Here is a 55,844-nt window from a genome sequence, read left to right as displayed (position 1 = left end):
CGCTGCCTGCCTTGAGTCCCGCCTTCGCGGCCTCCTCTAGCTCGGCCGCAAAGTGTTCATGCTCCACGGAGAATTCCTCCCAGTCCTTCTTTCCCATCGATTCCGCGACGGCCGCACTGGCCGCCCACTCTGTGCTGTCTCCCCACTTCTCGTGGGCTTCTTCCTGCAATTGGGGCCATGCGTCACCCAGGTTGCGCATTTTTTGGCTGGGGCTTAGGTTCTTATCCATTTCAGTCTCCTCAATTAGTCTTTCCACTGCGTACAACATGGCATCGACGTCGGCTCGCCGCTTCTGCAAAGCCTCGTGTTGGGCACGGAGGCGGGCCAGGGTGGCGGAGGAAGGGGCATCGAGAAGCACTGCGATGTCCTTCAGTTCAATTCCCACGCTGCGATAAATCAGGATGTCCATCCCGCGTTGCACGTCATCTTCGGTGTACAGGCGGTGATCACCCCCAGTGCGCCACTGTGGGCTGAGCAGCCCAATGTCATCCCAGTGCCGCAACGTGCGGGTGGTGACTTTGAGGATTTCGGCAACGTCGCCGATGCTGTAGTCGTTACGCATGCCGTTGAGCCTAAAAGTTGACGTCGCGTTAAGTGCAACTCCTGCCACTCAGCACATGTTTTTGCCTACGATAATGAAGCATGACTCACGCCTCGACACGCACTGACCGCCTCACCGTGGCTGCTTGGGCCCTGTGGGACTGGGGTTCGGCAGCTTTCAACGCGGTTCTCGTGACGTTTATTTTCTCGGTCTACCTCACCGACTCGGTGGGCCAGCAGATTGATTCGCAGTTCACACCGGCACAATGGTTGTCGTGGTCCATGACGGTGGCGGGGCTTGTGATTTTTGCGGTCACCCCCGTGATGGGCCAGCGCTCTGACCGGCTGGGCACGCGGCGGCGCGCGCTGGGTTTCTGGTCCCTGCTGACGTTCTTGGTCATGGCTAGCTTATTCTTCATCCGCAATGATGCGCCCGCGTATTTCTGGCTCGGGCTTATCGGCCTGGCGGTAGGTTCGGTGACCATCCAATTCGCCGAAGTCAATTACTTTGCCCAGCTCAATCAAGTGGCCTCCGAGGACAAGGTGGGGCGGGTATCCGGCTTGGGATGGTCGGCGGGCTATTTCGGCGGCATCGCGCTGCTGCTCATCTGCTATTTCGGATTCGTCTCCGGCGAGGGCGGCGCACTAGGGCTAAACACGGAGGGCGGCTGGAATATCCGGCTCGTAGCGTTGCTTTCAGCAGCGTGGTTTGGGTTGTCTGCCATTCCTGTGTTGCTGCGTGTGCCGGAGATTGCGCCGTCGGGTGAATCGACGGGTGGTGTGGCGGCGTCTTACCGCGAGCTGTGGCGCACGGTGGTGACGCTGTGGCGGGAGGACCGCAATGCCTTTGCTTTCCTCTTCGCTTCGGCCATTTTCCGCGATGGGCTCTCGGCCGTATTCAGCTTCGGGGCGGTGCTGGGGGTGTCCGTCTATGGATTGTCTCCCGGTGACGTGCTCATCTTCGGCGTTGCCGCCAACGTTGCGGCCGCGCTCGGCGCGGTGGCGGGCGGGCTGATCGACGACCACGTGGGCCCCAAAGCCATCATCCTCACCTGCCTGGCTATCTTGACGCTCATGGCCGGCATCATGTTCGTGGCGCAGGGGCCGACGGCCTTCTGGATCTGCGGACTCATCTTGTGCCTATGTGTGGGACCAGCCCAGGCTTCCGCCCGCGGTTTCTTGGCGCGCGTTGCCCCGCCAGGGCGCGAAGGCGAGATGTTCGGCCTCTACGCCACGACCGGGCGGGCCGTGGCGTGGTTGACGCCTTTCCTGTTCGGTGTCTTCGTCTCACTGTTGGGCCAAGGCGACCGGGGAGGCGTGCTCGCCATTGGGCTGGTCCTGCTCGTAGGAGCCCTCGTGCTCATCCCGGTCAAAGACCCCGCCAAGGTGTGAGCTCCTTCGACGTAGCCCCCTTTTAATGTGTGGCGCTTAACGCCGGCACATTAAAAGTCCTGCGGGCGCGGAATGTTGCGCAGGTTGGACTTCGCCATGGTAAGCATCTGGCCCACGCCGCCGCCGAAGACGGTGCGGGTTGCCGCCTTGGAGAAGCCGAGCAGCTGCTCAAAGGTCAGTGTGGGTGGCAGGGAGAGGGCGTTGGGGTCGGTGACGACGTCGATAAGCGCAGGCCCGTCGTAGGCCAAAGCCTCCTTGATGAGGCGCGGCGCTTCCTTCGGGTCCTCGATGCGGAAGTGCTTGATGCCCGCACCCTCCGCAATCTTGGCGTAGTTGACGTGCTCGTGGTCGGTCTCGTGCTCCGGGAGGCCCTGGACCAGCATCTCCAGCTTGACCATGCCGAGGGAAGAGTTATTGAACACGAACATCTTCACCGGCAGGTTGTGCAGCTTCACTGTGAGCAGCTCGCCCATGAGCATGGACAGACCGCCGTCGCCGGAGAACGTAATGACCTGGCGGCCCGGGTTCGCCGCCTGCGCGCCGAGGGCCATCGGCAGAGCATTGGCCATGGTGCCGTGGCGGAAGGAACCAATCTGCTCGCGCTGACCATTCGGGGTGATGTAGCGCGCGCCCCAGACATTGCACATGCCGGTATCGACGGTGAAGATGGCGTCCTCATCGGCCTGCTGATCGATGAGGTCCGCGATGTACTCCGGGTGGATCGGGGTGTGCTTCTCCACGTCAGAGGTATAGGCCTCGACGACGTGATTCAGCTTGTCGTAGTGCTTCTTGAGCATCTTGTCCAGGAAGGAGCGGTCCTTCTTCTCCTCCACGTGCGGCAGGATGTTCTCGATGGTGGCGGCGACGTCACCGGTCACCGGGTACTTGATGCGGGTGCGGCGGCCGATGTGGGAGCCGTCGATGTCAACCTGCGCCACGTTGGCATCCGGCAGGAAGTCGTTGTAGGGGAAATCCGTGCCCAGCAGGATGAGCAGGTCTGCTTCGTGGGTGGCCTCGTGGGCTGCACCGTAGCCGAGCAGGCCGGACATGCCGACGTCGAAGGGGTTGTCGTACTGGATGTACATCTTGCCACCCAAGGCGTGGCCGATGGGGGCCTTGATCTTTTCGGCGAGCGCGAGGACCTGCTCGCGGGTATTCTTCACGCCGGCACCCACGAAGAGTGCGACGGTTTTGGCCTCATTGATGGCCTGGGTCAACGCGGCGGCCTCGGCAGGATCCGGGAAGACGACCGGGCTGCCGGCGGAAATAACAGAGGAGGTGAAGGTATCATCCTCGGCCTCCTGCGTGGAGACATCGCCCGGGATAACGAGGACGGACACGCCCTTGCCCGCCATGGTGCTCTGGATGGCGTGGTGCAAGACCACGGCACCTTGGTCAGCGGAGTTCACCATCTCGCAGTAGCTTGAGCACTCTTGGAAGATGGCCTCCGGGTGGGTCTCCTGGAAGAACTTCGAGCCGATCTGGCGAGACGGGATGTGGCTGGCTAGGGCGAGAACCTTGGCGCCGTTGCGGTGGGCGTCGTAAAGCCCCTGAATAAGGTGCGTATTTCCCGGGCCGCAGGAGGCGGCGCACACGGCAAGGTTGCCGGTGGTGAGGGAATCGGCCTCCGCGGCAAACGCTGCGGCCTCCTCGTTGCGAACGTGAACCCACTCGATGGAGGACTTCCGCACTGCGTCCACGATGGGGTTGAGGGAATCGCCGACGAGGCCGTAGATGCGTTTCACACCCTGGGCTTCCAAGGTTTCTACTAATTGTGTGGCGTAATTGCGTGCCATGATTTACCTCTCTAACTTTTGCCATTAACGGCCCCCAGTGTTCCCCCTTTAAGGCGCGTTTCGCCACCATAAAGCTGACTTCTCACGTCCTAGAAACTTTGTGACTGCGACAACAACTCGACCTTCTAAGCTTTGAAACTGTAACGACCGTTCGCTATAGTTTCGAACCATGTCAGACCTCCACGTGAAAGCCTCCGCCGAATCCCTCCGCGCCTCCGCTACGCGCCGGTGGACCTTTTTTGGCGTCATTTCCCTGGGCCTGCTCATGATCGGCTTAGACAACTCAATCCTCTACACCGCGCTACCGGTGCTCTCCGATCAGCTCCACGCCACCTCGCTGCAGCAGCTGTGGATCATCAACGCCTACGCGCTCATGCTGGCCGGCCTCCTGCTGGGAACCGGCACGTTGGGCGATAAAATCGGGCACCGCCGAATGTTCGTCATCGGCCTGTGGATCTTCGGCATCGCATCACTGGCCGCGGCGCTCGCGCCCGGCGCATGGGAATTAGCCGCGGCTCGCGCCTTTTTGGGCCTCGGGGCCTCCATCATGATGCCCGCAACCCTCGCTCTCATCCGGTTGACCTTTGAGGATGAGATTGAGCGCAATACAGCCATCGGCATTTGGGGCTCCATCGCCGTCGTGGGTGCGGCGGCCGGCCCCACGGTGGGTGGCTTCTTGCTGGAGCATTTTTGGTGGGGCTCGGTCTTCTTGGTCAACGTGCCCATCGTTATCATCGCGCTCATCCTCACGGCCTTCCTCGCCCCGCCGAATATGGCGAACCCGGCGAAGCACTGGGATTTCCTCTCCTCGCTGTATGCGCTCATCACGCTGGCTTCGCTGATACTCGTCATCAAGTCGGTGGCCAGCGCCCACCTCAACGCCATGCTCATTGGCGGCGCGCTAGCCGCCTGCCTCATCGGCGCCATCCTCTTCACCCGCCGCCAGCACAAGCTGGAGGAACCACTCCTCACCTTCGATATTTTCCGCTCCCCCATCTTCAGCGGCGGCGTCTTGGCTGCAGCGGGCGCCATGTTTGGCATGGCGGGACTAGAGATGACCACAACGCAGAAGCTCCAGCTGGTGGACCTGTATTCCCCGCTTCATGCCGGGCTCATCATTTCCCTCATCGCGCTGGCGGCGCTGCCAATGTCCGCGTTGGGTGGTGCCAACCTCCACCGTTGGGGTTTCTTGCCGATTATCGCCGGTGGCTTCCTCTTCATGGCGGCGGGCATCGGCTGCGTGGTGTGGGGCGGCACGCACGACATCTTCCCCGCATACCTGGCGGGCCTATTCATCACCGGAATCGGCGCGGGGCTTGTCATGTCAGTCTCCTCCACCGCCATCATCGGCGCCGCCCCCGCCTCGCGCTCCGGCATGGCCGCCGGCGTAGAGGAGGTCTCCTATGAATTCGGCACGCTGCTCTCGATTGCGATCACCGGTTCCGTACTCCCCATGGTGTACAAGAGCGGTCTGCCCGAAGACGTCCAAGACCTAGGCATGGAAGCGCTCCACAACCCGGCGCTCGCGGAGGTTGCCGGCCCCGCCTATACCGACGCTTACCTGGCCACCGCCGCCGGACTCGGCGTAGTCATGCTCGTCTTCGCCGCGGTCACCGGCTGGTGCTTCCGCACCAACCCCACGTCAGGAGGTGCCGATGCCTCGCACTAGTAAAAAGGTCGAAGCGCTCGACATGGCACTCACCATCATCGAGAAGGACGGCGTCCACGCGCTCACTTATGATTCCTTGGCCACGGCCACGGGCATGAGCAAGTCTGGGCTCATCTACCACTTCCCCACCCGGCACCAGCTGCTCATAGACTGCCATTCGTTGTGCGCGGAGCGCTGGGAGGAGGAGCTTATCGAGCTCTCCGACGGCAAGACGGCCGAGGAATTAAGCCCGCGCCAGCGCTACCGTGCCGCGTTGGAATCAATGGGCAAGAATGATCCGCTCATTGAGCTGCTGATGTCCATCCACGCGCAGTCCCATCCGGATTTTCAGAAGGTATGGAGGGATGTCGACGAGCGCTGGATCCCCGATCCCGCCACGGAGGATGAATCCGTGGCGCTCGCGATGGTGATTGCGAACGGCCTGTGGGTCCACGACCATCTCACCGAACGCCCCCTGTCACCACAGCGACGCCGGGCGCTTATCGACGTCGCCCTAGGCCACCTCGCCGACTAAGAAAAATGGGCCTTTAAAAAGGCCCTCTTAGAGCTGGAGACGAGACTTGAACTCGCAACCTACGCATTACAAGTGCGTTGCGCTACCGATTGCGCCACTCCAGCACCGCGGCTAATCCGCTAGAGGGCATCGTACCTGAGACCACCCCCTGGAAGGAAAGCCAGGGGGCTTGCGCTGCGAAAAAGCGGGTGCGAGGACCTCGAAAAGCACTGGCAGGTGCATAAATCGGCGGCAGTTACTAAAGTGCTGACTTACCGAACCCAGAAGTGTTGATGAGGTCTTTCTTTTCCGTGTCTGTTCTTTCTTCCTTGCGCCAGCGCCTGCTGTACCGTTCGGCCCCCGTCGCCACCATTGACGCCGCGAAGGCCGCACCACCGCCCTCCCCTCTTGCCCCGGTCGATCTCACTGACCCGGCCCAGGTCACGGGCGTCATGGAAATCGCCGCGCGCGTCGGCGAAATCCTGATTGCGGCTGGCTCCGCCAATACTGACGTCCAGGCGCAGATTCACCTCGTCGCATCCTCTTATGGTCTGCACTACTGTCACGTGTCCATCCTGATGAACACGATCACTATCCACACGGCTATTGGCACGGGTCCAGACCGGCGCAACCTCCACGTCTTCCGCGTGGCGCCGAGCATCGCTGTGGACTTCACCAAGCTGTCCGCCGTCGACCGCCTCATCCGCTCCATCCACTCCGGTGCCACGCCGCCGGCCATGGCGGAGAAGGTCCTGGATGATATCGACGCGATGAAAAACCCCTATTCCACGACCACCATCGTCAGCGCCTGGGGCGCCATGGGTGGGTTTATCGCCGTCATGCTCGGTGGTGATCTCCTCGTCGGCGTCATCACGTTCCTCATTTCGGCGCTCATCATGGGCACGAACATGTTCCTGGCCGGCTACCGCTTGCCGCCCTTCTATCAGAACCTCGTCGGTGGCTTGCTTGCCGTTGTCCCCGCGGCCATTCTCTACAACGTCTTCGCGGGTTTTGGTATCCACATTCTGCCTTCCCAGATCATCGGTTCGGGCATCATCGTGCTGGTGGCGGGACTGACCTTGGTGCAGTGCCTGGTGGACGGCATCACGCGCGCCCCCGTAACCTCCTCCGCCAAGTTCTTCGAGGCCCTCATGTCCACCGGCGCCATCATCGCCGGCGTGGGCCTGGGTATCCAGGTTGCCTCATGGGTGGGCTTTAGCCTGCCGCCGCTGGCGACGCTCGCGCCACCCGTCTATCACCAGATCCCGCTTCTGGTGCTGTGCGGCGGAATCGGCTCCGCCGCCTTCGCGTTGGCCTTGGGGGCTTCGTGGTCGGAGGTCACCATCTCCGGGCTCACGGCGGCCGCCGGTATGGTTTTCTACTACTTCCTCGTCGTCTTTTTCGGCGTTGGCGCTGTCGTGGCCTCCGGATTCTCGGCCGTGGCGGTAGGCCTCGCGGGTGGTCTCCTTTCCCGCCGCTACATGATGCCACCGCTCATCACCATGATCGTGGGCTATACCCCCATGCTGCCGGGCCTGACCTTGTACCGCGGCATGTATGCCATGCTCAATGAACAGCTCATCACCGGCCTCACCAACCTGGCCAGTGCGCTTGCCATTTCCGGCGCGCTCGCCGCCGGCGTGGTCTTTGGTGAGCGCGTCGCCCGCCGCCTGCGCCGCCCGCAGTACTTCCGGCCTTATACCGCCTTCAAGCGCCTGGGAACCTTTTCCTTTTCGCGGGCCACCCGTTTGGCGCAGCGAGCACGCATCCCCCGCGTCCCCATGTCCCCCTTCGCACCGCGCCACAACCTGCCGGCCCCGCCGCCGCAGTATGGCCCCAAGCCACCGACGCCCGCGCAGCAGGCGCGCTTCCAGCAGGGTGATGCCGTCACGGACATGTGGCCCGTCACCACGGAGTTTCCAGCCCAGCGCCCCACCTACACGGTGCCCGGCAAAAATGACCCGAGCGCCCCATCTGCGTCGCAATAGCGTAGAATAGCCGGTCTGAAAGCTTTCACACTTCATCCCAGGAGGACTCCGTGCCACCAAAGGTCACAGATACTCAGCCAGCGGCTGACCAGACTCATGCAGTAGAGGAAGAGACCGCCCGCTCCGCGCGCCGCGTCGTTGCCACCTATGCGGAGGATTTCCTTGACGGCGTGACTCTTATGTCGATGCTGGGCGTCGAACCGGAAGGCTTGGTGCACCGCAAGGTCTTGGCCGAGCAAGCCGATGCTGCTCCGAAGAAGTCCAGCAAGAAGTCAACGAAGAAGGCCTCCAAGAAGTCCAGCAAGAAGGCGACCAAGAAGGCTACGAAGAAAGCCTCAAAGAAGGCGACTAAGAAGAGCACCAAGAAGTCGACGAAGAAGGCGTCTAAAAAGTCCGCGAAGAAGGCCTAGCTATGTCCGGGCGCAGCAATAGCTTCGTAGTCGTGGCCAACCGCCTGCCGGTGGACCTCGAGACCTCCGCCGACGGCACCCGCGAATGGAAGGCCTCCCCCGGCGGTCTCGTCACCGCGCTTTCCCCCGTCTTGGAAGAACACCAGGGCTGCTGGGTGGGGTGGCCGGGCGTGGCCGACGAGGCACCTGAGCCTTTCACCACCGACAACGGCGTCCTGCTTCACCCGGTACGCCTCACGCAAGAGGATTATGAAGCCTTCTACGAGGGCTTTTCCAATGCCACCCTGTGGCCGCTCTACCACGACCTCATCGTCACCCCCGTCTACAACCGCGATTGGTGGGACGCTTACCGCGAGGTCAACCTACGTTTTGCCAACGAGGTAGCGGCTGTCGCCGCGGAGAATGCCACGGTATGGGTGCAGGACTATCAGCTGCAGCTCGTGCCCGGCATCCTGCGCCAGCTGCGCCCCGATCTCACCATCGGCTTCTTCCTCCACATCCCCTTCCCCTCCCCGGATCTCTTCCGCCAGCTGCCGTGGCGTGAGGAGTTGGTGCGGGGGCTTCTCGACGCCAACCTGATCGGCTTCCACCTCGAGTCCAACGCCCGCAATTTCCTAGAGCTCGCCCGCGCCCAGGGCCTGAAGGTCGAAGGTGAAGTGAGCACCCGCGCGGTCACCGCGCGCATCGTGACCAGTAGTGGGCATTCCGTCGGAATCGGCGCCTTCCCCATCTCCATTGCGGCGGGTGAGTTCGCTGAAGGCGGTGATGCGGGGGACATCGCCCAGCTGCGTGCGGAGTTGGGTAACCCCACGCACGTCATTTTGGGAGTCGACCGCCTCGACTACACAAAGGGCATCCTGCAGCGTCTTACTGCCTTCGAGGAGCTCCTCGAAACCGGGGCGCTGGGCCCAGACGAGGTGACCTTTGTGCAGCTGGCCACGCCCTCACGCGAACGCATCGACCATTACCGCGCTACGCGCTCGAAGGTGGAGGAAGCCGTAGGCCGCATCAATGGGCGCTTCGGGCGCCTCGGTGCGCCGGTGGTGCACTACCAGCACAGCTCCGTTCCGAAGGAGGTCCTGCGCCGCTACTACAGGCTCGCGGACATCATGCTGGTCACGCCCTTCAAGGATGGAATGAACCTCGTAGCCAAGGAATACGTGGCCTCGCACGGCGATGGCTCCGGCGCGCTCGTACTCTCCGAGTTCGCGGGCGCGGCGGCAGAGCTTACCCAAGCTAACCTGTGCAACCCCTTCGACATCGAATCCATCAAGCGCGCCCTGCTCTCCGCGGTTAAGGCACTGGAGGAATCACCTGAGACCATGCGCGAGCGCATGACTGCCATGAATGAGCAGGTGCGCCAGCATGATATCGCTTTGTGGTCGCAGTCCTTCCTCGGCGCGTTGGATCAGGAGGAAGCATGATGCGGCGCCGCCCCGCCGCAGCGCTCACCGCTGTGCTCGCCTCGGCGCTGCTCGCAAGTGGCCTCACCGGGTGCAGCTCCGCGGATGAGGAGCCCACACCGCGCGGCGATGATCGCATCGTGGGCAAGGATTGGCAGGTCATCAATCTTTATACCTCCCCGGACGCGCCATCCTCCCTCCCCGCCGATACCGCGCAGGTGCCGCACATGAGCTTCGGTGAGCACACTGCCGTGGGCTCGACCGGCTGCGTCCCCTTCACCGCCGAGGTCTCCTTCCACAAAGGGAACAAGGCCTCCACGATCTGGGAGGGTGACGTGATGAGGGTAGAAAAAGCCACCTACGAGAGCCCACCGAACGGTGAAGACTGCGAGGGCTCGGTCAGGTGGGCCGATTCGCTGATGCGCAACCTCATCACCGAAGGCCATGAATTCGACTTTGCGCTCAACCCCAACAACCAACTGGTGTTGACGCTGCGCACCGATAAGGTGGATTCACCGATCATCCGCATGTCCTCGCTCTAGCGCCGAAATTTTCAGCGCTAGGGTGGGAAGCATGATTGATGCTCTCGCCTCCGCCGAACACCTCGCGGTTGTGTCCGACTTTGATGGCACCCTAGCTGGCTTCGCCCGCAACGCCTATGACGTGCGCCCAGAGCAGCGCTCGCTCGATGCCTTGGCTTCCCTTGCGGCGCTCCCGCGCACCACCGCCGCAGTACTCTCTGGCCGGCACCTCGAGGGCCTGAAGCGAGTGTGCCCATTGCGCGAACCGGTGCTCTTTGGCGGTTCCCATGGAGCCGAATCCTCGTGGGAGGAATCCTCCTTAAGCCCAGAGATAAAAGCCCATCTGGCCAAGAAGGAAGAAGAGCTGAAGGAGATCATCGCCCGCCACCCCGGCGCGGAGCTAGAGGTTAAACCCTTCCAGCGCGTGCTGCACCTGCGCGCACTAGAGCTGCAAGACCCGGACGCCGCGGCCGCCGCCTATGCGGAAGGGGCAGCGTTAAGCGCCGATGGCTTCCCCAAGACAGAAGGCAAATGCGTCGTCGAGTTCTCCGCAACGCAGGCCACGAAAGGCACGTGGATTGAGAAGCTTCGCCAGCGCGTCGGCGCCACAGCGGTGGTCTTCTTAGGGGATGACACCACCGACGAAGACGGCTTCGCCGTGCTCAACCAGCCGCCGGACCTCGGCGTCAAGGTAGGCGAGGGCGCAACGCAGGCAGCGCTTCGCCTACCAGATATCGCGGCGGTGACGGAGTTCCTCGAAGAACTCGCGTCCGCCCGCGCGCAGCACAGCTCTTAAGCCCCAGCCGGGGCCACTGTGCGCCCGGGGTGGAAAGACGTCGAAAGCAACGTGCGCAGCGCACCACCGTCGCCCTCAATGAGGCCCGCCAACATGCGCCCGGCCGCCGCCCCCTTCTCCTTATTCGGTTGCACGACGGTGCTCAGCCCCAGCGCTAGGGCCGGCGCGATGCCGTCGAATCCGGTGATGGAAAGCTGCTCCGGAACAGCGATTCCATGATCGCGGGCATAAGCTATCACCCCGAGCGCCATCGAGTCCGTCGTGCACAGCACCGCGGTGAGTTCGGGGTGGGCGCTCAGCAACTCTTCGGCTGCCGCATAGGCGGTGCGCGGATCGTTGATGTGGCGCGTCACCACGGGGATATCTGAAGGATCGAGGCCCGCCTGCGCGAAGACGTCCAGCGCCCCCAGTACGCGCGAGCGCTGGACGTGCATGTCCGCCGCGGCGAGCTGTTCGGCCGTCACTTCGCCATCAAGGCGCTCACGGTGCAAGCGGATGGTGAGGATGCCGATGCGGGTATGGGAGGTGTCGACAAGCGCCTGCGCCGCCGGGGCGATCGCGGCGCGGTCGTCGATGCCCACGAAGGGCAGGCCCGAATCCGTGGGCTGGTCACAGACCACCACCGGCAGGCCGCGGCGGCGCACGGCCTCCAGATAAGCATCGCCCGCCGCCACGGAATAGACCACGAAGCCGTCAACCGCCGCCGAGCCCACGAGCTGTGCCGCTTGGGCATCGTTGGGGGCGCCCACGGTATCCGGGCCGGCGGGGATCAAGGTAAGGGTCGTGCTCGCCCCTGCTGAAGCCTCCGCCATCCCGGCGAGGAAGTCCACAGAAGCCATGTCCTCGAAGGCATAGGACAGGTGCTCGGTGAGCAGGACCCCCAGCGACCCCTGGCGGCGCGTGCGCAGGCTGCGCGCGGTGGGATCCGGGCCGGTGTACCCGCGCTCTGCCGCGGCGGCGAGGATGCGCTCGCGGGTGGCAGGCGCCAGCTGGTCCGGGCGGTTATACGCGTTGGACACCGTGGTGGGCGAAACCCCGAGTTCGGCAGCCAGGGAGGCCAGCGTCGTGCTGCGTTTGGACATGACGGTAACACTACCCGTTTTCAGCTCATTATCATTTGACAACAATTTTCACTAAAGCGTAGAAATAGGGACATGACCACTTCCCTCTCACGCCGTGCTTTCCGACGTCCCACCGCCCTCCTCTTCGCTGCCACCCTGGGTGCCGCAGCGCTGAGTGCCTGCTCCTCCGGTGATGACAACGCCGCCGGCGGCTCGGATGCCGGCTCCGACAAGGAGACCATCCACGTCGTGGCCTCGACCTCCATCTGGGCCGACGTTGCCCAGGCCGTCGTCGATACCGCACAGACCGACGTCAACATCGACGTCCGCCCCATCGTGAGTGGAAATGGCGTGGACCCCCATCACTTCGAACCCACCGCGGCCGACATCGCGCGCGCTAACGACGCCGACGTCATCATCGCCGGTGGCGGCGGCTACGACGCATGGCTCTACCAGGCGGTCAAGAACCAGGACGAGATCATCCACGCCCTGCCGCTGACCGCGCATGACCATGGCGATCATGATCATGGCGAGCACGATCATGGAGAGCATGACCATGGAGAAGAACACGACCATGCGCACGAGGAACACGCGCATGACCACGACGAACATGGTCATGACGAGCATGACCATGGAGAAGGTCATGATCATGACCACGCTCACGAAGGCGAAACCGTGACCATGGACGAGGCCAAGAAGATCGCCGCCGAGCACCCCGAGCAGATCACCAATATCGATGGCAACGAGCACGTGTGGTACGACTCCGCTGCCATCGAGAAGGTGGCGACCGACGTAGCCAATCTCGTCAACGAGGCCAACCCGGAGGCCAAGGCCACCGCCGATCCCCTGGTCGAGCGCGTGGAGGGCCTGAAGTCACGCATCGAGAAGCTCCCGCAGCGCAACTACGCGCAGACCGAGCCCATTGCGGATTACATCTTCAAGTACACCGACAGCACCGACGCCACCCCGGAGGGCTACCGCAAGGCCACCGTTGCTGAGGGCGAGCCCACCGCCGCCGACCTGGCGCACTTCCTCGAGGACATCAAGCAGGACAAGATCGACCTGCTCATCTTTAACCCGCAGACCGAAACCGACATGACCAAGCGCATTCGCACCGCCGCCGAGGACAAGAACATCCCGGTCGTCGAAATCGGTGAAACTCCGCCGGAGAAGACCAACTTCCTTGACTACTATGAAGAAGTCGTCAACGCACTCGAGGCCGCATAAGTGCTCATTTCCTTTAAGAATGCCGCAGTAGAACCACTGTGGTCTGACATGAACCTCGCCGTAGACCGCGGCGAGTTCATCGCCGTTTTAGGCCCCAACGGCGTGGGCAAATCCACGCTGCTGGGAACTATCCTGGGCACCCGCCAGCTCACTGCGGGCAGCGTCGACGTCACGTGCCGCGTGGGCTTTATCCCACAGCAAAGAATGTTCCCGCAGAACCTGCCGCTGCGCGCCCGGGATCTGGTGTCGCTGTCCCTCGCCCACGGCACGCTGCGCAACCGACGGCCTGCTCGGGGCCGCGTCGACGAGCTCCTCGCCGAGGTCGGCGCCACCGGAATTGCCAACCGCCGCGTGGGCCAGCTCTCCGGCGGGCAGCAACAGCTCATCCGCCAGGCCCAGGCCCTGGCCAATGACCCGGAGCTCATCCTCGCGGACGAGCCGCTGTTGTCTTTGGACCCGGCGCGGCAGCAGGCGACCGTCGCCAAGCTCGACGCCTGGCGCCACGAGCGCGGCACCTCCGTGCTCTTCGTTACCCACGGCATCAACCCGGTGCTGGGTGTGGTGGATAAGGTGCTCTACCTTGCGCCCAATGGCCACACCTTCGGCACGGTCGATGAGGTCATGCGCTCCGAGGTGCTCTCGGAACTCTATGGCTCCTCCGTGACCGTCCTCAACGTCGATGGGAGGCTCATCGTTGTCTAAGTTCATCGAGGACACCCAGTACCTGCTGGGTGTTGATTTCGTGCAATCCTCGCTCATCGCCTGCGCGCTGCTCGGAATCCTCTCCGGGGTGATGACCTCGCTCATCGTCCTGCGCCAGATGTCCTTCTCCGTGCACGCCACCTCTGAGCTCGCGCTCATGGGCGCGGCCGCGGCTTTGCTGTTCGGGCTCAACATCGGCTTCGGCGCGATCGCCGGCGCCATTGTCGCCGCCATCATCCTGGCGGTGCTGGGCTTGAAAGGCCAACAAGACAGTGCCATCGGCGTGGTCATGAGCTTCGGCCTGGGCCTCTCGGTGCTCTTTTTGCACCTCTACCCCGGCAACGCCAAGACCGCGATGTCGCTCCTGACGGGACAAATCGTCGGCGTCTCCTCCGCTTCGGTGTGGCTGCTGACCGCTACGACCGCCATCATCGTTGCCGTGGTGGCGTTGTTCTGGCGCCCGCTGCTCTTTGCCTCCGCGGATCCCGTCATGGCCCAAGCCGCCGGCGTGCCGGTGAAGTCCCTAGCGGTCTGCTTCGCCATCCTCGTGGGCCTGACGGCCGCGCAGTCCGTGCAGATCGTCGGTTCCCTACTCGTCATGGCTCTGCTCATCACGCCGGGCGCAGCGGCGGTACAGATTACCTCCTCCCCGCTGCGCGCGGTGGTGTGGTCCACCGTCTTCGCGGAGGTCTCCGCCGTGGGCGGCCTGGTCCTCTCCCTGGCGCCGGGCCTGCCCGTCTCGGTCTTCGTCACGAGCATCTCTTTTGTTATTTACCTGGTCTGCCGCGGCATCGGCTGGGCTCGCAGCCGCAAGGCCGTCCGCGACGACGTCGCCGCCCGCCGCGCCTCCCAGGAACACTTCCGCGCCGCCACCGATCGCGCCGACGCCGAGACACACCACACCTCGACGCACGATGAGCACTGCGCGCATCAGGATTAGGCTAGATGCGTGACTTTGGAACGCCGTAGCCTCGAATTACAAGACCGCACCCGCACGTACCTCGTGTACCGCCCGAATGATGACGTCGAGCGCCAGAGAGACCTCCTCCTGTTCTTCCACGGCTCCCTGCAATCCGCGAACGTCATCCGCCGCTTCACTAACGGCACGTTCGATGACCTCGCCACCCGCCACGGCATGCTTGCGGTCTACCCCACCGGCGTGGAACAGCACTTTAACGATGCCCGCGCCACCCTGCCCGTCGCCGCGCGCGAGCTGGGCATCGATGACGTCGCCTTCACGCGCGCCATCCTCGACGAGCTGCGCGCGGAGCAGGAGATTAGCCGCGTGTTCCTCTGCGGCTTCTCCAACGGCGGGCAGATGGTTATCCGCTTGCTCTTCGACGCCCCCGGGCTTGCCGATGCCGCCTGCATCTTCGCCTCCACTCTCGGCGCCGGCGCCAACCATGCGCCCACCAATCCGGACTCGGCGTACCAACCCACCCCGGTCATGTTCGTCCACGGCACGGGCGACCGGCTCGCGCCCTATACGGGCGGAACGGCGGGCATTGACCCGAAGCGCACCCGCGGTGCCGTCACCGGCGCGCAGGAGAACGCCGCACGCTTCGCGGAGCTCAACCATGCCGCCGGCCCAGAGCGCACCCACCTTTTCCCCGACACCGTTGTCGACCGCTGGGAGCCGGCAGACGCCACCGGCGCGCCGGTCGAGCTCGTGAGCGTCGAGGGCATGGGCCACGTCATCCCGTCGGGCAACGAGCTGGACCCACGCCTGGGTAAAAACACGGATTCCTTCATCGCTGCCGAGCTCGTGGAGGAATTCTTCGGGCTCTAGACTGCACGTGCGCCCCATCGTATCTCACTCCACTCAGCCCCAACCTCGGGTCGAGGCCGTTCGTAGGTGAGCGTCGAGAAGCAATAATTGTGGATTACCGACCAGTGCTTTGGCGATTCCTAGACGCTGTTTCATACCGAGCGAAGCATGCTCGCAGGAAACACTGTGGTGCAATGAAAGGCCTACAAGGGATAAAAGATCCTTCAGTTCATCATTCAGTGAACCTTGTTGTAGTGGTCGGCAATGTCGTTGACGATCGCGTAGAGGTCGCGTTCCATCGCGTAGGTTTTCTTTTCTCGCGTACTGACTAATCACACTTGCGACCCGTTGTTATCTAAAGAATTATTACGTCCCAGCGTGATGTTGCACACGTCTGTGCATGTATGTACTCTCGATGTCACGGTTTGCTGGCGAAGATTCTTCAAGTTACCCGCAGCTGAATCTGTACAAGGTGAAAACGGCAGGCAAAGGACCGAGTTGTCCTCGTCTCTAAGCCGTGGAACCCCAATCCTCCAGAACCTTGTATTCGGCACACGCACGCAATCTGAATGTTCAAGATGTGAAGTACTGGCCAGCAACCAAGAAGTAAAGATCGCCATCCAGCTTTCTCGGCCCTGAATCTAGCATCCGGAGGCGTAGAGAAACTCACGCAACGACTGAAACGCCAGCGTCTGTGTCACGTCGCGCAGCTCAAGGAAGAACCCATCTTCTGTAATTTCAACAATCCGCGCACCGGGGATGGCTGCCACAATCGGTGAGTGCGTCACCACGATGAACTGCGCACCCGCCTCCGCGGCGCGATGGATTTCCGCCATGAGCGTCATCTGCCGCACGAGCGAAAGCCCAGATTCCGGCTCGTCGAGGATGTAGAGCCCGCGCCCATCAAAGGAACGCTGCACGACGTCCATGACGGACTCGCCATGCGACATCGCGGTCGAACCAACGTTGTAGTGCGCCTCCGCTCGCAGGAAGTAGCCGTCCTTGGGCGCGGTACCTAGCCGCAGGCTCGCCCACCTCCGGAGGGGATTGATGGGACCGGCGGAGCGCTGCACACCCCATATCCCACCGCGCTCAGGAAAGCCGTACTCGAAGGCAATGCCCTCGGCGAGCGTCGACTTTCCTACCCCGTTGTCCCCGGTCAGCACGGTCACCGGCGCACGCAGGTCCAGTCCTTGGCGTCGCAGCGCCACGAAACCAGGAACGGAGGACACCCACTCAGGTCCGTGGCCGCCGTCCAGCGCGGCATAGGCGTCGACATAGAAGTCTCTCATTCGCCCTCCCCAATAAGAAACGCGGCGGTTCCCAATGGATCGGCAAGGAACTCGCGCGCGGCGTGGACAGCTTCCGTCGCTTCGGGAGCGACGGGCGCAATCCCCTTGTCGCCGAACGCGTAGACGGTCGCGCCTTGCATGCTGAGGAAGACTGGCGAGTGCGTCGCGAGGATGACCTGCGCGCCCTGGGCGGCGAGGCGCTCGAGCTGCGTGACAACCTCGACCTGCCGGGGATAGGACAAGCCGTCTTCCGGCTCGTCGAGAATGATCATTCCGTCAGAATGGAAGCGTCTCTCGACGAGGGCGAGCAGACCCTGGCCGTGGCTGAGAAACGGCAAGTCACTGAGCGGATCGGGATTCTCCGGGCTGTGGATCTGGTGGTGATACTCGCTCAAGTTGAGGAAGGTCTCGCCGCGCAAGAAGTACACGTCGCGCGGGTTGTGCGCCCGCGAGCAGATGAGCCACTCGGGATAGTCCTCGTCGCCGGTGGCAAACCGGGCGTGGCGCGAGCCGCCCTCGGGATTGACGCCAAGCCCCACGGCGATGGCCTCGAGCAGCGTGGATTTTCCGGCGCCGTTATCCCCCACGACGACGGTCACGGGCGTAGGCAAACGCAAGGCGCCGCCGGGCAGCGCTGCGATGAGCACGCCCAGGCGGCGCATGTGTTCCGGCACGCCGGGCAGTCCCTCCCCAATAAGCTCCGGGGCGGGACGCACACTCGTGAGGAACATGGCGACGAAAGCGTGAGCCTACTTCTGGGCCGCGCGACGCTGGCGGGCGAACTCGGAAAGCACCGCACCTGCCGCCACGGAGGCGTTGAGGGATTCAACCCAGTCGGTCATGGGGATGGACATGATGGCATCGCAGTTCTCGCGGACGAGGCGCGAAATGCCTTTGCCCTCAGAGCCGATGACGATGACAACGGGGTCGGTGCCACCGTTGTAAGTATCGAGGGTGTGCTCGCCTCCCGCATCCAGGCCAACAACCTGGTAGCCGGCCTTCTGGAAGTCCTGGACCGTGCGGGTCACGTTGGTCACGCGAGCCACCGGCAAGCGCGCGGCGGTGCCGGCGGAGGTACGCCAGGCCACCGCGGTGACGGAGGCGGAGCGACGCTCTGGGATGATGACGCCATGGCCGCCGAAGGCCGCGACGGAGCGGATGACTGCGCCGAGATTGCGCGGGTCAGTGATGTTATCGAGGATGACGAACATACCCGGTTCCTGAGCATCGCGGGCCCGATCCATCAGGTCATGAACGTCGGCATACTTGTACGGCGGGATCTGCAGGCCAATGCCCTGGTGCATGCCGTTACCGGTCATGCGATCCATCTCGTGGCGCTGGACCTCAAGAATCGGGATGTTGCGGGTATTGCACATGGCTACGGCCTCAGACAGGCGGGCGTCGTTGCGCGTTCCCTGCACAATGTAGAGCGACGTTGCCGGAACCTTAGCGTGGAGGCACTCGATGACCGGGTTGCGGCCGACGACCATCTCCGCGGTCTCCTTGTGGTGGCGGCCCGAGTTGCGGCGTTCGCGCTCCAGCTTCGCCTTGTGCTTGGCGTGGTAGACGCGGTCCTCCGCCTTCGGCGTGGGCCCCTTGCCGGCTAGGCCCTTGCGGCGCTGACCGCCAGAGCCCTTCGTAGCGCCCTTCTTATTCGTCTTGCGGATACCTGCGCCGCCGCGGCCATGGGTACGTGCCATAATTCTTCTCCTTATGTTGTCCTCGGCTTCTGTGCTGTCCTAGGCCTTTGCCAAGGACGTTAATCCGCCAAGGACCAGGTGGGGCCGTCGGCGGTGTCGGTGATGGTAATACCCGCGGCTGCAAGGCGGTCGCGCACAGCGTCCGCAGTAGCCCAATCCTTTTCTGCGCGGGCGGTAGTGCGACGCTCCAACTCGGCTCGGACGAGGACGTCCAATGCCGCATCAGCGCCGCTTTCTTCGCCACTATCTTTCCACTGTTCATCGAGTGGATCAAAGCCAAGAACCGCAGCCATGACGCGCACCGCCCCGGCAAGGCGCTCGGCTTCCTCACGGTTGCCTTCTCCCAGCGCCTTATTGCCCGCGCGCACCGTGGTGTGGATTTCCGCCAGCGCCTTCGGGACAGCAATGTCATCGTTCATTGCGTCCTCGAAGGCCGCGGTCCACTGGCCCTTCTCGACGCCCTCGAACTTGCCCACAAAGTCCTCAATACGACGGTAGCCCGCCGCGGCCTCGGTCAGCGCTGCCTCAGAGTATTCGAGGACCGAACGGTAGTGCGCGGAACCCAGGTAGTAGCGCAGCTCCACCGGGCGGACGATCTCCAGCATGTTGGCAATGGAGAGTACGTTGCCCAAGGACTTCGACATCTTCTCACCGGCCATGGTGACCCAGTGGTTGTGCATCCAGTAGTTGGCGAACTTATCCCCCGCCGCATGGGACTGTGCGATCTCATTTTCGTGGTGCGGGAACTGCAGGTCCAAGCCACCGCAGTGGATATCGAACTCGCCGCCTAGGTAGTAAGTCGACATGGCCGAGCACTCAAGGTGCCAGCCCGGGCGGCCCTTGCCCCACGGTGTGGGCCAGGACGGTTCGCCCGGCTTAGCCGCCTTCCACAGCGCGAAGTCCTGCGGGCTGCGCTTGCCCACGGCATCGGACTCACCCTGCTCCATATCCTCGACGCGGTTGCCAGACAACGCGCCATAGTCCGAGCCTTCCGTGGCATTCCACGCGGCGACATCAAAGTAGACGGAACCAGCACCGTCCTCGCCAGGCACGGCATATGCGAAGCCGGCGTCGATAAGCCGTTGCATGTACTCCACCATCTGCGTCACAAAGCCTGTCGCTCGCGGCTCCACGGAGGGCGGCAAAACGCCCAGGGTGTTATAAGCCTTGGTGAACTCGCGCTCATAGGTGGATACCCACTCCCACCAAGGGCGGTTATTCTCGGCTGCCTTGGTGAGGATCTTGTCATCGATATCGGTGACGTTGCGCACCAAGGCCACGTCATAGCCCTGCGCAAGCAGCCAGCGGCGCAGGATATCGAAGGCAACGCCGGAGCGCAGGTGCCCAATGTGCGGCTGGGACTGCGGGGTGGCACCACACAGGTAGATCGACGCATGGCCGGGACGAACCGGCTCGAACTCACGTTGGCTGCGGGTGGCGGTATCAAAAATGCGCAAAGTACTCACCCGGCCTAGTCTAATTGACCCGCAAGTAGGAATTCACCACGGCCGATGGTCACGCGTATGAGAAACGGACGCAGTGCCTGTCCACTCAACGGAGTATCCCATCTGCCGCAAGACTTGCGCAGCTCGCTCAGGATTATCAGCTACTGCTCCGCGCAACTGTTCATCGAGCCACTTTTCCCGACTATCTGTGAGAACGCTTTTCCAGCCGGGCCGCGATCGGAAACCGCATTCCGCGAAAAGGAAGAAAAAGTAATCCTCCAAAGACACCCGAAACCGTCTGCCGCCTACAGGAAAATGTATGTCCTCAATCTTTCCCTTCTTCCGCCGATTCTTCACTCCGGAAAAATTTTTCATTAACGCAGGACTCAACAAGCCAGCCACTCCTGAATGATGAATATGGGCAGTCGGAGCGACACGATTGTCTCGCTCGTACTCGAAACGCACGCCCGGAGCAGTCCCCACCCGTAGCTCAAACTTGCTCGATTTTACGCTGAGGGACAATTCATCAGGTGAAAGGACCGTGTGAAAGCGAACCACAGATTCGAAAAGGTCACTGTAGGAAACACTATGGCTACTATCGCTTCCTACGCCGTAAACCAGCGGTGCGTGCAATTCCAATAGTGCAGATCCATCGTCTGGGTTGAGATCCGTCCATACCTGAATATCGGAGTCTTTATTGAGGGGCAACACTTTCAGGTGCAAGGCATGCACCCAATTAAAGAATTCCGCTGTCAGCTGTTGCCCGATTCCCCCCAAGCAGACCACCGCTTAACGTTCAAGCATAAGCTCGACGCGTCGGAGCTCGTCATATAAAGCGCGCTCCGCTTTCGAAAAGCGACCGGACTCTGCAAGCATCCGCAAATCTTCAGAGCTAAGGTTTTCACCAACCGCAGCTTCCAAGGCGTGCAGGAGTTCGTCGTGCCGAGCACGAAGTGCCTCGGTATTGGTAATTCGCATTGTCAAAGCCACAGCGTCCTCCTTTTCTGATGACTTTACGTTAGGAATTGGGAGCGCGCCAGACCACGGCGGTAGCCACGGCTGCGCGGCCCTCCTTGCGGCCGGTGAAGCCAAGGTGATCCGTCGTCGTAGCAGAGATGGACACGGGGGCGCCGAGAATGTCGCTCAGCACGGACTCGGCTTCCTTCCGCCGCGGGCCCATCTTGGGGCTCTGTCCAACCAACTGTGCGGCGGCGTTGCCGATAATGAAGCCTTCCTTCTCCAGCAGCTCGCGGCACTCGCGCAGCAGCTGGGCACCGGAGACCCCGTCGTACTCTGGCCGACCCACGCCAACGAAGGAGCCGAGGTCGCCGAGGTTGGAGGCGGAGAGCAAGGCGTCGACAAGCGCGTGGCTCACCACGTCACCATCGGAGTGGCCCTCGCATCCATCCACGTCCTCGAAGAGGAGGCCTGCGATCCAGCAGGGTTTTCCAGGCTCGATCTGGTGGGCGTCGGTGGCGATTCCCACGCGCGGGATAATCGGGTTAGTCACTAGGCACCTCGAAGATGGTCGGTTCGGCCTCATCCGTCACGGCCTTGGCCAGGACGAGGTCGATGGGGGTGGTGATCTTGAAGGCGAAGGTATCTCCCTGCACGGTCTCCACGCGCTCGCCGTGCCATTCCATGAGGCTGGCGTCATCGGTGGCGACGAAGTCAGGGTCCTGCGCCCAATAGTCTAGGTTGGCGCGGCGCAGCGCGGCCAAGTTAAAACCCTGCGGCGTCTGCACGGCGCGCAGACGGGAACGGTCAGGGGTGGACAGCACCGTCTGGCCCTCTACCTCTTTGATGGTGTCCGCTACGGGAAGGACCGGGATGACTGCGGTGGCGCCGTCGAGCACGCGCTTGGCGACGCGCGCGATCATCCCCGGCGGCGTCAATGCCCGGGCGGCGTCGTGGATGAGCACCACGGCGTCCTCCTCCGGGATTGCTTGCAATCCCGCCCAGACGGAATCGGCGCGCTCGCCCCCGCCGTGGACGATGCGAATAGGCACGTCAGAATCGATGCGGCCGAGGATGCTGGAGGCATAATCTTCCATGGCCGGGCTTACCAAGACAATGATCTCATCGACGAATTCCGAGGTGATCATCGCCCGAACGGAGCGCTCCAGGAGGGTGCGCCCGCGCAGCTCTACGTAGGCCTTGGGAACGTCTGCGCCGAGGCGCGTTCCCTGACCAGCAGCCGCGACGAGAGCAATGACGCGGGGGGTGGGCTGGTCCTTAGTCTTCGTCGTCGAAGGAGAGGTCATCGAGATCGACGTCATTGTCAATGTCGGTGGTAATGGACTTGTCATCCACCAGGCCAGCGGCGCGGTGACGCTCGATGGTGGCGTTGATTTCCTCCATCATGGTGTCAGCCTTCTTCTCATCAACCGGCTTGGCCAGGGAGAGCTCACCGACCAGAATCTGGCGGGCCTTGGCCAGCATGCGCTTCTCACCAGCGGACAGGCCACGGTCCTGGTCGCGGCGCCACAGGTCACGCACAACCTCGGCCACCTTGTTGATGTCGCCGGAGGCGAGGCGCTCCTGGTTGGCCTTGTAGCGGCGGGACCAGTTGCCGGCTTCCTCAACGTCTACTTCGCGCAGAACGGAGAAGACCTTCTCGAGGCCTTCCTTGCCCACGACATCACGCACGCCGACCATCTCAACGTTCTTGGAAGGCACACGGACCACGAGGTCGGACTGGTTGATTTGGAGAACGAGGTATTCGAGCTCCTCGCCGCCCATCTCCCGGGTTTCAATCGCCGTAATTTTGGCGGCGCCGTGGTGGGGGTAGACGACGACCTCTCCGACCTTAAATTCCATTGCCACTCCTTGTGAAGCCTTTGAGACGGTGCCCATCGTGTGCTCTCGGCGTACTCTCGGTGGGCCGCATATACAGGGAATCTATTCTAGCACGCAGCCATCGTGCCCCGCTCCCCCGCCCGGGTACCGTCTGCCCGGCGCTTTACACCACCGTGACGCCTTGTCGAAACCTCGGCTACCCCCGGTCTACCCAAGGGGTTTGCTGGAAACTGTGTGCTTTCTCCCCGGAGGTACTAGGCTAAAGCGTTGATAAGCTTTGTGATCGCAATTCAATGGAGGACACTCACAGTGCAGTCCCTGAAGTCCGCCGCTCGCTGCGGTGCCATCATGTCAGTTACCGCCCTCTCCGCGCTGGCCTTGGCGTCCTGCTCGGCCGGTCATGTTGCACAGACCTCGGAAAAGGTAATTGCTGTCGACGGCGCATCCGCAAGCTCCGAAGATGGCAAGGTGGCCGTGCGTGACGTCACCATTCAGGTTGAGCCGGACACCGGTGAGACCTCCCTGAAGTTCGTCGCCGTCAACCAAGGCTACAAGGTTGATGACGTCATCCTCGAGTCCGTCAGCGTCGATGGCCAGGACGTTCCTCTGGAAGGCGTCGAGCCGCTTCCGCGCGATCACGCCCTCTACGCTGACTCCCAGGCAAACCTGGACCGCCTCCCCAAGGACGGCAAGGATAAGAACATCACCTATGTGACCACCTCCCTGGAGAACGAGGACTACGGCTTCGGCGGCTCCCGCCCGGTGACCTTCACCTTCAACACCGGCACCATTGAGGTCGACGCCACCGTGTCCGCCTCCCCGCTGCAGTCCGGCGACTTCGACCGCGACCCGCAGTCCACCGAGGGCTACGCCGAGAACAAGTAAGCCTTTTCCTCATAACGCAACCGCCCCAGCTGCCAAAGTTTCCCCGGATCATCGAATCACGGGCTGCAACTTTGTCAGTTGGGGCGGTTTCTTTGTTCGTTTTTCTATCGCGCTAAGGGATGGAAGAAAACGCAGCCCGTTCCGCATAACCTGCGCCGTCCTGCAGTCTGACATCAATGGCCGCGCGGCTTACTAGAGTGTGAGACATGGCAAAAAAGGTTCGTCCCGTCCACACGTGTTCTGAGTGTGGCTTCGTCTCCCCCAAGTGGCTTGGCCGCTGCCCTGAGTGCGGCTCGTGGGGGACGCTGCAGGAAACCGCGGCGGCTCAAAGCAGTACCGCCGCCCAAGCCGCCGTGTCTGGGCGGCGCCCCACAGGCTTGACTCCGACGAGCCCGGCGGTGCCGATAACGAAGGTCGGCGCATCAGCGACGAAGGCCATCAATACCGGCATCGGGGAGCTCGACCGCGTTCTCGGCCGCGGCATCGTCCCTGGTTCGGTCGTGCTCATGGCGGGAGAGCCGGGAGTCGGCAAATCCACCCTGCTGCTGGAGGTAGCCTCCCGCTGGGCACAGTTGGGCCGCACCGCCCTGTACGCCACCGCGGAGGAATCCGCCGGGCAGGTCCGCGCCCGCGCGGAGCGCACCGGCGCACTGCATGAGACGCTCTACCTTGCGGCCGAGTCAAACCTGGACGTCGTCTTTGGCCATGTAGAGCAGCTTAAGCCCAGCCTGCTCATCGTGGACTCCGTCCAAACCATGCACGCCGCCGGGGTCGAAGGAGTAGCCGGTGGTGTAGCGCAGTCACGCGCTGTGACCGCAGCGCTGACCACGCTAGCTAAAACCACCGGCATCCCTATCCTCCTCGTCGGGCACGTGACCAAGGACGGCAACGTCGCCGGACCACGCGTGCTCGAGCACCTCGTGGACGTTGTCTTGAACTTTGAAGGTGACCGCCAATCCTCACTGCGGCTGCTTCGCGGCCTGAAGAACCGCTTTGGCGCTACCGATGAGATGGGTTGCTTCGAACAGACAGCGGCCGGAATCAGGGAGGTCGCGGACCCTTCCGGGCTCTTTCTTTCCCACCGCGGCAGCACCCCGGATGGCTCCGCGGTGACCGTCGCCATGGATGGTGTGCGTCCCATCTTGGCCGAGGTACAAGCGTTGACTGTCGATCCCGTGGCCAAGAACCCGCGGCGCGTGGTGACGGGGCTCGACGCCAACCGCGTCCCCATGGTGCTCGCGGTGCTGCAGGCCCGCGCGGGCGAGCGCACCAACGATAAGGACGCCTACGTGGCCACGGTGGGAGGAATGAAGATTCAGGAACCAGCCACGGATCTTGCCGTAGCACTCGCCACGTGGTCCTCCTTGCATGAGCAACCACTTCCGCCGAAGACCGTTGTCATCGGGGAAGTCGGCCTCGCCGGCGAGGTGCGCCGTGTGCCGAACCTAGACCGCCGCTTGGCAGAAGCGTCCCGTTTGGGTTACCGCTACGCCATCGTCCCGCCCGGAAAGGTAGAGATCGGCGGCGGCATGCAGGTGCGCCAAGCCGCAACGCTGAGCGAGGCGATTGCAGCGCTTAAAGCAAGTTAAACGGCAACGCTGGGGAGTAGTTTTCCCCGATGACGGTATGCAGGAAGTAAGCACCCGGCTCGGCTTCCTCACGCTCGGTACACTTGCCCGGTTCGGAGCGCTTGCGGGACCAATCCGCCTGGAAGTAGCGGGTCTCACCGGACTTGAAGGTCTGCTTGCCGGTTTCTACAGAGGCATAGCAGTCAGTATCGGCCCACACGCGCTCGTTAGAGCCCATCTTGTAAACCTCAAAGCGCAGCTGCTCTTCATCGAGGTCGATGGAGCAATCCTTTGTCGTCGGGTTAAAAACCTCCAGGTAGAAGGTCGGCATCTTACCGGCCGGGACGCTGTCCTCATTGGTCTTAGCCAGCACCTTGAGGTCCTGGAGGGAGCACGTCGTCTTGGACGGGTCCACGGTCAGCTCATCCGGCTTCGCCTCTGACGTTGGTTCTTCCTTGCCGGACTCGCCCGCCTCGGATTTCGCCGGTTCCGTCGAACCCGTCGCTTCGGCGGATTCCTTGGCTGAGGTGGGCTCCGTCGTTTCCGCTGCGGAGGTTGTTTTTTCCGAAGGTGCCAAGGTATCCGAAACCGCTGCCTGCTGCGACTCGGCCGCCGAGTCCTCCTTCGAACCGCCAAAGAGCGCGGTAGCAGCGAAGATAAGAACAACCACGAGTACCAAGATCGCCACGAGTGCGGCGACGCGACGACGCACGTAGATCTCTCGCGGCAGCTGCTTCGGGGTACGGGATGGCTCAGTCACAGGTCTTAGTTTAAGGGGACTCGAGCCCAACCCGGGCCAGCCCCAAGCCGCGTGTCTTGAGCAGCGGCTTCTACGCGCTTGGGGCCCGCCCAGCGCCCAGGGCTAATGAACTCCGTGCAGGACGACGGTTTCCACGCTGGAATCCTCAAGGAGGTAGCGCAGGCCGACGATGCCGAGCGTTCCGGCGTCGAGAAGCCGGCGTGCAGCCGGAATATCGGAGATGATCTGGGAAACCACCTGCGCGGTGTTTTCGCGCTCGAAGTCAGCGCGCTCTTCGCGGCCATCACGCTTGGCCACCATCGAGGCCGCGGCAACTTGCTCGATGATCGGGCGCTGCAGGCCCGTGGGCAATTCGCCACCATCCAGGAAGTCCTTGGCCGCGCCCACTGCGCCGCAGGACTGATGTCCCATGACAACGAGCAGGTTGGCGTGGAGGTTTTCTAAGGCATAATCCAGCGAAGCCATCACCGCGCTGTCCAAAATGTGGCCCGCGGTACGGATGACGAAGGCATCGCCGAAACCAATGTTGAACACGTGCTCGATCGGCGCGCGGGAGTCCGAGCAGGCCAATACGATGACGCGCGGATCCTGGCCCTGGGTCAGGCCAGCGCGCAGCTTCGCGTCCTGGTTAACGGCGATGAGGTTGCCCGTAACGAGGCGTTGATTACCTTGCTGGAGGGCTTCCCACACTTTCTGTGGATTTTGAGGAACTTTTGCTAAAGGCATGTTTCTTAGCTTAGACCTCAGCGCCCTACACTGAGGTGCCTATGGATACCCAAGCTGTCGTGGAATGGTTCGATGCCCATGAGCGCCCCCTGCCGTGGCGCCGGCCGGGTACCTCGGCGTGGGGTGTGCTCTTAAGCGAGGTCATGAGCCAACAGACCCCCGTCGCACGCATGGCCCCACAGTGGGAGGAGTGGATGCGCCGCTGGCCCACCCCGCACGACCTCGCGGCGGCGTCCAAGGCAGATGTGCTGCGCGCCTGGGGAAAGCTGGGCTACCCGCGCCGCGCGCTGCGCTTGTGGGAGTGCGCGAAGGAGATTGGTGAGGGAGCGGTTCCGGGGGACGTCGACAAGCTCTTGGCGTTGCCCGGGATCGGTGAGTACACCGCGCGCGCCGTGGCGTGTTTCCATTTTGGCCACAACGTTCCGGTGGTGGATACCAACGTGCGCCGCGTCTACGCCCGCGCTGAGGAGGGCCGCTTCCTCGCGCCACCTCCCGCAAAACGCGAGCTGGCACAGGTGGAAGCATTGCTTCCGGAAGAAAATGGGCCACGTTTTTCCGCCGCGCTCATGGAACTTGGTGCCTTGGTGTGCACGGCCAAGAACCCCGACTGCGCCGCCTGCCCCATCAAGGCCTCGTGCGCGTGGCAGCTCGCGGGCTGTCCGGAACCCAGCGAGGAGGAAGCGGCGCGGGCAAAGAAGCGCGTGCAGAAGTTCACCGGCACGGACCGGCAGGTGCGCGGGCTGCTTCTCGACGTCCTCCGCGGCTCACCCCACCCAGTTTCCCAGGCCGACCTGGATGCGGTGTGGCCGGACGCGGCGCAGCGCTCGCGGGCGCAGGCCTCGCTTATCGACGATGGCCTAATGGACATCAACGAGCAGGGCCTGTTTCACCTGCCGCACTAGGCACGTGCGAGAAGTCGATAAGGTGGCCGAAGGTCCAATCGCGGTCAGTTAGCAGGCGGGCGAGGATGAGCCCGCAACCAATGGCCGCTACGGCCATCGAGGCAGTGGCGAAGTTGTTCAACGCCTGGTCCATGTTGCCAACATTAAGGTGATAAACCGTGCGGAACATGGAGGTTCCCGGGATCATGATGACGGACGCCGGCACCGTCGTGGTGATGCGCGGTAGATGCGCGCGCTTGGAGGCCACCGCGCCCAAGAGCCCCACGATGAGACCGCCGGCGAACGCGCCGACGTAGCTTGTGGCCCCGACCCCGATAAGGATAAGGCGAACGAGGTTGGCCACCGTGCCCACCGCGGCCGCCACGAGCACCATGCGGCGCGAGGAATTAAAAAGGAACGCGAATCCGGAAATGCCCAGGAAGCTGGCCGCCGCGGCGGCGAGGTACCACACCGGCGCATAGTCGGGGATGCCCGGTTCCGGGGTGAGCTCCGTGGTCCAGCTGACCAACGCCACGGTAAAGGTGGCGGCGGTGATCACCGTCAGCGCGTAGGTCAGGCGGGATAACCCGGCCTCGAAGTCGAAGCGCGCGAGGTCAATGAGCGCGGAGAACAGCGGGAAGCCGGGAATGAGGAAGAGCACCGCGGCCACGTAGCCCGAGGAAAACTCTGACGGGTCCGCCACTCCGGCGGCGGCCACGGCCTCGGTGGTGAAGAAGTACACGAGGCTGGCCACCGTTCCGGCTGCCACGATGCACCCCAGTTGGTGGACGTGCTTGCCGTGCAAAACCGCGCGGGTGAGCTGACCACAAAAGGCGGCGAGGGCTACCAGCAGAATCGCCAGCGGCGTAAAGAAGTTCAGGACCGCGAAAGAGGCGCACGCAATGGACGCCGCCGCAGCTAGGAGCCAGCGGTTCCACCGCTTGACCACGTTGGCCTCGATGACGTCGAGCATCTTTGTGAGTTCTTCCGCCGTGATGCCCGCGTACAGCCGGTGGTGGGTCAGGTCCTCAAGGGCTTCGATCCGGGAAGCGTCGACAGCCGGCGAATGCTGTTGCGCCACCACCGTGCGGAAGTCGCGGCCACGGTGGAACGTACAGGTGATCTGTGTGACGCCAACGTTGGCGTCGAGCCGATCAAAGCCGAGCGCGCGGGCGGCACGTTTCATGCCGCGCAGCACGCGGTAGCCGGACGTTCCCGCACCCATGAGCATCATGCCTAGGCGCAGGACGACGTCGGCCTCGTACCCCATACGGACATAGTCGCTGCTGGGGTGAGAAGTCATTAGCGCCAGCGCCCCCGGAAGTTCAGTCCACCTGGAAGATTGACCCACATGCCGCCGCGGGAGTTAAAGGTCACGGGACCGACCTTTGTTGACATCGAGGCACCGGAGCCGGAGAGATTGATCCAGCTATTTTTTCCGGTCTTCTTGCGCTTGCGAAAATAAATGCCCATGCGCGCTAGCTTAGCGCAGCGACGTCTCAGCGCAGCGAAGTCGCTGCGCACCGGCGACAGAGCGATTACCCTTACGGCATGAATCTAATCTCTCCTCGCGCACTCGTGGCGGCCCTTACGCTGGCGGCTTCTGCGCTGCTGCCCGTCACAGCATCGGCTACACCCGGCACGCCGACCTCCGCCCATCCGATTGACCACCTCGCAGGCGTCTCCGGCGTCACTGCGGAGAAGATCTCCTATGAGTCCACGCTCATGGACGGCTCCCCCACCACCGTCACCGGCGTCATCTACGAGCCTTCCGCTGCCTGGAGCGGCCCGGGTGAGCGCCCCACCATCATCTTCGCACCCGGCACCCGCGGCGCGGGCGACCAGTGCGCTCCGTCCAATGCCACGCAGTCGGTGGGCAACGTCGCGCTGGGTCCGGCCAATCAGGTCACGCTCAATATGAACTACGAGTACGCGCTATACCAATACGCCGCGCAACAGGGCGTGCGCGTGGTCACGACCGACCTGGTTGGACTCGGCACACCAGGTCACCACACCTATGTCAACCACATCGAGGAAGCACACGCGGTTCTCGACGCCGCCCGCGCCGCCCTCCGCCACGCGAACGCGCCGGCCGATGCCCCCGTGGGTTTTGCTGGCTATTCCCAAGGAGGCGGTGCGGCCGCGGCCGCAGCCGAGTACGCGGAAACCTATGCACCGGAGCTCAACGTCAAGGGCACCTACGCCGGTGCCCCGCCGGCCGATCTTTTCGAGGTCATGAACGCGGTCGATGGCTCCTCCATCGTTCACGTGTTGGGCTATGCCATCAACGGCTATGCGGAGCGCAGCCCTGAGTTTTATAACGAGGTCGTCACCGAGATGAACCCGCGCGGCATGCACTTCCTTGCCAGCGCCGCCCACGCCTGCATTGGTGATTCGATTGCGACGTGGGGCTTTACCCGCACCAGCCAGCTGACCAAGACGGGCGAGTCCTTCGGCGAACTTGTGCGCCGCAAACCGGCTGCCGCCCAGATGCTTGCGGAGCAACGACTGGGCCAGCGTGCCCTCAACGCCCCGATGCTGGTCATGAACTCCCCCACCGATGACCTCATCCCCTACGAGCAAGCTCGCGCGATGGCCGGTAGCTACTGCTCACTCGGCGGCACCGTCCAGTTTGACGCCGCCGACCCCGTCGACGTTCTTCCCCACTCCGGGGCCAACCACGCCGTTGGCATCATCAACTCGGTTCCGCGCGGCGTGGACTATCTGATCGATCGCTTCAAGGATGTCCCCGCACCCTCTAACTGCCAGGCTTCCTAAGACTTAGTGCAAACCACCCAAGGATGAGAATGGCTCCTCGGCCTGGATGTCGTGCAAGGGCACGCGCACCCAAGGCGAATCACTGTGTGCGAGCAGCTCGGTGAGCCGTTGCGATTGATCCTTCATCGCAGCGGTGACGTCGGGCTCACCATCACTCGCCCAGATCATTCGGCCCCACCAGAAACTTGCGGCTACGTCAGCCCACGACACGAAGTAGCGCTGCAGGGTCGCCACGGCCTTGTCCGAAATCTGAAGGAACTCTTCTGGAGAGATCCACCCCAGCTCCGTTGCCGGGCCACCAACAGCGTGAACACGGATTATGTCCCATGCGCGCGTAGTGGTGGGCAGTGCCGGGGCTGCTGCTTTGGCAAAGCCCTCCGAGCGCAACATCCTCACGAGGTAGCGGAACTTATGTTCTCCAAGGCGCGGATCCGCGCCTTGGGCAATAAAGAAGTCTTTGAGGAACTCGACCTTTTCCTCCACTTCCGCATCTAGCTCGCGCTCGGGGACGTTCTTCACGGCGTATGCGAGGGGTAAAACCAGGTCATTTTCCACGTGCTGGCCACCTTCGAGCAGAGCATCAATAACCTGATACGCTTCCTGTGCACCAGTGACCCCCCAGTTTTGCTCGAGAGATGTTTTGTAGTACTTGGCCGCCCTTGCGTTGATGGCCTCAACCCCTAGCGGGGTCGCAAACGCCTTATTGCTCTTGTACGTCATTCCCCAAGAGTGTCGGCGCACCTCATCTTTGCTCGGCGCCGGTTCCGGCCACGGGAACTTTGTAAGGCGGTAGATCCAAGTATCATCAAACTTTGCTGGCGTGAACGTTGAGCTCATACCCACACAACGTACCGAGGTTTCTGGCACGGTTCCGTGGTATCCCATCCATCACCCCTATGCTGGGGGTGATCTACACCATAATTCAGCGCACCCAGTCACAGTTTTTGATGTGTTGTTAGTCTCGTGTGCATGACAGGACCCCAAATTGCATTGACAGACCGGCCAGATCTCGGTGCTGCGCTTAAACGTGCTGGTGATTCCGAGATTGTGCACGCTGCCGCCGCAGCCGTTGTAGAAGGCCTTGGTGTCGACGAGATTGTGCTGGAAGCCGCCGCTACGAAAGCTAGCGGGGTGGATGGTGCCGCGTTTGTCACCAACCGAAGGATCCTCGTGACCGCCGATAAGAAGGATCCATCTCATTTTGAGTTCCTTGAACTTGACAACCTGGGCAACGTCACAGTTCTGCCCTACCAGGATGGCTGGGCCGTCGTGGCTCAACTCTACAACACATACAAAGTGTGGAGCGGGTTCACGGAAAAGGCCGCGCGTCGCGTGCAGTTTGCCGCCCAGTGGGCCCTGACCGCAGGCCGGGAGGCACGAACGGAGGCCTCGCGCGCGGTGTCTTCGGAGGAGCTTTTTAAGCGGTGGAAAGAAAACAAGCACCGTCTCAATCGCAATAGCTTTGAAGAGCACGTTGAGTCGATGCGCTCCCTGTATTCCGATATTGATTCACGGTGGTGGACTGAATAATGAGCCGACTTGCATACCCGGGTTCGCCCGATCACCTTAACGGGGCGGAAGACACATCACACATCAAAGAAGGCCAGACAGTTGCGGATAATGGCTACCGCCATTTCATCAAGCATGGCGAACTACTAGACCCAGGCGCAGCTTCGAAGAATGCATCAGGCACCGCCTCCACGTCGAACCCCACCGCAGGCACGACAGGTTCCCATACCGATGCCCCGAAGCAAGGCCTCAGTGTAAAGAAGCAGCTGTTGCTCCTTCCGCTAGTAATCGCGGTCATCGTGGTGGTAGCGATTGGTTACGTCGCAGCTAAAGATGCCCTCTTTGGTGACAAGTCTGAGGATTCCGCCGCGCCTGCGCAGCCCGCCGCTGAAGCACCTGCCGATTCCGGGGCTTCCAACGGTGACACCGCCGGCGAGACCGGTGGCGATACTGCTGGCGACGCTCAAAGCGGCCTCACTCCTACCGACCATGCGCCCGAGCCGATTGCTGACTTCGTGGAAGTGTGCACAGATTATGAAGTGATGTTCAGCTACTACGGCGCGGATAACTCCCCTGCCCCAGAAGCGAAGGGCACCAACTGTTCCGTGGATACTACGAAGGCGCCTGAGGTTGGTTATGTAGTCTTCACCGATGATCCTGCTGCCACCGCCGCCGTTCGTGACGGCAAGCCCGTCTTGGACGCCGCTGAGATTCCGGCAGAATCAACGCGCGGTTCCACATTCAAGGCACAGCGATTGGAGGCCATCTTCACTGTTCAGGAGATCCTCGCGGATGATAAGGGAATCGTTGAGTACATGATCAAGAGTGATGACCCTGAAGTAGCAAAGAAAGCTCTGGTAGACCTCGGCGTGGCCAAGTAGAGCTAGAACGCACACTTTTGCCCGCCGCCATACGTTTTCATTTTATTGTCAATAAGCGTTGGTGGTGATAGGCTGAGTGCATGGCACACGAGCACCACGACCATGATCACTCCAGCACGCCGCTGCGCGCGCTCCTGATTGCGCTCAGTATTACCGGCATTGTCTTCTTCGCGGAGCTAATCGGCGGATGGTTGGCGGGCTCGATGGCACTGATGGCGGATGCGATGCACATGCTTTCCGACGCCGCGGGACTCATCATTGCGGTGATCGCAGTGTTGGTTGGGCGGCGCCAAGCATCAGCCCAGGCCACCTACGGCTACCGGCGAGTAGAGGTACTTGCGGCGCTAGCCAACGCAGTAATGGTGCTGGCAATCTCAGTGTGGATTGTCGTCGAGGCGGTGCGCCGCCTGCAGAGCCCGGCCGAGGTACAGGGCAAGGCGATGCTGATCATCGCGGTGATCGGCCTGGTAGCCAATGCGCTCTCGGCGTGGGTGCTGCACCGGCACCGCGAGTCCTCGATCAACGTGGAAGGCGCGTTCTTACACGTACTGGTGGACTTGCTCGGCTCGGTCGCGGTGATCGTAGCGGGCATCGTGGTGCTGACCACGGGATTTGTGGCGGCGGACGTGATCGCCTCTTTAGTCATCGCGGCGATGGTGCTCCCACGCGCGTGGCAGCTCATGCGGTTGTCGGCAAGCGTTCTGCTCGAGCAGGTTCCGGCGGGCTTCGACGCCAGCGTGATCGAACCCGTGCTGCGTCGGGTCGAAGGCGTTGCCGACATCCATGACCTGCACCTGTGGAGCCTGGACGGAGTCAACGTTCTCACGACCGTGCACATCGTGCGCGACGGCACCGTCGACACCGGTCCGCTGTTAGATGCCGCCCAGCACGTTCTGCGCGAACATGGCATCGAGCACTCCACCATCCAAATCGAGCCCCCAGAACACGAATCCCACGAGACAGTGTGCTGATTCTGTTCTAGTTGTGGGCACGCCGCCCACCGGGCCGTCCCGCCCACCGGTCACGCAAAGAAAGCCCCGAACCGCACGGAGTGTCACTCGCATGCGGTTCGGGGCTAATCCTTATAGGCCCAGCGCGGGGCCCAAGTCAGCGCTTAGAGCGGCTGGCCAGCACCGGCACCAGCCGGCGGCGGATTGCCGTCATCACCATCGTTGTTGTGGGATTCCTCGGCGGAGTCGCTACCAGACTCATCGAGGACATCCGGGGTGACGGTGTCAGGACCATCGGAATTCGGACCGTGGGATCCCTCATCGATCTCGGTGGCTAGTTCCTCATCGGCCTCGCGCACGGCGGTTTCCTCGAGCTCCTTGTCGAAGGTGTCCTCCGGCAGCGGGCGCGGACGCGGGGTGAAGGTAAAGGTTGCGGAAGAGTTGTCCTTGGACTCACCATCCCAGCCTTCAACATCCACGGTGATGATCTCACCGGCGCCAATTTCACCGAAGAGGATCTTCTCGGAGAGCTGGTCCTCAATCTCGCGCTGGATGGTGCGGCGCAACGGGCGAGCGCCCAAGACCGGATCGAAGCCACGCTTGGCAAGAAGATCCTTGGCCTTCTGGGTGAGCTCGATGCCCATGTCACGCTCGGAAAGCTGCTTCTCGACGCGTCCGATGAGCAGCTCCACCATCTCGACGATCTGCTCCTGGGTGAGCTGGTGGAAGACCACAATCTCATCGATACGGTTGAGGAACTCAGGGCGGAAGTGCTTCTTCAGCTCGTCGTTGACCTTGTTCTTCATGCGCTCATACTGCGCATCCGAATCATTCTCCGAGGAGCCGGTGAAGCCCAAGCCCACGGCCTTCGAGATGTCCTGGGTGCCCAGGTTGGAGGTGAAGATGAGCACCGTATTCTTGAAGTCCACGATGCGGCCCTGGCCATCGGTCAGGCGGCCGTCCTCCAGCACCTGCAGCAAGGTGTTGTAGATCTCCTTGTGGGCCTTCTCGATCTCGTCGAAGAGGACCACGGAGAACGGCTTACGGCGGACCTTCTCCGTCAGCTGGCCGCCTTCCTCGTAGCCGACGTATCCCGGAGGAGCACCGAAGAGACGGGAGGCGGTGAAGCGGTCGTGGAACTCACCCATATCGATCTGGATAAGGTCATCATCCGAACCGAAGAGGAAGTTAGCCAAGGACTTCGACAACTCCGTCTTACCCACACCGGACGGGCCGGCGAAGATGAAGGAACCGGAAGGACGGCGCGGATCCTTCAGACCAGCACGGGTGCGGCGAATGGCGCGGGACACAGCCTTGACGGCTTCGTCCTGGCCAATGATGCGCTTGTGGAGCTCCTCCTCCATGTTGAGGAGGCGGTTGGATTCCTTCTCCGTGAGCTTGAGAACCGGAATGCCAGTCCAGTGAGCCAGGACCTCTGCGATCTGTTCCTCACCGACCTCAGCGATCTCCTCTAGGTCACCGGAACGCCACTGCTTTTCCTTCTCCGCGCGCTCTTCACCCAGCTTGCGCTCCTTATCGCGCAAGCCAGCGGCCTTCTCAAAGTCCTGGGCGTCGATCGCAGCTTCCTTCTCCTTGCGGACCTCAGCGATGCGGTCATCGACCTCGCGCAGGCCCTCCGGAGCGGTCATGCGCTTGATACGCATGCGGGCACCGGCCTCATCGAGGAGGTCCACGGCCTTATCCGGCAGGAAGCGGTCGTTGATGTAGCGGTCAGACAGGGAGGCCGCCGCCTTCAGTGCCTCGTCGGTATAGGAGACACGGTGGTGTGCCTCGTACTTATCGCGCAGGCCTTTGAGGATGAGGATGGTGTCATCGAGAGAAGGCTCTTCCACCTTGACCGGCTGGAAGCGGCGCTCGAGAGCGGCGTCCTTCTCAATGTGCTTGCGGTACTCATCCAGCGTGGTGGCACCGATGGTCTGCAGCTCGCCACGGGCCAGCTTCGGCTTCAGCAGCGACGCGGCGTCGATAGCGCCCTCGGCGGCACCGGCGCCGACCAAGGTGTGGATCTCATCGATGAAGAGGATGATGTCACCGCGCTGGTTAATCTCCTTGAGCACCTTCTTCAGGCGTTCCTCAAAGTCACCGCGGTAGCGCGAACCGGCCACCAGGGAGCCCAGGTCCAGCGAGTAGAGCTGCTTATCCTTGAGGGTCTCCGGGACCTTGCCGTTGACGATATCGAGAGCCAAGCCTTCGACCACGGCGGTTTTACCCACGCCGGGCTCACCGATGAGCACCGGGTTATTCTTCGTGCGGCGGGACAGCACCTGCATAATGCGCTCGATCTCGGAATCGCGGCCCACCACTGGGTCCAGTTTGCCATCGCGCGCAGCCTGGGTGAGGTTGCGGCCGAACTGGTCCAGCACCAGAGAGTTGGAACGCTCACCGGAGCCGCCCGAGCCGCCACGGCCGCCCTGGCCAGCGCCAGCACCAGCGCCAACCGGGCCGGCACCGCCCTGGGACTGGTTGCCTTCGCCCTCGTTGCCCTCATATCCGGAGAGCAGCTGGATAACCTGCTGGCGAACGCGCGGCAAGTCAGCACCCAACTTGGTCAGCACCTGCGCAGCCACACCATCACCCTCACGGATGAGGCCGAGGAGCAGGAACTCGGTGCCAATGTATTTGTGCCCCATCTGGAGGCCCTCACGCAGCGAGAGCTCGAGGACCTTCTTGGCGCGCGGGGTAAATGGGATGTGGCCTGTGTGCGGCTGAGAACCTTGACCAATGATCTCTTCCACCTCACGGCGGACATCCTCCAGCGAGATGCCCATGGACTCCAAGGCCTTGGCTGCTACACCTTCACCTTCATGGATAAGCCCCAGGAGGATGTGCTCGGTGCCGATGTAATTGTGGTTGAGCATGCGTGCTTCCTCCTGCGCCAAAACGATGACGCGGCGAGCACGGTCAGTAAACCTCTCGAACATTACCTCTTACCTTTCGCTTTAAATGTGTCATCCACTCTAACGCGCGGGGCGGACACTCCATTCACGATTTTTCTCCCCACTTCCCCTAAATCCCCGTTTCCGCAGGCAACGGCACTGTACGCCGGTAGCGAACAGGCAGTAGAAAGCCCGCATCACGCACCAGCCTGCCATGGAGGCCTCATCCCCTTAGAATGAAGAGGATTCTATAAATCTCATCGTCGACTCTCCGCGAAGGATTTCCCCTCACCGTGTCTATGCTCCCAGAATTTTTCACCACCCAGCACCAGCTGCGCCAAAAGGCAGTCTTGGACCAAGGAGCCGACTCCACGCTCTTCCTCGTAGAAGATCCCTCACACGATGAGATGCTCGTGGAAATCTACGCCCCAGAGCACCGCGGCGTACTCCGCCAGTCCGGCATTATGGGGCAGCTACAGCACAGCGCCATCGCACCCATCGTGGGCACAGGCACGATGAACAGCGGTCAGGAATTCTTTGTGCGCCGCAGTCTGCCGGGCGAGCAGCTTTCTAACTTCACCTCTTCCGGCGTTGGCGCGCACCACCTGTCCCGGGAGGAAGCCCTCGCCGTCTTTGCTCCATTGGCAGACGCCACCGATTTTCTGCTCAACAAGGGCCGCGCCAACTACGCCATCCGCGCGCTCAATCCGCGTCGCATCATCCTGACCGATAACCGCTCGAATGCCTTCTTCGCTGCGGTCGGACCAGCCTCAACTAACGAAGCTCCCAACGCAACAGCGAAAGAAGCAATCGACCGCCTCGCGCGCATCGTCGCCGCCGCCTGCCCTTCCTTCCGCGCAGCTGCCGCCTACCCCTCGGCTGCTGCCGTCGTTGATTCGCTGCGTAGCGCGGGCACGACCAGCACGAACACGGCTGGCGCGAATACCAGTGGCACGAACACCGCCGCAACGGGCACACCGCAGTGGCAGCCAGAACAGCCTTACTCCCCCGCCCCGCAGGAGGGGTGGGGAACGCAGCCCCAACCGCAGGTCGCAGCTCCCGCTCCCGCGAAAGGCTCCACCAAGCGCAAGTCGACCTCGAAGAAGAAAGTCTTCGCCGGGCTCGGCGTGGGGCTTCTCCTCTTAGCTCTGATCGGCGGCCTACTGTGGTTCTTCTTGGGGCGGCCGGCGTGGTCCGAGGCGGAGCAGGCGCTTGTCGACGACCACCCGGGACTCATCAGCTCCCGTCCCGGCGGGGAAGGCTTCAGCGGTGCCACCTGCGATGCCCGCGAACCGGAAGATGGTCAGGACGCGAAAATCACCTGCGTTGGTGACGGTGTGGGCTACTCCGTGGCGCGGTACGGGGACGTCGCCAAGCGCGATGCAGCCGCCCCGACGCAGGATGCACAGGAACTGTCCAACGGACAGTGCACCGTGCGCAGCTACGACGTTTCCGACACCGAGCCGGTGTTCTACATGGGCGCCGAGGACTCGACCGACGCCGTTCTCGTGTGGGGCGAGGATGCAGAGGAGCTTCGCCTGAACATGCCGCTGTGCTAATTCACGCGCTTGAGCAGCGGCGCAATCACCGCAATGGCGGTGCCGGTCACGCCAGCGAAGAGGAAAGCCCAGTGCGTTCCCTGTGCCGTCGCTGCGGCTGGTCCCATCCCCGCCGCGACACCGGCCTGGGTGCCGCGCGTGAGGAAGACAACGAGGAAGGCCGTTCCCATCGCACCCGCCAGTTGCTGGAAGGTGTTCATGATGGCCGACCCGTGCGAATACAGCTTCTCCGGAAGCGAGGACAGCGCTGTTGTCATCAACGGCGTCATCATCAGGCACATGCCGAAGGAGAAGAGAACGTGCATGCCCACAACCATCCACACGGCTGAGTTCTCGCCCAAGGTGGCCAAGAGCCACAGGCTGGCCACCATAAACAGCGAGCCCGGAATCATGAGCGGGCGCGGGCCATAGGAATCGAAGAGTCGGCCCACAATCGGGGAAAGAAATGCTTGGAGAATTCCACCCGGCATCACCGCCAAACCCGTGGCAAAGGCGGTGACGCCCAGGGTGGTCTGCAGGTAGATGGGCAAGACCGTAACCATTCCCAGCATCAGGCCGAAGGACAATACCAGGATGAGCACCGCGAGCGTGAAGTTGCGAACGCGGAAGGGGCGCATATCCATTAGTGCACGATCCTCGAGCGCCAGACGCCGCTGCCGGCGGATGAAGACGATGAGCGCGATGACGCCCACCACGGTGACGGCGATGTCTACCCAGGCGCCACCCTGCAGCATCTTTTCAATCGAAGACAAACCATAGATCAGACCGCCAAATGCACAAGCAGAAAGAAGTACGGAGGGACCGTCGAGTGGGGTATCGCGGTTCTCACCCACATCACTCAGGCGCCAGAGACCAGCCACCAGGATGAGAGCGATGAGCGGCACCATGGCCCAAAAAATGACGTGCCAGGTGAAGCGGTTGAGGATTGCCCCGCCGACTGTGGGGCCCAGCGCCGGGGCGACGGAAATAACCACAGAAATAATGCCCATCACCGTGCCGCGGCGCTGCGGTGGGACCAGAGTCATGGCCACGGTCATGAGAGTGGGGATCATCAACGCAGTCCCGCCTGCTTGCAGGACGCGCCCGAGGAGCAGAGCGACGAAGCTCGGCGCAAGGGCCGCCACCACGGTGCCTGCCAGGAAGAACCCGGCAGAGGCGAAGAAAATCTGGCGCGTGGTGAGCCTCTCCAGCAGGTAACCGGTGGTCGGAATGACGACGGCCATGGTGAGCATGAATCCCGTCAACAACCACTGTGCGCTCGTGGCGGGGATGCCATAGTCCGCCATGATGGCTGGTAGTGCGACGGACAGCGAGGTCTCGTTGAGAATCATGACCATCGCTCCCAGCACCAGGATGCTGAGGTTGATGACTACCTTGGAGGGAATCTCAGCGGACATGCGGCCAGCCACACCTTTCTTTTCTCTGCTCTGGGAATACTCGCGCCAACGCTTCCGATGTCAGCGCGCAAGGAGTTTAGAGTACTCGCAAGCTAGCCGGGGATGCCACATGAGCCAGGGCAGCGAGGTTTCCTCGCTCCCCGGCAGGTGGTGGGGTTTTAAGGAATCGTTTCCATGTTGCGGGACGTGATGACCACGACGCTGCCACCGCTATCCAGGCTGCAGCCCAGCAGCCGGTTTTCTGGGGTATCCTCCCACAGTTTCGGCGCACCGTATGCACAGTGTCCTAGGTCAGTCTCGAGGTGGCCACGGCTTCCGCCCTCGCCAGCCTGCCAATCATGGTTGGCGTATTCATCCAACAATTCCATGGCGTCATTGCAATTCGTGCCGTCCTCTTGCACGTAGACCAAACCGGTGTCTTCACCACGCGTGCCGCTCTCACCACACACCGCACCGGTGTTGGCAATGCCATCCGCGTCCGGTTTCGCCGGGAAGGTATCGGAGTAGTACTGTCCATCATCCTTGACGGTGAAGTGGTGCCCGTTCGACTTGACCACGAACTCATTGCCGCTGTGCGCCTCAAAGGTTCCACCGTCAAAGCTCACGGTCTCGCCCTCGTTGAGCGTTTCAACCTCGGTGGGCCTATAGAACTCGATGGCCCACACAGGGAAGAAGCCACGGTCACTGCGGTAGCTCACCGCGTTTGACCTCCAGCTTTGCATGACTGGCCCCGGATAGATTGGCGGATCAGCAAACTCCACCTTGCAGTTTGGGCCGTCAGTCTCTTCGTGAATGAGGCAGAGGACGCGCCCATCAGGGCTCTTGACGGCCGGGATGGGGTTCGGAATACTCGCCCGATCACCGCCGGCCATAAAGTCCTTCGGATCGCGTTCCTTCAATCCGCCGGGTTTGTCTTTATCGGGCTTGGCGCTGCTCGACGCCGCGGCCTCAGTAGAGCTACTGGAGGCAGACTCAGAGCTAGTGGAGCTGGCTGAGTTCTGTTGAAACTGTGGCTCATCGCCCGCCGGTTCGCTCGTGGAAGAACACGAAGCCACGGCGCAGGCCATGAGGGAGGCAGAAAGGATAGAGAGAAGCTTCTTCATAACAATCATCGTCCCACGAATTAGTGCTGCGCTAGTAGTTATATGTGTATTTCGGAACATCTGGGTGTACAGCGTCGAGAAGAATGACCCGACCATTACCGGACAAATCACCGCAGTGCAGACGGCGTGCATCCGGATCCGGCATGTCAATGTACTCCGGTTCTCGGTAGGAACACTTCCAGCCGTCAAGCTCCAAAATTCCGCGAGAGTTCATTTCTTTGATGTCCCACTCGTAGTTGAAGTACTTGTCCACGATGTCCATTGCAGTCGTGCAATTCGTCCCGTCTGTCTGCACAAAGACTTTCTGACGGCCAAAATTGGTGTCAGCCTCGCCGCAGACGGTACCCACGGGCGCATAGCCATTGGAGTCCGGTTTAAAAGGATAGGTATCCGCCGAAAACTGGCCGCCGTATTTCACGGTGAACTGGTGCCCTTGGGCCTGAACGGTGAATTCATCTGCGCTGGGGGCTTCAAAAACCACACCGTCTATTTCGACCTTCTCGCCTTCCCCCAGCTGCTGCGATGGAACCTGGTCGCCGGCATCCACCACGCCGTTGGGGAAGAAGCCTGCGCCATCTTTGAAGGAAACCATGTTCGCTTCCCATTGCGGGTTCTCGGGGTCAGGCAGGATAGGCGGGTTCTCAAAGCCAACGCTGCACCAAGGCCCTTTAGAGCCCTCAGTCAGAGAACACGACACCCTGCCGTCTGGGCTCCTCACTCCCCAAGCAACCGTGGTCTCATACCTGAACCCAGTGGCGCGGAAGTCCTCGGCATCGCGCTCTTTGAGTCCGGAAGATTGAGAGCCAAACTCCGGCTCGCGATCTGTGGAATCGCTTTCTTCGGCGCTTTCAGAGCTTTGCGCACTGCTTTGAGAACCGGAGGACTCCACAACTTCGAATCGATGGGTTTCCTCGGTTCCTTCATCAGAAGAACACGCAACCAAGCCAGCCGTTACAAGCGGCAGTGTGAGAAGAGAGAGTAGCTTTTTCATGCTTTGTATTTTTCCACGCAGGCAGGCTTCTCGCTGAGTGATGTGCGCTGTGGCAACAAACTGGAGGCTGCAAAACAACAACGCACAAGCCTTCAGCTGTGGGGCTGGTGGCTTGTGCGTTGCGCGCGGAATGTGCCGCGGGGTGAGCTCTGTGCGAGTTGGCCTCGGGCCTACTTCTCCGGCTTCACAATCGGGAAGAGCACGGTCTCACGGATACCCAGGCCAGTCAGGGCCATGAGCAGGCGGTCGATGCCCATGCCCGTGCCGGCTGTCGGAGGCATTCCCTGCTCCATGGCGGCGAGGAAGTCCTCGTCCAAGACCATGGCTTCCTCATCACCGCCGGCGGCCAAGCGCGCCTGATCCTCAAAGCGCTCGCGCTGGATAACGGGATCCACCAGCTCCGAGTATCCGGTAGCCAGCTCGAAGCCGCGCACGTAGAGATCCCACTTCTCGGTCACACCCGGCAGGGAGCGGTGCTGGCGGGTCAGCGGAGAGGTCTCGACCGGGAAGTTCTTCACAAAGATCGGGCCCTCGAGCTGGTCCTCGCAGAGCACCTCCCAGATCTCTTCCACCAGCTTGCCGTGGCCCCAGCCGCCGTCCTTCGGGACGTCGAGCCCGATGACGTCGGCAAGCGCCTTGAGCTCCTCGACGGTGGAGTCGATGGTGACCTCCGGCTGGCCCGGGAACTTGCGTTGCAGAGCCTCGTTGAGTGAGGGGTACATTTCAATCTCCGGCCACTCTTCACCACCGAAGTCATACTCAGTGCCATCCGCCAAGGTGACGGTGGTGGAACCGAAGACCGCACGTGCCACCGACTGGATGGACTCACGGGTGGTACGGGCGCAATCGTTGTAGTCGCCCCACGCGGCGTAGGTCTCCAGCATGGCGAATTCCGGGGAGTGGGAGCGGTCGACGCCCTCGTTGCGGAAGTTGCGGTTGATCTCAAAGACGCGATCGATGCCGCCGACGACGGCGCGCTTAAGGAAGAGCTCCGGCGCGATGCGCAGGTACAGGTCAATGTCCAAAGCATTGGAGTGCGTTACGAACGGGCGGGCTGCTGCACCGCCGTGGAGGGTCTGCAGCATCGGGGTTTCGATCTCTACGAAGCCCTCATCCTCCAGGTAGTTGCGCAGTGCACGCATGACCTTGACGCGGGTCATGGCATTCTTGCGGGCTTCCTCGCGCACGATGAGGTCGTTGTAGCGCTGGCGCACGCGGGTTTCCTCATTCATGTCAGCGAAGGACACCGGAAGCGGGCGCAAGGACTTCGCCGCCATGGTCCATTCGCTAGCCATGACGGAGAGCTCGCCGCGGCGCGAGGCAATTACTCGGCCGTGCACGGAGATGAAATCACCCAAGTCAACGTCGGACTTCCACGCGGCTAGGCGCTCCTCCCCTACCTCTGCAAGGGACAGCATGGCCTGCACCTGGGTACCGTCGCCATCCTGCAGGGTGGCGAAGCACAGCTTGCCGGTATTGCGCATGAAGATGAGGCGGCCGGCGATGGCCACCTCAACGTCAGTCTCCTCACCAGCGCTGAGGTAGGTAACGCCCTCTTCCGCGGCCGGTTCCTCGCCTTCGGCCACTACCTGGAACTGCTGGCGAAGATCCCGCAGAGAGATCGTGCGGTCTACGGTCACCGGATAGGGCTCGGTGCCGGACTCCAACAGTCGGGCACGCTTCTCGCGGCGAATGCGCAGCTGCTCGGGGACGTCAGTAACTTCAGTATTCTTCTTCTCGCTCACGGTTGTCTAGGGTAGTCGATCCCTATACGCTGGCGCGATCCCGGTTCACAGAGTGTTCATCTAGCGGTTAGACAGGATCAACCGCGCGGTCATCTCAACCGTATTAACTCATGACGTCCGTTGCGACACTTCGTTGCGACATCCCCTTGCGCAACCAACGATTTTCGATTTTTGGAGCATAACTTTCATGGCACTCAACGGCCGTAATCTCTTGGCTAACATGTTCACCTCGTCTCGTTCTTCTCTTACCTGCACCTACAAGTGCGGTAATGCCTGTTTCGGCGAATGCGAGAACACCTCCGACAACCCTTACTTCGGCGACCAGTTCTCCCGCCGTACCGCCCTGCGCGCCGGTGGCTTGGCTGTCGTCGCCGTTGGTGGTTCCTCTGCGCTGGCTGCATGCGCTGCTCCGGATGACAACGGGTCTGCGGCGGGCGGCTCCTCCAACAAGACCAGCGAAGTTAAGGGCTCCGACATCGAGCTCACCTCCGCCGAAGGCATGCACTTTGAAGCCGTTGAGGCCAATACCAAGGATGAGGTCGTCATCCCGAAGGGCTATGAGCAGTCCGTTCTGATTGCCTGGGGTGACCCAGTCATCGAGGGCGCTCCGGAATTCGACGTCAACAACCAGACCGCCGAAGCGGCGGAGAAGCAGTTCGGCTTCAACAATGACTTCGCCGGCCTCATCGAGCACCCGGATGACAAGAACCGCATGATCTACATGTGCTCGCACGAGTACACCACCGAGCCGATGATGTTCCCGGACTACGATCCGGAGAACCCCACCGAGGAACAGGTGAAGATCGGCTGGGCCGGTCACGGCCACACTATCCTCGAGGTGTCCAAGGTCAAGGGCTCCGGCGAGCTCAAGCGTGAGTTCGGCCCGCTCAACCGCCGCATCACCGCCACCACCCCGTTCACCCTGGTGGGCCCAGCTAAGGGCACTGACCTGGTGAAGACCTCCGCCGACCCGAAGGGTGAGAAGGTCCTGGGTACCCTCAACAACTGCTCCGGCGGCGTGACCCCGTGGAACACCATGCTCTCCGGCGAAGAGAACTTCGACCAATACTTCGCCGGCGGCGACATCAAGGATAAGAAGGCTGCTGAATCCCTCAAGCGCTTCGGCATCGAGGAAGGCCCGTCCGACCGCAAGTGGGAAAAGTACGATGACCGCTTTGATGTGACCAAGGAGCCGAACGAGCCGAACCGCTTTGGCTGGCTCGTGGAGATCAACCCGCTGGACCCGAAGTCCACCCCGATTAAGCACACCGCAGTGGGCCGCTTCAAGCACGAGGCCGGCAACATCCACATAACCAAGGATGGCACCGTGGTGTGCTACTCCGGCGATGACTCCCGCTTCGAGTACGTCTACAAGTTCGTCTCCACCAAGAAGTACAAGGAAGGCGATCTCGAGCACAACATGACCATCCTGGACCACGGCACCTTGTACGTGGCCAAGATGGAGGGCAACTCCCCGGAGAAGGAAATCGACGGCTCTGGTGTCCTGCCGGAGGACGGCGCTTTCGATGGCAGCGGCGAGTGGGTCAAGCTGCTGACCTCCGATACTGAGAACAACAAGTTCGAGTCCCACGTGGACGGCATGTCCGCCGAAGAGGTCGCCGTCTTTACCCGTGAGGCCGCCGACAAGGTGGGCGCCACCAAGATGGACCGCCCGGAAGACGTCCAGGTTCACCCGGAGACCGAGAAGGTCTACATCGCGCTGACCAACAATAAGTACCGCGGCGCCACCGGCGAGAACGCTAAGAAGAACAAGGAAGACGCCAAGGAATGGGCTCCGGTCAAGGAGAACAAGAACGGCCTCGTCATGGAGCTCGAGGATGACCACGCCGGTGAGAAGTTCACCTGGAACCTCTTCCTAGTCTGCGGTGACCCGCGTGAGGCCAGCACCTACTTCGGTGGCTTCGACAAGGAGAAGGTCTCCCCGATTTCCTGCCCGGATAACCTGGCCTTCGACAACCACGGCAACCTGTGGATCTCCACTGACGGCAACGCGCTGGACTCTAACGACGGCCTCTACGCCGTGACCACCGAGGGCGAGACCCGCGGCGAGCTCAAGTGCTTCCTCACCGTCCCGGCGGGCGCGGAGACCTGTGGCCCGATCGTCGACGATGACCGCGTCATGGTCAACGTTCAGCACCCGGGCGAGTCTGATGACGCCACCTTCGACAAGGCCACCTCCCACTGGCCTGATGGCGGTAAGTCCACCCCGCGCCCGGCCGTGGTTGTGGTGTGGAAGAAGGGCGGCAAGATCGGTACCGAATAAGGCACCGACGCTGCGTAGTGCGCACTCTTAGGCGGTGCGCAGCTGCGCCTCCAGCACCTCCTGTGCGAAGTCCCACAACGGGGTTGCAACCCCAGCTTTGACGCCCATGCGTCGGATCGCTCCGACCTGGGCGTCTAATTCGTTGGGCAATCCTTCCTTGATATCGCGCTGCATTGAGGACGTGCTGTCCGGGTGCTGCTGGCGGGCAAACTCCATGGTCTGTTCCACCACGTTCTCTGGTAGCTCCACGCCGAGTGCGCGCCCGACGGCCTCAACTTCCCGCATGAAGGCCTCGAGCTGGCCGGGGATTTCCTGGCAGAGGTACCCAATCGGTTTGTCCACCAAGGTGCCTAGAGTGCCTGTCGGGGTGACGAACATGGCTTTCGACCAGACGTCGACAAGCGCGGCGTCGTGGAACTTGCTGGAGGCCCCAGACTTTTTCAACGCGGCCGCCAGCTCCTCGCCCGTACGGCGCAGCGACTCCGGCGCCTCAGCACTCAGCGGACCAAAAGCTAAAGCCAAGGGCCCTGGGTTGCGCTTGATCTGAGCCGGTCCCAGGCGGGTGGCGTAAACGCGGGCGACACCGGCAAGGATGTTTTCCTCCCCGAATTCCTCGGCCGCCAGGTAGGGAATCTCAACCGAGTTGTGCGTGGTCACCACCGGGATCCCCTGCAGGGCCTCTCGGTCCTCCGCGCTGCCAAAGGTCTCGTTGCCCGGCAGCGCCTTCGACGCAATAACCGCCACGTCCAGCCCACCCAAGAGTTCTTTGACCTCAGCAAAAGTTTGGGCAGCCGGGACCTTAATGACCTCGGTGGTGGTGGGTTCCGCGTGGGCGTCGATCAGCGTCACGCCCGTCTCCCCCAACACCCGCAAGGTCTCACCGCGAGCGACGAAGGCGACGTCGTGGCCCGCTGCTTTCAGTTTTCCGCCAAAGTATCCGCCGATGGCGCCGGCTCCCAGAATTCCAATCTTCATGCCTCCAACCTAACTGGTGGAGACCTGCGCCACAGACTTTTATCCGCGCTGTTCTAAGTTACGGAAGCCAATGCCCAACGGCACGCCCGCGTTATCGATGAGCCGCACCCCACCCACGGTAGCGGCGATAAAGAGGCGGGCATCGCCCTCTGCGGGGGCCTCACCCAGGTCGCGTCCGCGCAGCTCGACGTACTCCGACTCCACGTTTGCTGCGGCCAACACTTCACGTGCCACGCGCACAACCTCTTCGGCTCCGGACTCCGCCGCGTACGCACCGGCGGTGAGTGCCGCCGACAGCGCGCTGGCTTGCTCGCGGGCCTCCGGTGCGACGTCAGCGTTGCGCAGGCTCATCACCACTCCGTCCGGCATGCGCACCGAGGGCACGCCCTGCACGCGCGCTGTGATGTGGAGGTCCGTAAAAGCCTGCTGGGTGGCCACGAGCAGCTCGTAGTCCTTCTCCCCCATGAAAACATCACTGGGCCCCAGCGCACAGGTCAGCGCCACAATGCGGGTCAGCTCCGCGCTCACGTCCTCCATGCCGTGGTCGGGTGCAAGGACCCGCGTGCGCTGGCTCTGCTCGCTATAGCGCCACACCACATCAACACCGTCGAGGGCAGAGATGTCCGTCTCTGGGTCCACAGCCACGACGACGATGCCGCCGCGCACGCGCTGCGCCGCCTGCACCAAGGCCAAGTGCCCCGCATGGATATCGCGGCCCAGCGGCACGAGCACCACACGCTTGCCCGTCTTGCGGTAGGCGCTACCAACCATGCGGATGCGCTCAATGTCCTCCACTAGGAGTTGTTCTGCCACGGCGCTTCCTTCCTTACTGCCCACAGTTCCAGTTCTTCAATCTTCTCCTGCCCGCCCACCATGCGGGCGACGTCGCGGTAGTTGCGCGCCATGCCCAGCTCCACGGCGGCAGAATAAGCATCGATGATGTCCCCGGCGTCGAGGTCGAAGGCGCCGCCCATAAAGTTTTCGATAATCCCCGCCTTTATCGCCGCCCACACGCTGAGTGCACCGAGCATCTCCGCGTAGTACAACCGTGCGGCACGTTCGGCGCGCTGCTCCTCCGGCACCGTTTCTGCGGACTGGGAAATCTCCGATAGCAGCAGACCAATGACGGTTTCCGCTACCTCATCGGGCGCGCTCACCGCATAGGAGTCAGCCAATGGTGCTGCGGCAATCGTCACACAGCCTCGTATTTCCAGCTCATCGAGTGCTTCTACCCCAACCAGCAACGAGGTATGAATAATAATCTGCCTAGGGCGCACGTGCTTGGCCACATCCCCAACAGCCGCCTCCAGCTCTCTCGCCGTTGCAGCGATAATCAGTGCATCGAAGCGGTCCAACTCGGAGGGGTCCTCAAGGCTCTCGATGGTGTGGCCGGCCCACTCGAGGCGCCGTGCGAAGTTAAGGCCGGCCCGGGAGTTACCCCAGACCGCCACCCGCATGCGTGGTGCCTTCATCTACTTCTTGTCGCCCTTGTTCTGCTGTTCCTGCTGACGCTTGCGGCGTGCCATGAGCTCCGCCACGGAGACCGCGCCCTCGCGGTGCTCATCGCTGCGGCGGCGGCCACGGGTGCTGGTCTGTGCGGTGTCTGCCTCCGGCTTGCGGTGGCGGTGGTGCGGCTGGGCCGGGGCAGAGTTCTCCTTGATGTGCTGCCCGCCCGCAGCACCCTGGTTCCACTGCACGGCCTGGAAACTATCGGTCTTAAACTCCGGCGCCTTCTGCTGCGGCTTCGGCTGTGGCTGGGGTTTCTCGGCCTTCGGCTTCGGTTGCGGCTTCTGCTGCGCCGCCTGCGGCTTAGGCTGCGTTTCGGTCATTGGGCGAAATGCCGGGGGACGGTTCTGAGAAGGCTGCGGCGCGCCGAAGGGCGATGGGGCTGGGCGGGCGCCCTGCTGATCTGCGGGATTCCCGGCGGGTTTCGTGGCGGGCTGCTCGGCTGGCTTCTGAGTGGGGTGCTGAGCAGGCTTCGCGCCTGGCTCCGCAGCCGGCTGCTGGGCGTTGGCACGGGCATTATCCGCCAACAGGTTGTCCAGCGGGTTGCTCACTGGGTGGGTGGGCTGCGAGCCGAGGCGGCCTGCCACGGCGTCGGCAGAAGGCGCGCCACCGGACTTCTGAGTGAAGTTCACGTTGGTGGCATCGCCACGCTCATCCACGCTCGCGCCGCCGGCCTTGCGCTCCAGCTCCTGGATACGGCGGGCCTCCGCGTACAGGGCGGCAGGTTCGTAGACCCACTCGCGCCCGGAGATCTCCTCGATCTGGGCGCGGATGGCTTCTAGTTCAGAACGGATCTCCGCCAGAACCTCGCTATTGTCTGCTGTGGAAGATCCGGAGGCGGTCAGTGAGGAAGCGGCATGGGCGCGCTCCACCGCCAGAAGCTCGTTGGCCTCATGGGCCTGACGGCGGTAGCGCACCACCAGGAAGAAGCCCAGAACCGCGGCCCACAGGGAGGCGAGCAAAGCGATCTTCAGCGCATTCGCTGAGCCCGAAATCAACATAACCAGGCTGGCAATGACAGCGAGAATGACCAAGACGATGAGCCCGATGGAACCGGCGTCCGTCTTCGAACCGGACTGGGAAGACTCCACCGACGTTGGCGGCTGTGAGTCCGGCTGTACAGAAAACTGGGTCGTCGGGCGATCATCCGGGGCCGACTCGTGCTGGGGCTCAGGGGCGTGGTTCGGACTCGTCATGCCCACTAACTTACCGCTTGTGCACCATCAGATGGAGGTGGCACCTCGCAGTGTCGCTCCAGCACCACTCCGGCAACGCACATCGCGGCACCACCCAGCGCCGAGGTCACCACCCCGGTCAGGTCACCGGACGCAGCAACGAGCTCGCCGGCGCGCGGCACGACATAGACCGCCATTCCCGCATAGGCCCCACCCACGATGGCGCCGGTCCACGCGGAGGCTTTACCGACGAGCAGGAATTGCGCGATAGTCATGGGATTCAGCTGCGAGTTATCCAGGCCGATGCCATGCTCATCGTCCTTGGCGCCGCGCACCTTGAGGGTCAACAGCACACAGACCAGCGCCATGGCCCACAGGGAAATCGACACCGTTGCCGGAATGGCCAGCATTGAGCCATAAAAGCGGGTGGTGAGGATGGCGGCCGCTGCGGCCACGAAGAGGGCCACGCCGACGAGCGCGCTGATCGACGTCCTCTTCATCGCCTACCCCACTTCCTTCACCGCTGCGACCTCGTCCTCATCGAGGCCCGCGATGAGCTCGCGCACCGGGGTGCCGTTGAGCTCCGCGTGCTCATCCGCAGCCAACCACGGCACGAGCACGAAAGCGCGCTCGTGTGCATAGGGGTGCGGGAGGGTGAGCTCCGGATCATCGGAGGTAACGCCGTCTATCTGCACGATGTCCACGTCTAAGGTGCGCGGACCCCAGTGCCGCACGCGTACGCGCTCGGCGGCTTCTTCCAACTTCTGGCCACGGCGCAGCAGCTCCAGCGGAGTGCAGTCCACGTCCACGATAAGCACTGCGTTGAGGAATTCATCTTGGTCAGTCACACCCCACGGCGGGGTGGCATAGACCGGGGAGGCCGCAACGGTCTCGGCGGCGAATTCATCGAAAACGGTCTGCAGGAGCGCGCGGCGATCCTCCATGTTGGACCCGATGGACAAGACAGCGCGCATTAGCCTGCCATCCGCTTCCGGGAGCGGCGCGCTACGACCGCGACGTCGGCAAAGGTGCGCGGGATGGGTGCCTTCGGCTTGTGGATCGTCACCTCGATGGCGTGGAGGATCTCGAAGCGCTGCATCGCGGTCTCGGCGACTTCAGCGGCCACCGTTTCGATGAGATCGCGGGAGGGGCCTTCGACGATGTTTGCTGCGACGTCGGCAAGCTCGGCGTAGTTGACCGTCCGTGACAGGTCATCCTCGATGCCCGCGGTGTCCAACCAACATGTGACGTCCACGATGAAGGGCTGCCCCGTCTTCTTCTCTTCCTCGAAGACGCCGTGGTAGCCAAAGCATTCCAGGCCGGTGAGCTCGATGCGATCCGCCATGGGTTTAAGCCCTCCCCAGCGAAGTCGAGACCACGGTGCCTCCATCGGCGCCGTTGGCGTAGCTACCGGAGGCATGCTCGCCGCCGGTATACGCCGCGCCCGCATTCCAGGCCGCGGCGACATCCACGGCATCGCGGGAGACATCAACCTCGTGCACGCGCACGCCCCACGCTCCCATCTGTGCGGAAATGGCGGTCACGGCCGCGGTGGCCGGATCCGCGAGAAGCGGGCTGGACTCGACACCGCGATCCTCCCGGATGGCGGCGAGGAAGCGCTTGCGGGAAGCGCCCACAAGCAGCGGGAACTCGCCCTCCAGGAATTCCGGCAACGCCTTGAGCAAAGCCCAGTTATCCTGCGGGGACTTGGCAAATCCCAGGCCCGGATCCACCACGATATTGTCGTGGCTAACACCTGCCTGGAGGGCGTTATCGGCGAGCTTCGCCAGGGACTCGTGGACATCGCGCACCACGTCCCCGCCGTGGTCGGCCACACCGGCGGCCGAACCGAATTGGACGGTGCGCCAGTGCATGAGGCACACCGGCAGACCGGTAGCCGCCATAGTGCGGTACATCTCCGGGTCGGCGGCACCACCGGAGACGTCATTGATCATGTCGGCACCAGCTTCGGCGGCAGCTTGAGCAACCGAGGCTCGCATCGTATCCACGGAGGTCTTGATCCCCTCCTCGTGCAGCGCCTTGATGACGGGCACGACGCGGTGCTCCTCTTCTTCGGCCGCGACACGCACTGCACCCGGGCGGGTGGACTCGCCGCCCACATCGATCATGTCCGCGCCGGAGGCCACCAAGTGCCGGGCGTGCGCGATGGCGTCGTCGACATTAATCCAGCGTCCGCCGTCAGAGAAGGAATCTTCCGTGACGTTGACGATGCCCATGACCAGCGTGCGGCCGGGGACGGTGAGGTTGCTGACTGCCATGGAAACTAGCTCCTAATGAGGCTCATGACCTCCGCACGGGAGGCCGCATTCTTCTTGAAACCGCCGCGGACCGCGGAGGTCGTCGTGGTAGCCCCCGGCTTGCGGATGCCGCGCATGGCCATGCACAGGTGCTCGCACTCGATGACCACGATGACGGACTGTGCGTGGAGGACGTCCACGAGGGCGTTGGCGATCTGGCTGGTGAGGCGTTCCTGGACCTGCGGGCGCTTGGCGTACATATCCGCCAGGCGGGCCAGCTTAGACAGTCCGGTGACGTGGCCGTCGGGGCCCGGGATGTAGCCGATGTGCGCCTTGCCGTAGAAGGGCACAAGGTGGTGCTCGCACGTGGAGTAGATGGGGATATCGCGCACGAGGACGAGTTCCTGGTGCTCCTCCGCGAAGGTCTTGTGGAGGACCTCGGTCGGATCTTGGTGCAAGCCGGCAAAGACCTCCGCATAGGCGCGGGCCACGCGGGCCGGGGTTTCGCGCAGGCCCTCGCGGTCGGGGTCCTCGCCGACGGCGATGAGAAGCTCGCGGACGGCTGCTTCGGCGCGCTCGTGATCGAACTCGCGCTGCGCCGGGATGTTATCGCTCATTGGTCTCGCCGTCCTTGTACGGGTTGTTGCGGTATTCGTTGTCTCCCCAGCCGGGCGCGCCCCAGGCGTGATCCTCCGGCTTGGCGTGGCGGCCGCGGCGTTCCGGTTCGCGCGGCTGCGGCTGAGGTTCTGGCTGCGGCTGGGATTCTGGCTGCGGTGCAGCGGACTCCGGCACACGCGGAATCTCTTGGGTGTCCTCGCTACTGGGCCCTGCCTGCTCTGGGGCCACGGTCTCCTCCTGCGCCGCATCGCTGACAGCTTCGTCCTCGCTCAGCTCGCGGCCAGTGGGTTCGGTGATCTCGGATTCGCCGAAGAAGGTGTTGCCCTTGTCCGGGTCCACATAGTCACCTGCGTGCTGGCCAAAGCTGAAGCCGATCTCCTCGACCGGCGCCGCCGATGCAGTGCCACCGGCTTCGCCGCCGTTCTCCTTCGCGCGCTCAAGCTCCGCCTGGCGGCGCTCGCGGGCGGCGCGGGAGGCGTCGAGAAGCGTCATGCGTTTCGGCAGTTCCTCACCACGCTCCTGGGCCAGCTCCACCGGGGTCTTCACCGGCTCGCGGCCAGCCTGGCGCGGGAAGCGGGCGTCCTCGTTCGGGAAGACGTCGAAGGCCTCGCGCGGCTCGATGCCCTCGAAGATGCCCTCGAGGTCCGGGCGGCGCAGGGTTTCCTTCTCCAGCAGCATCTCGGCGAGCTTATCCAGGTAGTCGCGGTGCTCGGACAGGATGTCATAGGCCTGCTGGTGCGCGCGGTCCAAGAGGTACGCCATCTGCTCATCGATCTTGGTGGCCACGGAATCCGAGTAGTCAATGGTTCCACCGCCGCCGGCATAGCTGAAGGGATCGCCCTGCTCCTGGCCGTACTTGACGGTACCCAGGTCCGGGCTGAAGCCGTATTCGGTCAGCATGGAACGCGCGATCTTGGTGGCGTGCTCGATATCGGAGGAGGCACCGGTGGTCGGTGCGCCGAACACGAGCTCTTCCGCGGCACGCCCGCCCATGGCGAAGACGAGGCGAGCGAAAAGCTCGTCGCGGGTGTACATGCCCTTGTCGTCTTCCTGCGCGGTCATGGCGTGGCCGCCGGTGCGGCCGCGGGCCAGGATGGTCACCTTGTAGACGCGCTCAATGTCCTTGAGCGCCCACGCCGACAAGGTATGGCCGCCCTCGTGGTAGGCGGTGACCTTCTTCTCATGCTCAGAGATGATCTTGCTCTGGCGGCGCGGGCCGCCGACGACGCGGTCGGTGGCCTCCTCCAGCGCGTCGTAGGTAATGACGTTGCCGCCAATGCGCGCGGTGAGCAGGGCAGCCTCGTTGAGAACGTTGGCCAGGTCCGCACCGGACATGCCGGCGGTGCGCTTGGCCAGCTGCGCCACGTCCACTTCCTTGGCCAGCGGCTTGTCCTTAGCGTGCACGCGCAGAATCTGCTCGCGGCCGGCCAGGTCCGGATTGGTCACCGGGATCTGGCGGTCGAAGCGGCCCGGGCGCAGAAGCGCCGGGTCCAAGATGTCGGGACGGTTGGTGGCGGCGATGAGGATGACGCCCTCACGGTCACCGAAGCCATCCATCTCCACGAGCAACTGGTTCAGCGTCTGCTCGCGCTCATCGTGGCCGCCGCCGGTACCGGAACCACGCTGGCGGCCCACGGCGTCAATCTCATCGACGAAGATGATGCACGGGCTATTCTGCTTGGCCTGCTTGAACAGGTCGCGCACGCGGGAAGCACCGACGCCGACGAACATCTCCACGAAGTCGGAACCGGAAATGGAATAGAAAGGCACGCCGGCCTCACCCGCAACGGCGCGGGCCAGAAGGGTCTTACCCGTGCCGGGAGGGCCGTACAACAGCACGCCGCGCGGGATTTTCGCGCCCAGCGCGTGATAGCGCTCCGGATCATCCAGGAAGTCCTTGATCTCCTGGAGTTCATCCACCGCTTCATCCGCACCGGCAACATCCGCAAAGGTGTTGGTGGGCATGTCCTTGGTCAGCTCCTTGGCCTTGGAGCCACCAATGCCGAACATGCCGCCCGCGCCCTGCTGCATGCGGGTCATAAGCCAGAACAGCAGCGCGAAGAGGATCAGCATCGGCAGCAGGAAGCTGATCATGGAACCGATGAAGGAATCCTGCGTCACCTTGGTCTGGTACTTCTCCGCACCAGAGCCCTTCACCGCGTTAAAGACCTGCTCGGAGGCGCGGGCCGGGTACTTGGCAATGACCTCTTCGACGCCTTCCTGCTCCTCCACCGTCACCGGCTTCTTGAGCTTGAGGCGCAGCTGCTGCTCGCGGTCATCGATCTGTGCTTCCTCGACGTTCTTATCCGTCAGCTGCTGCATGGCCACGGAGGTGTCCACCTGCTTGAAGCTGCGGGCATCATTGCTAAAGAACGTGAAAGCGTACAGCAGGATGAGAACTAGGCCCGCGATCGAGCCATAGCGGATGATGTTCTTATTTTTCATTAATTACCTTGCGAATTCGAGGCCTCATGCAACAGAGGGCAAGAAAAACTAGTCGTTGCTGTATACCGCAGGCTCCAGCGTGCCCACATAGGGCAGGTCACGGTAGCGCTCCGCAAAATCCAGACCATAGCCCACGACAAACTCGTTGGGGATATCAAAGCCCACGTCGAAGAGATCCAGCTCCGCCTTGACTACCTCAGGCTTGCGCAGCAGCGTGACCACTTCCAGTGAACGGGGGTGGCGGCCCTGCAGGTTGCGGATGAGCCAGGACAAGGTCAGGCCGGAGTCGATGATATCTTCCACGATGACCACATCACGGCCCTCGATATCGCGGTCCAGGTCCTTCAAAATACGCACCACGCCCGAGGAGGAGGCCGAGTTGCCATAGGAGGACACCGCCATGAACTCCAGTTGGGACGGAATGGTGAGCTTGCGGGCAAAGTCCGTCAAGAAGAAGACCGCACCCTTGAGCACGCACACCAGGATGAGGTCATCATCGGCGTTGCTGTATTTCTCGGAAACGCGGTCCGCCATCTCTTGGATGCGCGCCTGAAGATCGTCTTCGGCGACGAGTACGTTTCTAATGTCCTCTCCATAAGGATTGGCGGGGACGGCTGAATCATGGGTGTCGTGCACGTGAGCGCTCCTTTGCTGACCGAGGCAATAGTGACAGTTTGCCACCAACGCGTGCGACTTCCAACCTTGTACCTCTCTTTTCACCACGGACGGCGACTGGCCCCTGCCCATGCCACTGCACGCACAGGGCATCGATGCCGCGCACCGCCTCGCGCGTAACCTCTACCCCTTCCTCGCGCAGCCACGCGGCAATCGCCCGGCGGCGCTTCGGCTCGGGAAGGGCGGCCAGCTCGGCGCAGTCGGGGGTGGGGTGGGTGGTGAGGAAGGCGTCGTCAAGCGCGGCGTCATAGGCTGCCTGGGCCAAAGCCGGCACGG

56 protein-coding genes and 1 tRNA gene (2 of these 57 running past the window's edge) are annotated in these 55,844 nt (G+C 62.7%); 21 read left to right on the top strand and 36 right to left on the bottom strand.

Annotation, left to right across the window (positions count from 1 at the left end; translation table 11 throughout):
* A protein-coding gene (locus M5J06_RS08110; RefSeq protein ID WP_250224384.1) for a MerR family transcriptional regulator crosses the window boundary here: on the bottom strand, positions 1-562 show its 5' portion. The gene continues 212 nt to the left of window position 1, outside the view; the window shows 562 of its 774 coding nt (coding positions 1-562); the start codon lies at positions 560-562; its stop codon lies off the left edge, out of view.
* An 80-nt stretch (positions 563-642) separates the two neighbouring features.
* Here M5J06_RS08110 and M5J06_RS08105 point away from each other — a divergent pair, with 80 nt between their 5' ends.
* Positions 643-1,932 carry an MFS transporter gene (locus M5J06_RS08105; RefSeq protein WP_070532335.1) on the top strand — a complete coding sequence of 430 codons (1,290 nt, stop codon included), beginning with the start codon at positions 643-645 and terminating at the stop codon, positions 1,930-1,932.
* A gap of 50 nt (positions 1,933-1,982) precedes the next feature.
* Here the strand turns inward: M5J06_RS08105 and M5J06_RS08100 are convergent, their stop codons facing one another.
* Complete coding sequence (locus tag M5J06_RS08100) at positions 1,983-3,728, bottom strand: pyruvate dehydrogenase (protein WP_250224383.1); 1,746 nt, start codon at positions 3,726-3,728, stop codon at positions 1,983-1,985.
* Between the two features lie 169 nt (positions 3,729-3,897).
* Here M5J06_RS08100 and M5J06_RS08095 point away from each other — a divergent pair, with 169 nt between their 5' ends.
* A complete protein-coding gene (locus M5J06_RS08095; RefSeq protein ID WP_143335114.1) occupies positions 3,898-5,397 on the top strand; it encodes an MFS transporter in 1,500 nt (499 codons plus the stop codon).
* Positions 5,384-5,911, top strand: a complete 528-nt coding sequence (locus M5J06_RS08090; RefSeq protein WP_250224382.1) for a TetR/AcrR family transcriptional regulator — start codon at positions 5,384-5,386, stop codon at positions 5,909-5,911. Before M5J06_RS08095 ends, M5J06_RS08090 begins: the two co-directional genes overlap by 14 nt.
* Positions 5,912-5,942: 31 nt before the next feature.
* Here the strand turns inward: M5J06_RS08090 and M5J06_RS08085 are convergent.
* A tRNA-Thr gene (locus M5J06_RS08085) sits at positions 5,943-6,015 on the bottom strand.
* A 186-nt stretch (positions 6,016-6,201) separates the two neighbouring features.
* Between M5J06_RS08085 and thrE the strand changes: the two genes are divergently transcribed.
* The 5 genes from thrE to otsB are packed head-to-tail and all read left to right on the top strand — an operon-like array spanning position 6,202 to position 11,008.
* Positions 6,202-7,878: a threonine/serine exporter ThrE gene (gene thrE / locus M5J06_RS08080; RefSeq protein ID WP_250224381.1), complete on the top strand. Its 1,677-nt coding sequence runs from the start codon at positions 6,202-6,204 to the stop codon at positions 7,876-7,878.
* Positions 7,879-7,928: 50 nt separating this feature from the next.
* Positions 7,929-8,288, top strand: coding sequence for a hypothetical protein (locus tag M5J06_RS08075; protein ID WP_070522844.1), 360 nt, complete (start codon positions 7,929-7,931; stop codon positions 8,286-8,288).
* Positions 8,289-8,290: 2 nt separating this feature from the next.
* Positions 8,291-9,712, top strand: coding sequence for an alpha,alpha-trehalose-phosphate synthase (UDP-forming) (locus M5J06_RS08070; RefSeq protein ID WP_250224380.1), 1,422 nt, complete (start codon positions 8,291-8,293; stop codon positions 9,710-9,712).
* Positions 9,709-10,233, top strand: coding sequence for a hypothetical protein (locus tag M5J06_RS08065; RefSeq protein ID WP_250224379.1), 525 nt, complete (start codon positions 9,709-9,711; stop codon positions 10,231-10,233). The genes M5J06_RS08070 and M5J06_RS08065 overlap by 4 nt, the downstream gene beginning before the upstream one ends.
* Before the next feature lie 31 nt (positions 10,234-10,264).
* Entirely contained in the window at positions 10,265-11,008 is a 744-nt protein-coding gene (otsB, locus tag M5J06_RS08060; protein WP_154736943.1) for a trehalose-phosphatase, read from the top strand.
* Here the strand turns inward: otsB and M5J06_RS08055 are convergent.
* A complete protein-coding gene (locus tag M5J06_RS08055; RefSeq protein WP_250224378.1) occupies positions 11,005-12,090 on the bottom strand; it encodes a LacI family DNA-binding transcriptional regulator in 1,086 nt (361 codons plus the stop codon). The two genes, otsB and M5J06_RS08055, sit on opposite strands and share 4 nt — an antisense overlap.
* Before the next feature lie 72 nt (positions 12,091-12,162).
* On the opposite strand from M5J06_RS08055, the gene M5J06_RS08050 reads away from it, so the two are divergent.
* From M5J06_RS08050 to M5J06_RS08035, 4 genes are read left to right on the top strand one after another with little or no spacing between them, the layout of a single operon-like run.
* Positions 12,163-13,296 carry a metal ABC transporter solute-binding protein, Zn/Mn family gene (locus M5J06_RS08050; protein WP_250224377.1) on the top strand — a complete coding sequence of 378 codons (1,134 nt, stop codon included), beginning with the start codon at positions 12,163-12,165 and terminating at the stop codon, positions 13,294-13,296.
* On the top strand, positions 13,297-13,998 hold the full coding sequence (locus M5J06_RS08045; protein ID WP_250224376.1) for a metal ABC transporter ATP-binding protein: 702 nt from the start codon (positions 13,297-13,299) through the stop codon (positions 13,996-13,998).
* Positions 13,976-14,938, top strand: coding sequence for a metal ABC transporter permease (locus tag M5J06_RS08040; RefSeq protein ID WP_250224375.1), 963 nt, complete (start codon positions 13,976-13,978; stop codon positions 14,936-14,938). Before M5J06_RS08045 ends, M5J06_RS08040 begins: the two co-directional genes overlap by 23 nt.
* 9 nt (positions 14,939-14,947) lie before the next feature.
* Positions 14,948-15,787 (top strand): CE1 family esterase, encoded by an 840-nt coding sequence (locus M5J06_RS08035; RefSeq protein ID WP_070522820.1) that lies wholly within the window; start codon positions 14,948-14,950, stop codon positions 15,785-15,787.
* Positions 15,788-15,820: 33 nt separating this feature from the next.
* Here M5J06_RS08035 and M5J06_RS08030 read toward each other — a convergent pair whose 3' ends face one another.
* The 10 genes from M5J06_RS08030 to M5J06_RS07985 form a co-directional block, all read right to left on the bottom strand.
* On the bottom strand, positions 15,821-16,102 hold the full coding sequence (locus M5J06_RS08030; protein WP_080550367.1) for an ATP-binding cassette domain-containing protein: 282 nt from the start codon (positions 16,100-16,102) through the stop codon (positions 15,821-15,823).
* A 305-nt stretch (positions 16,103-16,407) separates the two neighbouring features.
* Positions 16,408-17,058 carry an AAA family ATPase gene (locus tag M5J06_RS08025; protein ID WP_010188886.1) on the bottom strand — a complete coding sequence of 217 codons (651 nt, stop codon included), beginning with the start codon at positions 17,056-17,058 and terminating at the stop codon, positions 16,408-16,410.
* Complete coding sequence (locus M5J06_RS08020; protein ID WP_010188884.1) at positions 17,055-17,789, bottom strand: AAA family ATPase; 735 nt, start codon at positions 17,787-17,789, stop codon at positions 17,055-17,057. Before M5J06_RS08020 ends, M5J06_RS08025 begins: the two co-directional genes overlap by 4 nt.
* Before the next feature lie 18 nt (positions 17,790-17,807).
* Positions 17,808-18,758: a 23S rRNA (guanosine(2251)-2'-O)-methyltransferase RlmB gene (gene rlmB / locus M5J06_RS08015; protein WP_250224374.1), complete on the bottom strand. Its 951-nt coding sequence runs from the start codon at positions 18,756-18,758 to the stop codon at positions 17,808-17,810.
* 59 nt (positions 18,759-18,817) lie between these two features.
* Positions 18,818-20,224 (bottom strand): cysteine--tRNA ligase, encoded by a 1,407-nt coding sequence (gene cysS / locus M5J06_RS08010; protein ID WP_070522808.1) that lies wholly within the window; start codon positions 20,222-20,224, stop codon positions 18,818-18,820.
* A gap of 33 nt (positions 20,225-20,257) precedes the next feature.
* Complete coding sequence (locus M5J06_RS08005) at positions 20,258-20,980, bottom strand: hypothetical protein (protein ID WP_144691917.1); 723 nt, start codon at positions 20,978-20,980, stop codon at positions 20,258-20,260.
* Between the two features lie 12 nt (positions 20,981-20,992).
* Positions 20,993-21,193, bottom strand: a complete 201-nt coding sequence (locus tag M5J06_RS08000; RefSeq protein WP_144676665.1) for a hypothetical protein — start codon at positions 21,191-21,193, stop codon at positions 20,993-20,995.
* A 28-nt stretch (positions 21,194-21,221) separates the two neighbouring features.
* Positions 21,222-21,713, bottom strand: a complete 492-nt coding sequence (gene ispF / locus M5J06_RS07995; protein ID WP_070522804.1) for a 2-C-methyl-D-erythritol 2,4-cyclodiphosphate synthase — start codon at positions 21,711-21,713, stop codon at positions 21,222-21,224.
* Positions 21,706-22,467: a 2-C-methyl-D-erythritol 4-phosphate cytidylyltransferase gene (gene ispD, locus M5J06_RS07990; protein ID WP_070522801.1), complete on the bottom strand. Its 762-nt coding sequence runs from the start codon at positions 22,465-22,467 to the stop codon at positions 21,706-21,708. Before ispD ends, ispF begins: the two co-directional genes overlap by 8 nt.
* Positions 22,439-23,023 (bottom strand): CarD family transcriptional regulator, encoded by a 585-nt coding sequence (locus M5J06_RS07985; RefSeq protein ID WP_070522798.1) that lies wholly within the window; start codon positions 23,021-23,023, stop codon positions 22,439-22,441. Before M5J06_RS07985 ends, ispD begins: the two co-directional genes overlap by 29 nt.
* A 288-nt stretch (positions 23,024-23,311) precedes the next feature.
* On the opposite strand from M5J06_RS07985, the gene M5J06_RS07980 reads away from it, so the two are divergent.
* Entirely contained in the window at positions 23,312-23,887 is a 576-nt protein-coding gene (locus M5J06_RS07980; RefSeq protein ID WP_101736043.1) for a hypothetical protein, read from the top strand.
* Positions 23,888-24,093: 206 nt separating this feature from the next.
* Positions 24,094-25,476 carry a DNA repair protein RadA gene (gene radA / locus M5J06_RS07975; protein WP_070683088.1) on the top strand — a complete coding sequence of 461 codons (1,383 nt, stop codon included), beginning with the start codon at positions 24,094-24,096 and terminating at the stop codon, positions 25,474-25,476.
* Here radA and M5J06_RS07970 read toward each other — a convergent pair.
* Both M5J06_RS07970 and M5J06_RS07965 read right to left on the bottom strand, forming a co-directional pair.
* Positions 25,463-26,215 (bottom strand): hypothetical protein, encoded by a 753-nt coding sequence (locus tag M5J06_RS07970; RefSeq protein WP_070522784.1) that lies wholly within the window; start codon positions 26,213-26,215, stop codon positions 25,463-25,465. The two genes, radA and M5J06_RS07970, sit on opposite strands and share 14 nt — an antisense overlap.
* A 102-nt stretch (positions 26,216-26,317) precedes the next feature.
* Positions 26,318-26,941 (bottom strand): carbonic anhydrase, encoded by a 624-nt coding sequence (locus M5J06_RS07965; protein WP_070522781.1) that lies wholly within the window; start codon positions 26,939-26,941, stop codon positions 26,318-26,320.
* Between the two features lie 41 nt (positions 26,942-26,982).
* Here M5J06_RS07965 and M5J06_RS07960 point away from each other — a divergent pair, with 41 nt between their 5' ends.
* Positions 26,983-27,843, top strand: a complete 861-nt coding sequence (locus M5J06_RS07960; RefSeq protein ID WP_101736045.1) for an HhH-GPD family protein — start codon at positions 26,983-26,985, stop codon at positions 27,841-27,843.
* On the opposite strand, the gene M5J06_RS07955 is transcribed toward M5J06_RS07960, so the two are convergent.
* On the bottom strand, positions 27,809-29,125 hold the full coding sequence (locus M5J06_RS07955; protein ID WP_070532280.1) for a threonine/serine exporter family protein: 1,317 nt from the start codon (positions 29,123-29,125) through the stop codon (positions 27,809-27,811). The genes M5J06_RS07960 and M5J06_RS07955 overlap by 35 nt on opposite strands.
* Positions 29,125-29,295, bottom strand: coding sequence for a DUF4236 domain-containing protein (locus M5J06_RS07950; protein WP_083299135.1), 171 nt, complete (start codon positions 29,293-29,295; stop codon positions 29,125-29,127). The genes M5J06_RS07955 and M5J06_RS07950 overlap by 1 nt, the downstream gene beginning before the upstream one ends.
* 78 nt (positions 29,296-29,373) lie before the next feature.
* On the opposite strand from M5J06_RS07950, the gene M5J06_RS07945 reads away from it, so the two are divergent.
* Complete coding sequence (locus M5J06_RS07945; RefSeq protein WP_070522772.1) at positions 29,374-30,600, top strand: lipase family protein; 1,227 nt, start codon at positions 29,374-29,376, stop codon at positions 30,598-30,600.
* Positions 30,601-30,603: 3 nt separating this feature from the next.
* Here M5J06_RS07945 and M5J06_RS07940 read toward each other — a convergent pair whose 3' ends face one another.
* Complete coding sequence (locus tag M5J06_RS07940; protein ID WP_232755617.1) at positions 30,604-31,320, bottom strand: DUF1266 domain-containing protein; 717 nt, start codon at positions 31,318-31,320, stop codon at positions 30,604-30,606.
* 249 nt (positions 31,321-31,569) lie between these two features.
* Here M5J06_RS07940 and M5J06_RS07935 point away from each other — a divergent pair, with 249 nt between their 5' ends.
* The 3 genes from M5J06_RS07935 (at position 31,570) to M5J06_RS07925 (ending at position 33,961) form a co-directional block, all read left to right on the top strand.
* Positions 31,570-32,130, top strand: a complete 561-nt coding sequence (locus M5J06_RS07935; protein WP_070522766.1) for a hypothetical protein — start codon at positions 31,570-31,572, stop codon at positions 32,128-32,130.
* Positions 32,130-32,990, top strand: coding sequence for a hypothetical protein (locus tag M5J06_RS07930; RefSeq protein WP_070522763.1), 861 nt, complete (start codon positions 32,130-32,132; stop codon positions 32,988-32,990). The genes M5J06_RS07935 and M5J06_RS07930 overlap by 1 nt, the downstream gene beginning before the upstream one ends.
* A gap of 80 nt (positions 32,991-33,070) precedes the next feature.
* Complete coding sequence (locus tag M5J06_RS07925) at positions 33,071-33,961, top strand: cation diffusion facilitator family transporter (protein WP_070522760.1); 891 nt, start codon at positions 33,071-33,073, stop codon at positions 33,959-33,961.
* Between the two features lie 143 nt (positions 33,962-34,104).
* Here the strand turns inward: M5J06_RS07925 and M5J06_RS07920 are convergent, their stop codons facing one another.
* Entirely contained in the window at positions 34,105-36,882 is a 2,778-nt protein-coding gene (locus M5J06_RS07920) for an ATP-dependent Clp protease ATP-binding subunit (protein ID WP_070522758.1), read from the bottom strand.
* Positions 36,883-37,136: 254 nt separating this feature from the next.
* Here M5J06_RS07920 and M5J06_RS07915 point away from each other — a divergent pair, with 254 nt between their 5' ends.
* Complete coding sequence (locus M5J06_RS07915) at positions 37,137-38,396, top strand: serine/threonine protein kinase (protein ID WP_070522755.1); 1,260 nt, start codon at positions 37,137-37,139, stop codon at positions 38,394-38,396.
* On the opposite strand, the gene M5J06_RS07910 is transcribed toward M5J06_RS07915, so the two are convergent.
* The 4 genes from M5J06_RS07910 to lysS all read right to left on the bottom strand — a co-directional run bounded on the left by M5J06_RS07910 (position 38,393) and on the right by lysS (position 43,632).
* Positions 38,393-39,793: an MDR family MFS transporter gene (locus M5J06_RS07910; RefSeq protein ID WP_239248980.1), complete on the bottom strand. Its 1,401-nt coding sequence runs from the start codon at positions 39,791-39,793 to the stop codon at positions 38,393-38,395. The two genes, M5J06_RS07915 and M5J06_RS07910, sit on opposite strands and share 4 nt — an antisense overlap.
* A 158-nt stretch (positions 39,794-39,951) precedes the next feature.
* Positions 39,952-40,896, bottom strand: coding sequence for a hypothetical protein (locus M5J06_RS07905; protein ID WP_070532269.1), 945 nt, complete (start codon positions 40,894-40,896; stop codon positions 39,952-39,954).
* 31 nt (positions 40,897-40,927) lie between these two features.
* On the bottom strand, positions 40,928-41,887 hold the full coding sequence (locus tag M5J06_RS07900) for a hypothetical protein (RefSeq protein WP_070532267.1): 960 nt from the start codon (positions 41,885-41,887) through the stop codon (positions 40,928-40,930).
* Between the two features lie 170 nt (positions 41,888-42,057).
* The gene (lysS, locus tag M5J06_RS07895) at positions 42,058-43,632 is read right to left on the bottom strand and encodes a lysine--tRNA ligase (protein WP_070532265.1); all 1,575 of its coding nucleotides are present in this window, start codon (positions 43,630-43,632) and stop codon (positions 42,058-42,060) included.
* Positions 43,633-43,819: 187 nt separating this feature from the next.
* Here lysS and M5J06_RS07890 point away from each other — a divergent pair, with 187 nt between their 5' ends.
* Positions 43,820-45,916 (top strand): PhoX family protein, encoded by a 2,097-nt coding sequence (locus M5J06_RS07890; RefSeq protein ID WP_070532262.1) that lies wholly within the window; start codon positions 43,820-43,822, stop codon positions 45,914-45,916.
* A 27-nt stretch (positions 45,917-45,943) separates the two neighbouring features.
* On the opposite strand, the gene M5J06_RS07885 is transcribed toward M5J06_RS07890, so the two are convergent.
* The 12 genes in view from M5J06_RS07885 to tilS are tightly spaced (at most 48 nt apart) and all read right to left on the bottom strand, a layout consistent with a single transcriptional unit that may run on beyond the window.
* A complete protein-coding gene (locus M5J06_RS07885) occupies positions 45,944-46,891 on the bottom strand; it encodes a 2-dehydropantoate 2-reductase (RefSeq protein ID WP_070564111.1) in 948 nt (315 codons plus the stop codon).
* A 39-nt stretch (positions 46,892-46,930) separates the two neighbouring features.
* Positions 46,931-47,704 (bottom strand): pantoate--beta-alanine ligase, encoded by a 774-nt coding sequence (locus M5J06_RS07880; RefSeq protein ID WP_367615198.1) that lies wholly within the window; start codon positions 47,702-47,704, stop codon positions 46,931-46,933.
* On the bottom strand, positions 47,686-48,363 hold the full coding sequence (locus M5J06_RS07875; protein ID WP_144014574.1) for a Rossmann-fold NAD(P)-binding domain-containing protein: 678 nt from the start codon (positions 48,361-48,363) through the stop codon (positions 47,686-47,688). The genes M5J06_RS07880 and M5J06_RS07875 overlap by 19 nt, the downstream gene beginning before the upstream one ends.
* The gene (locus M5J06_RS07870; RefSeq protein ID WP_070683125.1) at positions 48,364-49,593 is read right to left on the bottom strand and encodes a DUF6779 domain-containing protein; all 1,230 of its coding nucleotides are present in this window, start codon (positions 49,591-49,593) and stop codon (positions 48,364-48,366) included.
* A gap of 5 nt (positions 49,594-49,598) precedes the next feature.
* Positions 49,599-50,072 carry a DUF3180 domain-containing protein gene (locus M5J06_RS07865; RefSeq protein ID WP_070532256.1) on the bottom strand — a complete coding sequence of 158 codons (474 nt, stop codon included), beginning with the start codon at positions 50,070-50,072 and terminating at the stop codon, positions 49,599-49,601.
* A gap of 3 nt (positions 50,073-50,075) precedes the next feature.
* Positions 50,076-50,546 (bottom strand): 2-amino-4-hydroxy-6-hydroxymethyldihydropteridine diphosphokinase, encoded by a 471-nt coding sequence (gene folK, locus M5J06_RS07860; RefSeq protein WP_070532253.1) that lies wholly within the window; start codon positions 50,544-50,546, stop codon positions 50,076-50,078.
* Positions 50,546-50,917 (bottom strand): dihydroneopterin aldolase, encoded by a 372-nt coding sequence (gene folB, locus M5J06_RS07855; RefSeq protein WP_070564117.1) that lies wholly within the window; start codon positions 50,915-50,917, stop codon positions 50,546-50,548. The genes folK and folB overlap by 1 nt, the downstream gene beginning before the upstream one ends.
* Positions 50,918-50,921: 4 nt before the next feature.
* Positions 50,922-51,851 carry a dihydropteroate synthase gene (gene folP / locus M5J06_RS07850; RefSeq protein ID WP_070564120.1) on the bottom strand — a complete coding sequence of 310 codons (930 nt, stop codon included), beginning with the start codon at positions 51,849-51,851 and terminating at the stop codon, positions 50,922-50,924.
* Positions 51,852-51,856: 5 nt separating this feature from the next.
* Entirely contained in the window at positions 51,857-52,447 is a 591-nt protein-coding gene (gene folE / locus M5J06_RS07845; protein WP_070532246.1) for a GTP cyclohydrolase I FolE, read from the bottom strand.
* Positions 52,437-54,893 (bottom strand): ATP-dependent zinc metalloprotease FtsH, encoded by a 2,457-nt coding sequence (gene ftsH / locus M5J06_RS07840; protein WP_070532243.1) that lies wholly within the window; start codon positions 54,891-54,893, stop codon positions 52,437-52,439. The genes folE and ftsH overlap by 11 nt, the downstream gene beginning before the upstream one ends.
* Before the next feature lie 48 nt (positions 54,894-54,941).
* Positions 54,942-55,529, bottom strand: coding sequence for a hypoxanthine phosphoribosyltransferase (hpt, locus tag M5J06_RS07835; RefSeq protein ID WP_070532240.1), 588 nt, complete (start codon positions 55,527-55,529; stop codon positions 54,942-54,944).
* On the bottom strand, positions 55,513-55,844 hold the final stretch of the coding sequence (tilS, locus tag M5J06_RS07830; RefSeq protein WP_250224373.1) for a tRNA lysidine(34) synthetase TilS. It continues 628 nt past the right edge of the window; only the last 332 of its 960 coding nucleotides appear in the window; its start codon lies beyond the right edge, outside the window; its stop codon occupies positions 55,513-55,515. The genes hpt and tilS overlap by 17 nt, the downstream gene beginning before the upstream one ends.

The sequence above is a fragment of the Corynebacterium intestinale genome (assembly GCF_023574125.1).
In the GTDB taxonomy this organism is placed as follows: Bacteria; Actinomycetota; Actinomycetes; order Mycobacteriales; family Mycobacteriaceae; genus Corynebacterium; species Corynebacterium hesseae.
Note: the sequence above shows the minus strand (reverse complement) of the source record. Positions and strands in the feature narration are given on the sequence as shown.

What these genes read in the sequence shown, in the direction of transcription:
- M5J06_RS08040 (WP_250224375.1), top strand. Translation starts at nt 13,976, where the DNA reads ATGGGAGGCTCATCGTTGTCTAAGTTCATCGAGGACACCCAGTACCTG.
- M5J06_RS07900 (WP_070532267.1), bottom strand. Translation starts at nt 41,887, where the DNA reads ATGAAAAAGCTACTCTCTCTTCTCACACTGCCGCTTGTAACGGCTGGC.
- M5J06_RS07870 (WP_070683125.1), bottom strand. Translation starts at nt 49,593, where the DNA reads ATGACGAGTCCGAACCACGCCCCTGAGCCCCAGCACGAGTCGGCCCCG.
- M5J06_RS07910 (WP_239248980.1), bottom strand. Translation starts at nt 39,793, where the DNA reads ATGTCCGCTGAGATTCCCTCCAAGGTAGTCATCAACCTCAGCATCCTG.
- M5J06_RS07885 (WP_070564111.1), bottom strand. Translation starts at nt 46,891, where the DNA reads ATGAAGATTGGAATTCTGGGAGCCGGCGCCATCGGCGGATACTTTGGC.
- M5J06_RS08020 (WP_010188884.1), bottom strand. Translation starts at nt 17,789, where the DNA reads ATGTTCCTCACGAGTGTGCGTCCCGCCCCGGAGCTTATTGGGGAGGGA.
- M5J06_RS07925 (WP_070522760.1), top strand. Translation starts at nt 33,071, where the DNA reads ATGGCACACGAGCACCACGACCATGATCACTCCAGCACGCCGCTGCGC.
- M5J06_RS07865 (WP_070532256.1), bottom strand. Translation starts at nt 50,072, where the DNA reads ATGAAGAGGACGTCGATCAGCGCGCTCGTCGGCGTGGCCCTCTTCGTG.
- ftsH (WP_070532243.1), bottom strand. Translation starts at nt 54,893, where the DNA reads ATGAAAAATAAGAACATCATCCGCTATGGCTCGATCGCGGGCCTAGTT.
- M5J06_RS08055 (WP_250224378.1), bottom strand. Translation starts at nt 12,090, where the DNA reads ATGTCCAAACGCAGCACGACGCTGGCCTCCCTGGCTGCCGAACTCGGG.
- M5J06_RS07940 (WP_232755617.1), bottom strand. Translation starts at nt 31,320, where the DNA reads ATGACGTACAAGAGCAATAAGGCGTTTGCGACCCCGCTAGGGGTTGAG.
- M5J06_RS07985 (WP_070522798.1), bottom strand. Translation starts at nt 23,023, where the DNA reads ATGGAATTTAAGGTCGGAGAGGTCGTCGTCTACCCCCACCACGGCGCC.
- folB (WP_070564117.1), bottom strand. Translation starts at nt 50,917, where the DNA reads ATGGCGGATCGCATCGAGCTCACCGGCCTGGAATGCTTTGGCTACCAC.
- M5J06_RS08100 (WP_250224383.1), bottom strand. Translation starts at nt 3,728, where the DNA reads ATGGCACGCAATTACGCCACACAATTAGTAGAAACCTTGGAAGCCCAG.
- M5J06_RS07890 (WP_070532262.1), top strand. Translation starts at nt 43,820, where the DNA reads ATGGCACTCAACGGCCGTAATCTCTTGGCTAACATGTTCACCTCGTCT.
- M5J06_RS07920 (WP_070522758.1), bottom strand. Translation starts at nt 36,882, where the DNA reads ATGTTCGAGAGGTTTACTGACCGTGCTCGCCGCGTCATCGTTTTGGCG.
- M5J06_RS08095 (WP_143335114.1), top strand. Translation starts at nt 3,898, where the DNA reads ATGTCAGACCTCCACGTGAAAGCCTCCGCCGAATCCCTCCGCGCCTCC.
- M5J06_RS08025 (WP_010188886.1), bottom strand. Translation starts at nt 17,058, where the DNA reads ATGAGAGACTTCTATGTCGACGCCTATGCCGCGCTGGACGGCGGCCAC.
- folE (WP_070532246.1), bottom strand. Translation starts at nt 52,447, where the DNA reads ATGAGCGATAACATCCCGGCGCAGCGCGAGTTCGATCACGAGCGCGCC.
- M5J06_RS07960 (WP_101736045.1), top strand. Translation starts at nt 26,983, where the DNA reads ATGGATACCCAAGCTGTCGTGGAATGGTTCGATGCCCATGAGCGCCCC.
- folK (WP_070532253.1), bottom strand. Translation starts at nt 50,546, where the DNA reads ATGCGCGCTGTCTTGTCCATCGGGTCCAACATGGAGGATCGCCGCGCG.
- otsB (WP_154736943.1), top strand. Translation starts at nt 10,265, where the DNA reads ATGATTGATGCTCTCGCCTCCGCCGAACACCTCGCGGTTGTGTCCGAC.
- rlmB (WP_250224374.1), bottom strand. Translation starts at nt 18,758, where the DNA reads ATGGCACGTACCCATGGCCGCGGCGGCGCAGGTATCCGCAAGACGAAT.
- M5J06_RS07950 (WP_083299135.1), bottom strand. Translation starts at nt 29,295, where the DNA reads ATGGGCATTTATTTTCGCAAGCGCAAGAAGACCGGAAAAAATAGCTGG.
- M5J06_RS08090 (WP_250224382.1), top strand. Translation starts at nt 5,384, where the DNA reads ATGCCTCGCACTAGTAAAAAGGTCGAAGCGCTCGACATGGCACTCACC.
- M5J06_RS08105 (WP_070532335.1), top strand. Translation starts at nt 643, where the DNA reads ATGACTCACGCCTCGACACGCACTGACCGCCTCACCGTGGCTGCTTGG.
- M5J06_RS07915 (WP_070522755.1), top strand. Translation starts at nt 37,137, where the DNA reads ATGCTCCCAGAATTTTTCACCACCCAGCACCAGCTGCGCCAAAAGGCA.
- M5J06_RS07930 (WP_070522763.1), top strand. Translation starts at nt 32,130, where the DNA reads ATGAGCCGACTTGCATACCCGGGTTCGCCCGATCACCTTAACGGGGCG.
- M5J06_RS08070 (WP_250224380.1), top strand. Translation starts at nt 8,291, where the DNA reads ATGTCCGGGCGCAGCAATAGCTTCGTAGTCGTGGCCAACCGCCTGCCG.
- radA (WP_070683088.1), top strand. Translation starts at nt 24,094, where the DNA reads ATGGCAAAAAAGGTTCGTCCCGTCCACACGTGTTCTGAGTGTGGCTTC.
- M5J06_RS07945 (WP_070522772.1), top strand. Translation starts at nt 29,374, where the DNA reads ATGAATCTAATCTCTCCTCGCGCACTCGTGGCGGCCCTTACGCTGGCG.
- folP (WP_070564120.1), bottom strand. Translation starts at nt 51,851, where the DNA reads ATGGCAGTCAGCAACCTCACCGTCCCCGGCCGCACGCTGGTCATGGGC.
- ispD (WP_070522801.1), bottom strand. Translation starts at nt 22,467, where the DNA reads ATGACCTCTCCTTCGACGACGAAGACTAAGGACCAGCCCACCCCCCGC.
- M5J06_RS07935 (WP_070522766.1), top strand. Translation starts at nt 31,570, where the DNA reads ATGACAGGACCCCAAATTGCATTGACAGACCGGCCAGATCTCGGTGCT.
- M5J06_RS07905 (WP_070532269.1), bottom strand. Translation starts at nt 40,896, where the DNA reads ATGAAGAAGCTTCTCTCTATCCTTTCTGCCTCCCTCATGGCCTGCGCC.
- M5J06_RS08065 (WP_250224379.1), top strand. Translation starts at nt 9,709, where the DNA reads ATGATGCGGCGCCGCCCCGCCGCAGCGCTCACCGCTGTGCTCGCCTCG.
- M5J06_RS07965 (WP_070522781.1), bottom strand. Translation starts at nt 26,941, where the DNA reads ATGCCTTTAGCAAAAGTTCCTCAAAATCCACAGAAAGTGTGGGAAGCC.
- M5J06_RS07955 (WP_070532280.1), bottom strand. Translation starts at nt 29,125, where the DNA reads ATGACTTCTCACCCCAGCAGCGACTATGTCCGTATGGGGTACGAGGCC.
- M5J06_RS07875 (WP_144014574.1), bottom strand. Translation starts at nt 48,363, where the DNA reads ATGAAGGCACCACGCATGCGGGTGGCGGTCTGGGGTAACTCCCGGGCC.
- M5J06_RS08050 (WP_250224377.1), top strand. Translation starts at nt 12,163, where the DNA reads ATGACCACTTCCCTCTCACGCCGTGCTTTCCGACGTCCCACCGCCCTC.